We start from the raw sequence: 41,779 nt of genomic DNA, 5'->3' as shown, positions 1-41,779 counted from the left end.
TGATGAACTGCATCGTGTCGTACAGCGCCGTCATCGCGGTGAACGAGCCGCCGGGCGAGTTGATGTAGATCATGATGTCGCGGTCCGGGTCCTGGGACTCCAGCACCAGCAGCTGCGCCATGACGTCGTCCGCGGACGCGTCGTCGACCTGCACGCCCAGGAAGATGATGCGGTCCTCGAACAGCTTGGTGTACGGGTCCTGGCGCTTGAAGCCGTAGGCGGTGCGCTCCTCGAACTGCGGCAGGACGTAGCGGGACGACGGGGCGCCGTGCGGCAGCGCGACGCCGCCGGGGCGGCCCGCGCCGCCGGCCAGGTTCTGGGCCCGCATGGCGAACTGGTACTCGTCGGAGTAGCTCACGGTGTTCTCTCCTCGGTGGAAGTCTGGGGTTCGTCGCTGTGGCGGGACGGGCGCGGCGTCAGGACGCCGCGGTGCCGCCACCGCCGGAGACCGAGGAGGCCGTCGTGACGACGTGGTCCACGAAGCCGTACTCCAACGCCTCGGGGGCGGTGAACCAGCTGTCGCGGTCGTTGTCCTTGAGGATCTTCTCGAGCGGCTGACCGGTCTGCTCGGCGGTGAGCTCCGCGAGCACCTTCTTCATGTGCATGATGAGCTGCGCGCCGATCCGCACGTCGGTCGCGGTGCCGCCGACGCCGCCGGACGGCTGGTGCATCAGCACGCGGGCGTGCGGGGTGATGTAGCGCTTGCCCTTGGCGCCCGAGGAGAGCAGGAACTGCCCCATCGAGGCGGCCATGCCCATCGCGATGGTCGCGACGTCGGGCTGGATGTACTGCATCGTGTCGTAGATGGCCATGCCGGCGGTGATCGAGCCGCCGGGGCTGTTGATGTACAGCCAGATGTCCTTGTCCGGGTCCTCGGCGGCGAGCAGCATCATCTGCGCGCAGATCGCGTTCGCGTTCTCGTCGCGCACCTCCGAGCCGAGCCAGATGATGCGCTCCTTGAGGAGCCGGTTGTAGATGGAGTCGTTCAGCCCGAGGTTCGCGCCGTCGGCGCGCGCCATCGGGGTCGAACCGTCCATCTGCAGCAGGTCGTTCACGTCCGTCTCCTTCTGTTCGCCGTCGCTCGACCCTAACGTGCGGAGGTCGGGCGAAACGTCCCGGCGGCGGGCCTTTTCGCTGCAGGCGCACAGGGCACCCTCGCGCCCCGCCCCGCGGCGCGGACGACGACGGCCCGCACCCCTCGGCGAGGGGTGCGGCCCGTCGGGCGCGTGCGGCGCGCCGGGGCCTCAGGCCTTGGCGGCCTCGTCCGGAGCCGCGGTGGACTCGTCGGAGGTCTCGGCGTCCTCGGCCACGGTCTCGGTGGCGTCCGCCTCGGCGGCGTCGGCCTCCTCGTCGCCGATGAACTCGGTCAGGTCGACGACGTTGCCGTCGGCGTCCTTGACCTCGATCTCGCGCAGCGCGACCGCGAGGGCCTTGGAGCGCGCGACCTCGCCCACCATGGCGGGGATCTGGCCGCCCTGGTCGAGCGAGGAGATGAACTGGTTCGGGTCCATGCCGTACTGCTGCGAGGCCTGCACCAGGTACTCGACGAGCTCCCCCTGGCCGACCTGCACCTCGAGCTTCTCGGCGAGGGTGTCCAGGAGGATCTGGTTCTTCAGGGCCTTCGTGGCGTCCACGGTGACCTCGGCGCGGTGCTCGTCGTCGGAGAGGCGGTCCTCGTTCTCGAGGTGACGGTGCACCTCGGCCTCGACGGCGCCGGACGGCACGGGGACCTCGACGGCCTCGATCAGCTTCTCGAGCAGGAGGTCGCGCGCGGCGACGGCCTGGTTCGACGTCTTGGTCGACACGACCTGCTCCCGCAGGTCCGCCTTGAGCTCGTCGAGGGTGTCGAACTCCGAGGCGAGCTGGGCGAAGTCGTCGTCCGGCGTCGGCAGGTCGCGCTCCTTGACGGCCGTGGCCGTCACGGTGACCTGCGCCTCCTCGCCCTCGTGCTCGCCACCGGCGAGCTTCGTGGCGAAGGTGGTGGTCTCGTCGGTGGACAGGCCCGTGAGCGCCTCGTCGAGGCCCTCGAGCATGTTGCCGGCGCCGATCTGGTAGGAGACGCCGGAGACCGAGTCGATCTCCTCGTCGCCGATGACGGCCTTGAGGTCGATGACGACGTAGTCGCCCTCGACGGCCGGGCGGTCCACGCCCACCAGGGTGCCGAACCGCTCGCGCAGCGACTCGAGGCGCTCGTCGACGTCGGCGTCGGTCACCTCGGTGGAGTCCACCGTGATCTCGATGGCCGACAGCTCGGGCAGCGTGATCTCGGGGCGCACCTCGACCTCGGCGGTGAACGCCAGCTGGCCCTCGCCGGCCGCGGCGGGGACCTCGGTCACCTCGACGTCCGGCTGGCCCAGCGGGCGCAGCGACTCGGCCGTGACGGCGTCGCGGTAGAAGCCCGACAGCGCGTCGTTCACCGCGTGCTCGACGACGGCGCCCCAGCCGACCCGCTGGTCGATGATGCGCGGGGGCACCTTGCCCTTGCGGAAGCCGGGGATGTTCACCTGCTCCGCGATGTGCTTGTAGGCGTGGTCGATGCTCGGCTTGAGCTCGTCGTACTCCACCTCGACGGTCAGCTTGACCTTGGTGGGGTCCAGGGTCTCGACGGCGCTCTTCACTTCGATGGTCTCCAACGTGTCGGGTGCGTGCGCGCGCGTCTGGCCGGCGCGAGCCGGTCTGGTTGCTGCGGCGCGGGATCCAGTGCTTGACACTGGCCATACGACGGGCGTACGGGCAACCCGTCCATGGTACGCCACCGCGCCGCCCCGATCGACAGTCGTGAGGCACACCACGCGAGGGGCCCGCTCTGGCACGCTTGCGCCATGACGACGAGGCGAAGGAGGACCGTGGCGGTCGTCGTCGTGGTGACGGCAGGAGCCCTGGTCGCGGCTCTGGCGCTCGTGGCGCTGCAGCCTGTGTGGCAGACCTCGCCACGGTGGGCCTGGCAGCTGGCCGACCTGGACCGCAACGAGCTCCACCTCGGCGGCGTGGACGACATCGAGGACGGCGAGGTCGTCGTCCAGGACGACGCCACCGTCACGGTCCGCTACACCCGGCCGGAGACGGACTTCTTCGGCCAGCCCACCGGGCAGGTCGCGGACGAGGTCTGCTACCTGTTCCCGCTCGACGACCCGGACGACTTCCACAAGGTCGGGTGCCCGTGAGCACCCCCTCTCCGCCGTCGGCGAACACGGGCACAACGCACCCCCGCCGGGGCGCTGCACCGGTGTGGCCCTCGTCATCCCGCCCGCCGGCGACGCCGACCCGGCACGCCCCGACGATGCCGACGCGCTCGACGCGTACTCCCGAGCCGTCGTCGCCGTCGCCGACGGGGTGCTGCCCAGCGTCGCGAGCCTGACCGTCACGACCCGCAGAGGTCAGGGCGTGGGCAGCGCCAGCGTCATCACGGGCGACGGGTTCCTCCTCACCTCCGCGCACGTCGTCGCCGGCGCCGAGGCGGCCGAGGCGGCGTTCGCCGACGGCACGCGCACGCGTGCCGACGTCGTGGGCCGCGACCCGCTGTCCGACCTCGCCGTGCTCCACACGCGGGCCGACGTGCCCGCCCCCGTGCCGCTCGGGGACGCCGCCCGGCTGCGGGTGGGCCAGCTCGTCGTGGCCCTGGGCAACCCGCTCGGGCTCGCCGGGAGCGTGACGGCGGGCATCGTCTCGGCCCTGAGCCGCTCCCTGCCCACCGCGGCCGGCCGCGTCGTGGACGAGGTGATCCAGACCGACGCCGCCCTCAACCCCGGCAACAGCGGCGGGGTGCTCGCCGACAGCGCCGGGCGGATGGTCGGCGTGAACACAGCGGTGGCGGGCATCGGCGTCGGCCTCGCCGTGCCGATCAACACCACCACGTGCGAGATCGTCACGAGCCTCATGACCACCGGCCGCGTCCGCCGTGCCTGGCTCGGCATCGCGGGCGCGCAGGCCCCGCTGCCCCCGCGCCTGGCCGCGCGCCTCGGCACCCCCACGGGCCTGCAGATCGCCGACGTGACGCCCGGCAGCCCCGCCGCGGAGGCCGGCCTGCTCCGCGGCGACATCGTCGTCGAGCTCGACGGCGAGCCGGTGGTCACCGTGACTGCGGTGCAGAGGGCCATGGTCGAGGGCGCCATCGGACGGCGCATCGAGGTCACGGTGTGGCGCCGCGGCGCCCTCGTCGACGTCGTCGCGTACCCGCGCGAGCTGGCCTGAGCTGCGCGCCCGCAGACGGCTGAGCTCGCGGTGACCGGCCAGCGCCTGGAGCCTGACCATTGGATACCCTGCCCGGATGAGGTCGTTGGATCCGTTCCGTGACTGTGCCCGCGATCTCGGCATACCGCAGGACGAGGTCGAGCGGTGGCTCGACACGAACGTCCGCCCGTGCGCGAGCCTGGGCGGGCTGCCGACCGGCGGCCCGGTGGTCGGGCGGTTCGGCGGGCTGCCGCGGCTGCCCGAGGACGAGCCCGTTCCGGATCTGCCGTTCCTCGCCTCGATCGACCTCGCGGCCGTCCCACCGGACGCGACGGACCTCCCGCTGCCGACCGACGGCACGCTGCTCTTCTTCGCGGACACCTCTGATCTGGCCCCGATGAGACGACGCGGCTGGTCCCGGCTCGTCCACGTCCCGGCCGGCACGCCCGTCTCCGAACGAGGCCCGGGCGACGAGCAACCACGGCAGGTCCACCAGGCCCATGACCTTCATCTGGAGATCGATCCTTCGTTGCCCAACCGCGGCGACCACTACAGCGAGGGTTTTGAGCACGGTGACGAGCTGGGCGAGGTGTGGTGGGACATCGCCGGCGAGGTGCAGAAGGGCGGTCCGGTGCAGATCGGCGGCTACCCCTGGGTCTGGAACAACGACGCCGTCCGCGGGACCGATCACGGCCCGGGCGACTGGGTACTGCTCGCGGAGTTCGGGACGGACGACGACGGCCTTCTGGGCACCATCCACTGGGTGATCCGCCGGGAGGACCTGGCCGCCGGCCGCCTTGCCGGAACCGTGGCCTGCTACGACACCGCCTGAGCGGCGACGGGTTCACCCACCTGCACCGTTCGTGTTCGTGCAGGCGGGCGATGGTCGGGGTGACTGGATTCGAACCAGCGACCCTCTGGCACGGGTTCCGCGGACCACGCGCGCCGTCTAAGAACCTGGGAAACCCTGGGTGACCTCGGGTTTTGCAGGGTCACCAATCAAGCGGAGACTCTAAGATAGCGCGACACCTCGGGCTGGTGTGGAGCGGTTGCGCTGGTTTTGGACCTGTTCTGGGCCAACGGTCAAGTCTGGGCGAGGTTCGCCGAGAAGCGGTACCGAAGGGCAGTGTTGGCAGTGTTGGCAGCGTTGGAATCATGCGGATCTTTCATTGGTAGGCGACGGTCGAGAATGGTCACGATCGGACCTCCTGCGAACTGTCCGCGGACTACGAACCGGCGAGGCTGGCGCCGCCCCGCCACTCCTCGCTCGATTCGTCGTAGCGGATCGAGCACGTCCACTCGCTGCGGACCAACGCACCGAACGAGTTCTCTGCGTCGACCGAGCCGGTGATGGTGTAGCCCGACGGCGTCCCGCTCGCCGTTCCGTCCGTGAACTCTGCCGTTGCCGGAGCCTCGAGCTGGTCCTCGACCCGGCCCTCACAGATGAGGCGCGCTTCGGTCATGGTCGGCACCCAGTCATCATGCCCGCAGGCGCGGGTCCACCCGAGCCCGGACCTGCAGCGGCACACGCCGATGTCCTGATGCAGAACTGCCATCCATGTCCTGAGACATCGCAGTTCGCGAAGCAGGGGGACTTGCGGTTCTATGTCGCGGACAGTTGTCTCGAACGCAGTTTTGTCGGTCGTCGCCCGATCCGTTCCTCATGGTGCCGGGGGCGCACCCCGTTCGACGAGCGGGACTTGCCGCAGCTGTTCACGCTGGCCAGGTGGGACTGGCTCGCCGAGCACGTTACCGTGCACGTGCGCACGATCATGTCGCGGAGCTTCGACGAACTGGAGACCGTCGCGCCGGGAGCGGCGCAGTATGACGAGCCGGTTCACCGACCTGGTCATGCTGTGCCACGGCCCGAAACGGCTCGCTGCCTTCTGTGCGAAGTGCTTCGCTTCGATGTCCTCGAGCGGCGCGAAGACCAGGTTGAGGTCGGCTCGCGGGAGCCGTCGGCGCACGCCAGCAGCCCCAGGGCCACGCGAGCTGGGAGGCACTGACGGACCCTCGAGGCACCCAAGTTCTACGTCCTGGGGATGGCCGCGATGGGGCTAGATGTGGTGTCCGGGTGGGTCAGCGGGGGAACCGCACGAGGGCGCGCAGGCCGCCGCCGTCGCGCGGGGCCAGGTCGAGCTCGGCGTCGTGCCGGGCGGCGATCGCCGCGACGATCGACAGGCCGAGGCCGCGACCGCGGTCGGCGGCGGCCCGGGTGCGCCCGCCTCCCCGGGCAAAAGGCGCGGTGAGGGTGCCGACGGTGGCGGCGTCCAGCTCGGGTCCGGTATTCGACACCTCGAGGACCACCGCCGGCCCGTCGGTACTCGTGGACACCGTGACTGAGCCGTCAGGCAGGTTGTGGCGGACGGCGTTCTGCACCAGGTTGCCGACGAGCTGCCGCAGGAGCACTTCGTCACCGTCGACGGCCACGGGCGCGATCTCGGCCCCTAGCCGGACGGTCGCGCCCGCGGCCTCGGCGCGGGTCTCTTCGACGACGGACGCCACGAGTGCGCCGAGCTCGACGCGCCGGGGCTCGGCGGCCTCGGCCGACTCCGCCTCGGCGAGGTCGAGCAGCGCCTCGACCGTGGCGATGCTGCGTTCGTTGGTCTCGCGGAGGCGTTCGAGGACGGCCCGGTCGGGTGGTTCCGGCGACGTGATCGCGACGTCCAGCATGGCGCGGTTCGTGGCGAGCGGCGTGCGCAGCTCGTGGGAGGCGTTCGCCGCGAAGCGGCGGTGCGCGCCGACCGAGCGCTCGAGCTCGGCGAGCATCTCGTCGAAGGTGTCGGCGAGCTCGCGGATCTCGTCCCGCGGCCCCTGCAGGGCGATGCGGTGGTCGAGGTGGCCGCGGGCGGCACGGTGCGCGGCGCGGTTGACCTCCTGCAGCGGGCGCAGCATCCGCCCGGCGACGAGCCAACCCGCCCACGCTCCTCCGGCGGCGAGGACGACGAGCGCGCCGGCCGATGCCCAGAGGAACAGGCGCATGACGTCGTCCCGCGAGCTCACGACCAGCGGCTCGACGGAGTCCTGGTAGGTCACCCCGTCGTCCGGCGTGCCGCCGCCACCCGTGTCCGACCGGCCGTCGTCGACGTCGACCGACGGGACCTGCGACACACCGTCCGTGCCCGTGCCGGGGAACTCGTAGGTGGGCGCGATGACGAGGAAGTACGTGAGGATCGCCAGGAGCACGAGGCCCGCGATCATGATGAGTCCGGCGTAGGTCAGGGCGAGCCGCGCGCGCACCGTGAGGCGGAACGTGCGGGGGCGGGGCGCCGGGCCGTCAGTCACGGGGCACGTCGATCGCGTAGCCGGCGCCGGGTGCGGTGCGGATCACCCACGGCTCCCCGAGCTTGCGCCGGAGCGCCGAGATCGTGACCTTCACGGAGTTCGTGAACGGGTTGACGTTCTCGTCCCAGGCCTTCTCGAGCAGGGTCTCGGCGCTGACGACGCCGCCGGACGCTCGCATGAGCACCTCGAGCACCGCGAACTCCTTGCGGCTGAGCCGCACGTAGCGCCCGTCGCGGAACACCTCCCGACGGAACGGGTCGAGGACGACGCCGGCCGCCTCGAGCTGCGGCGGCAGCGCGGTGAACCGCCGCCGGCCGAGGGCGCGCACCCGCGCCACGAGCTCGGGGAACTCGAACGGCTTGGAGAGGTAGTCGTCGGCACCGAGCTCGAGGCCGCTGACCTTGTCGCCCACGCGGCGCGCCGCGGTGAGCATGAGGATCGCTGGGCGCTCCTCGCGCTGGGCGAGCGTCCGGCAGACCTCGTCGCCGTGCACGCCCGGTAGGTCGCGGTCGAGGACCACGACGTCGTACTCGTTCACGTCGAGGCTGTACAGCGCGGCCTCGCCGTCGGCCGCCACGTCCGCGGCGATCGCCTCGAGCGCCAGCCCGGACTTCACGGCCTCGGCGAGGTACGGCTCGTCCTCCACGATCAGCACGCGCACGGGTCCTCCAGTCTGCCGGAAAGGCTCCAGTGAACAGGTCCTCGGATAACGAACTCGTAAGCATCCGCCCTTACCCCGACGTCACGGCCCGACGGGTGTGCTGGTGCCACCTCGAACTCCGAGCCCACCGAAGGGAACTCCCATGATGCATCTCACCCGCCGCGGACCCCGCGCAGCGCTCGCCCTGGCCGGCATCGGCCTGGCCACCGTGCTGGCCGCCTGCTCCCAGAACCCCGAGCCGGCCACCGCCGACCCCGTGGCCGACTCCCAGGAGCAGAGCTTCGACGACTGGCAGCTCGCGTACAACGACTGCATGAAGGACCAGGGCGTCGACCTGTCCGGGTCCGGCTCCGAAACCGACGTGGAGGGGTCGATGCAGGGGTTCGACGACGACTCCGCCTCGGTCGACATGGACGAGGTGAACGCCGCCGGCAAGATCTGCGAGGAGAAGGTCGGCCCGTCGCCCGTGCAGGCGGACGAGCCCGACTTCGACGAGCTGAACCAGTCCATGCTCGACTTCGCCGCGTGCATGCGCGAGGCCGGCCACGACTTCCCCGACCCCGAGATGTCGGCCGACGGCGCGATGGAGCTGGGCGAGCAGCCGGACGACGTCGATCCCGAGGTCGCGGCGGCGTGCAGCGAGGAGGCCGGCGTCTCGATGCTGTCCGAGGTCGGGCAGTGACCGCCGACGAGCGGGACCCGGCCGCCACCGCGCCCGCGCACGTGCCCCGGAGGCGCCGGAGGCGCGGGCGGGCGTGGCTCGTCGCGGGCGCGTGCGTCGCCGCGGTCGGCATCACCGCGACCCTGTTCGCGGTGAACCGGCCGCAGGCGACCGCCTCCGACACCGCGGGCGTCACCGCGGAGTCGCAGTTGATCGCACGCGGCGACCTCACCGACCGGGTGCGGCTGTCGGGCCGGCTCGGCTACAGCGGCGCGCACGACCTCGGCACGAGCCTCAGCGGCACGCTGACGGAGATGCCCCGCGTGGGGTCGGTCGTCAAGCCGGGCGGCGTGCTGTTCCGGGTCGACGACCAGCCGGTCGTGATGTTCCGCGGCAAGCTGCCGGTGTGGCGCGTGGTCGCGGCCGGGATGGACGACGGGCCCGACGTGCAGCAGCTCGAGAAGAACCTGGCAGCGCTCGGGTTCTTCGACGGCACGGTCGACGAGTCGTTCACCTCGTGGACGGCCGAGGCGATCAAGGACTGGCAGGAGTCGCTGGGGCTCGAGCGGACGGGCACGATCGAGCCCGGACGCATCGTCTTCGCCCCGGGCCCCCAGCGCGTCACCGCGCACCAGGCGCGCGTCGGCGACCCCGCCGGCCCAGGCGTGGTCAGCGTCTCCGGCACGACCAAGCGCGTGAGCGCCTCGGTCGACCCGAACCTCAAGGACGTCGCCGTGCCTGGCGCGAAGGTACGGGTGACGCTGCCGGGGAGCGAGGTGGCCGACGCCACGGTGACCTCCGTCGGCGCCCCGGTCGAGCAGGACGACGGCGACGGCGGGAAGAAGCTGATGCTGCCCCTGACGATCACGCTCGACGACGAGTCCGCCGCCGACGGGCTCGACGACGTGACCGTGTCCGGCGAGATCAGCGTGGTCAAGCGCGAGGACGTCCTGCTGGCGCCCGTGCTTGCCCTGCTCGCCACCTCCGACGGCGGGTACGCGGTCGAGGTCGTCGTCGGCGACACGACACGCCGCGTCCCGGTCGAGCTCGGGATCTTCGCGGGCGACCTGGTCGAGGTGACCGGCGGCGACCTCGAGGCCGGAGACGAGGTCGTGGTCGGACGATGACCACCACACCACTCGTCTCGCTGCGCGGGGTCTCGCGCTCCTACGGCTCGCCGCCGACGGTCGCGCTCTCGTGGGTGGACCTCGAGATCGCCCGCGGCGAGATGGTCGCGGTCGTCGGCCCGAGCGGTTCGGGCAAGTCGACCCTGCTGAACCTGGTCGGCACCCTGGACCGGCCGACCTCGGGCACCATCCACGTCGACGGGCTCGACACGCGCACGATGAGCGACGCCGAGCTCTCGGCGCTGCGGGCCTACCGCATCGGGTTCGTGTTCCAGCAGTACCACCTCGCCGAGGGCGTGAGCGCGGTCGACAACGTCGCGTCGGGGTTGCTGTACACCGGCACGGCCGCCCCCGAGCGGCGCGCCCGCGCCGCCGCCGCGCTCGACCGGGTCGGGCTCTCCGCTCGCGCCCACCATCGTCCGCACGAGCTGTCGGGCGGAGAACGCCAGCGCGTGGCGATCGCCCGCGCCGTGGTAGGCGAGCCGGCGCTGCTGCTCGCCGACGAACCGACGGGTGCGCTCGACACCCGGTCCGGCGACACGGTCATCTCGATCCTCGCCGACCTGAACGCCTCGGGGACAGCCGTCGTCGTCATCACCCACGACCATCAGGTCGCCGAACGGATGCCGCGACAGGTCGGCATCCGCGACGGCCGGCTGGTCAGCGACAGGCGACGCACCGGCCTGCTGACAGGAGCTCCTTCATGACCGGCCTCCGTTCCCGCCTCCGGCCTGGGGATCTCCTCGGGCTCGGCTTCCACGGCCTGCGGGCGCGACCCTTGCGCGCCGCCCTCTCGGCGCTCGGCATCGCCATCGGCATCGCCGCGATGATCGCCGTGGTCGGCATCTCCACCTCGAGCCAGGCCCTCGTGAAGGAGCGGCTCGCGTCCCTCGGCACGAACCTGCTGACCGTCACGGCCGGGACCGACCTCTTCGGCGAGGACGCGAAGCTGTCCCCCGACGCCGTCGACCGGGTCCGCCGGGTCGCGGGGGTCGAGCAGGCGAGCTGGACGGCGACGCTCGACGCGCACGTCTACCGCAACGACCGCGTCGATCCCGGGGCAACCCTGGGTCTCACGGTCGCCGCGACCGACCAGGACCTGCTCACGACCACCGGCTCCGCCCTCGCGACCGGGGCATGGCTGAACACCGCGACCGAGCGCTACCCCACGGTGGTGCTAGGCGCGACGGCCGCCGAACGTCTCGGCATCGTTACCGTCGGCAGCCTGGTCTGGCTGGGCGACCAGCAGTTCGCGGTCGCCGGCATCCTCGACCCCTCGCCGCTCGCGCCGGAGCTCGACACCACCGCCCTCGTCGGCACGCCCGTCGCCACTGAGGTCCTCGGCTTCGACGGTTCGCCGACGATTCTCTATGAGCGCAGCGATGACGCCCTGGTCGCCCAGGTGCGCGAGCTCCTGCCCGCGACGATCAACCCCGAGTCGCCGCACGAGGTGAAGGTGAGCCGGCCGTCCGACGCGCTCGCCGCGAAGCACACGATCGACCAGGCGTTCACGGGCCTGCTCGTCGGCATCGGGTCGATCGCGCTGCTCGTCGGAGGCATCGGCGTCGCGAACACCATGGTGATCACCGTGCTCGAACGGCGCCAGGAGATCGGCCTGCGCCGCTCGCTCGGCGCCACCCGCGGGCACGTGCGGTCCCAGTTCCTCGTCGAGGCGATCCTGCTCGCCCTCTACGGCGGCGTCGCCGGCACCGCGATCGGGTGGGCCATCACCGCGGTGGTCGCCGCGTCGAACGGATGGCTCGTCGCGATGCCGGCCGTGGTCCTGGCCGCCGGCGTCGGCACGACCGTGCTGGTCGGCGCGGTCGCCGGGGCGCTGCCGGCCGCCCGCGCCGCGCGCACCTCGCCGACCGCGGCGCTCAACGCGTGACCGCGGCGCCGAGATGACGTGACGACCGGTGGACCCGGGCCTCGGCACGGGTCCACCGGTCGCGCGCTCAGCCAGCGCCGAGAAGAACACCCCCGCGCATCACCTGAACCCGAAAGTTCAGCATGGGCGTGCACCCTCCTTCGGATCCTTGAGGGGCGGCGGCCCGCCTGATCCGTGGGCACGCTCCCGCTCTTGGGACAATAGGCCCAGCCGTTCACCGCGGCGGCGCTGCCGCTGTCTCGGTTGGCCTGAACCGATTGAGGGCGGTGCCGGGAGGTGTTCACTTCACTCCGGTGATCCTGTCCGCCGTGGTCGCCTCGGTGAACGGCAGGCCCCTGCTTGCCGACGAGGGGCTGCTGAACACCATGCTGGTCTCGGTCGGTGTCCAGGACCCACCCGGCTGGCTCACCGATCCCTCGTACGCGACCTCCGCCAGCGGGATGTGCACGGCGTCCGCCGCGTGCCCCTCGTCCCACTCGTCCTGCTCGCGCACGTCCAGCAGAGTCGCACCCTCGGGCAACGGTGCGGCGGGGTCGAGGTCGAGCACGTCGAGGGTCGGGACGTCGGGCTGCGTCGGCGGGCATCTGGGCCAGGTTGGGCGCCGTCCCGTCCGGGCTATGGGAGGCATAGGGCGATCGGGAGTTCCCTTCCCCGCGGGCTACCGAGAACGTGGTGAGCCTCGGACCTCGACCCCCGGCCGACCAAGGAGACCCCGTGAGCGCAACGTCCTTCACCGTCAACGACCGCACCTACACCATGCCGGACGCACCCGTCGTCGTGATCTGCATCGACGGCAGCGAGCCCGACTATCACCGCCGCGCAGTCGAGGCCGGCCGGATGCCGTGGCTCGCCGGAGCCCTGGAGTCCACGGCCTCGTCGTGGGAGGCGCACTGCGCGATGCCGGCTCTCACGAACCCGAACAACGTCTCCATCGCGACCGGCCGCCCGCCGGCTGCGCACGGGATCAGCGGCAACTACATCTTCGACACGACGACCGGCGAGGAGGTGCTGATGAACGACTCGCGGTTCCTGCGGGTCCCGACGATCTTCGGCGCCGCGAACGACGCCGGTCTGGACGTCGTCGTCGTGACCGCGAAGGACAAACTCCGCCGGCTACTCGGCGCCGGCCTGGTCGAGCCCGGCCCGGACCTCGACGGCGTCGGCGAGTTCGTCGAGCCGCGTCGACGGGGCATCTGCTTCTCCGCCGAGAAGGCCGACCAGGCCACCATCGAGGCCAACGGCATCGACGGGGTCCTCGACCTGGTCGGCAGGCCGCTGCCGAGCGTGTACTCGTCCGACCTCAGCGAGTTCGCGCTCGCCGCCGGCGTCGAGATCCTCAAGACCCGCGGCGCCGACCTCATGTACCTGTCGCTGACCGACTACATCCAGCACAAGAACGCCCCCGGCACGCCCGTGGCGAACGACTTCTACGCGATGATCGACCGCTACGCCGCGGCCCTGGACGCGCTCGGCGCGATCGTCGTGCTCACCGCCGACCACGGGATGAGCGCCAAGACGGACGGCGAGGGGATCGCGAAGGTCGTCTACGTCGAGGACGAGGTCCGGCGGATCCTGGGGACGTCCGACATCGAGCCGGGCGCCGACGAGCTCCGCGTCATCCTGCCGATCACCGACCCGTACACCGTGCACCACGGCGCGCTCGGATCGTTCGCGAGCGTGCACCTGCCCGTCGGCGCCGATGCCGGGTCGGCGGCGAGCACCCTGCGCGAGATCGACGGCATCGAGGCCGTGTACCTCCGGAACGAGGCCGCGGTGACGTTCTCGCTCCCGCCGGACCGCATCGGGGACCTCGTGGTCCTCGCGGAGAAGGGCACGGCGCTCGGCCGCTACACGGCCTGGCACGACCTCGGCGGCCTCGACGCCCCGCTGCGCTCGCACGGCGCGCTTGGCGAGCTGCAGATCCCGTTCGTCGTCAACCGCACCCTGCCCCGTCCCGAGCAGCTCGACGAGGCGTACGGGCTCCCGGCGTACGTCCACAACTACGACGCCTTCTGGGTGGCGACAACGGTGGTCTCCCAGGAGAACGCGCCCGTAGCCGTGCCGGCCACACGCTGACCGCCTCCGACCCGCCACCACACCCGACAAGCGGGCACCACCTCGACCCCTGCTGAGAAAGGCCTGTGACAACGATGTCCAGCACTCTCGACACCAGCACGGCTCCAACCGGCGAGCCAGTCTCCGAACGTACGTTCCGTAGGCTCGCCTGGCGGATGCTCCTCGCAGCGATGTTCTGCTACCTCTTCTTCTACACCGGCCGCCAGGCTCTCGGCTTCGCGATCCCCGGAATCCAGGAGGAGTTCGGCTGGAACAAGGCCACGGTGGGCACCATCAGCGGCATCGCCCTCTGGTCCTACGCGATCGGTCAGATGGTCAACGGCAACCTCGCCGACAAGTTCGGCGGACGGCGGCTGATGGCCCTCGGCGCGATCTTGTCGACGACCTTCTGCATCCTCGCCAGCTTCATGCACAACTTCTGGGGCATGGCCCTCGCCCTGGGCGCCAACGGGTTCGTCCAGGCGATGGGCTGGTCGGCGGGCGGCCGCGTGATCTCGAACTGGTGGAGCCACCACGAGCGGGGCAAGAGCTTCGGGTTCTACACCCTCGCAGCCGGATCATCGTCGGTGCTCGTCTACGTCACCTCGACCCTGACCATCGAGACCTTCGACCTTGCCTGGCAGTGGTTGTTCCGCCTGCCGGTGCTCTTGATGCTCGTCGGAGGCATCACCTTCTACATCGTCGCGCGGGACACCCCGAAGGATGCGGGCATCATTCCGCCGCGGTCCTTCACCCACGACGAGGACGACGTCGCTCTCGAACCGGAGGCGGCAAGGGGACTGAGCTCGGGTGACCGCTACAGGGCCGTGCTCGGTATCCCGAAGATCTGGATCACCGGGGTGGCGATCGGCCTCCAGAACTCCGCCCGTTACGGCCTGCTCGTCTGGGTGCCGGTGTACTTCCTCGGCGATTCCTGGAAGGACACCTCCAACGCGGTCTGGATCACCGTGGCTCTCCCCGTCGGGATGGCAGTCGGGGCACTGGTCAACGGCCAGCTCTCCGACCGGATCTTCGGCTCACGTCGCGATCGGCCGATCATGCTCTTCATGGCGCTCGGGGCATTGAGCTCGCTGACCATGTGGATCACCGACCCGGGCGCCGGCCTGGGCATCGTCCTGCTCTTCCTCTGTGGGTTCTTCGTGTACGGGCCACAATCGTCGTTCTGGGCGCTGTGCCCCGACCTCGCCGGCAAGGTCATGGCCGGTACGGCGGTCGGGGTGGTCAACTTCTTCGCATATCTCTTCGCCGGCGCGGCGGAGCCGATCATCGGCCACCTCATGGACCGGAACGGTGGTGACGCCGGGCTGATCTTCCTCGTCGTCGCCATCTGCTGCGGTGCGAGCGCCGTGGTGACCTCGACCATCCGCCGCTGAGCCCATGACTCGTACCCACCTCATTCGACAGGACGATCCGATGTTCAGCACCCAGCCCGACACGACCCGCACCACGACGGATCGAGCCACGGCCGCCGTCTGGTCAGGGCCCGAGAAGGGCTTCTCCATCACCACCGTTCCGCTGCCCACTCTTCTCCCCGGTGAGGTCCTGGTCGAGACCGAGCTCGCAACCATCTGCGGCAGTGACCTCCACACCATCGGCGGTGACCGGCCCACACCCTTGCCGACCGTCCTCGGTCACGAGGCCATCGGACACATCGTCGGTATCGGCGGCCAGGCCGCGACGTCCGACGGCGGGACGCTGAGCATCGGCGATCGCATCACCTGGACCATCGGCACCTCGTGCGGAACGTGTCGGCGGTGTCGGCGAGGCATACCGCAGAAATGCCTCACCGTGCGCAAGTACGGCCACGAGGCGATGGACGACCACTGGAAGCTCAACGGAGGCTTCGGCTCGCACGTGCATCTCGTCGCCGGCACCGGCCTGGTGAGACTCCCGAGAGACTTGCCCGCTCCCGTCGCGACGCCTGCCAACTGCGCCACTGCCACCGTGACCTGCGCCGCTCGTCGAGTCGAGCTCACCGCCGCAGACTCCGTGGTCGTGATCGGCTGCGGAATGCTCGGACTCACCGCCGTCGCATACGCCCGCGAACTCGGCGTCGAGAGCGTCATCGCCTGCGACGTCGACCCCACCCGCCGCGACCTTGCCCGGCAGTTCGGCGCCACCGCGGCCCTTCCGCCCGAGCAGCTCGCGGACGCGGCGACAGAACTCGGTGCCGACGTCATCTTCGAGGTCTCGGGCAACAGCAGGGCCGTGCAATCGGCCTTCGAGATTGTCGACATGGGCGGCCGGATCGCCCTCGTCGGCTCTGTCTCTCCCGCGCCGGAGGTCAGCTTCGAGCCCAGCGGTTACGTCAAGAACCTCACCACCGTCGTCGGAAGCCACAACTACCGGGTCGATGATCTGACCGAGGCCGTCGACTTCCTCCGACGCACCGACAAGCAGCAGCTGTTCGCCGATCTCATCCCCGATTCGCTGCCACTGACCGAGATCGTCGCGGCCGTCGATCTCGCCCGCAACGGTGTCGCTCCCCGTGTCGCGATCGACTTCGGCGGCACTGCCCAGACCGACGTTCCCGGACCGTTCGACCAACCCGCGTCCCAGTAAGGAGCCCTTCGTGCTACGTGACTTCAAGGTCGCCCCCGACCACCTGCTCAACCATGTCGACGGCGTGTGGGTACCGAGCGCCAGCGGGAGCACCCGCCCGAACGTCAACCCTGCCGACACCACCGACGTCGTCGGCGACTTCGCCGAGTCGGTCACCGCCGACGTGACCGCCGCGGTCGACGCCGCGGCCCGGGCGCAGCATGCGTGGGACGCGACAGGACCGATCGAGCGCGCCAGATACCTCACTCGGGCCGCGCGGCTCCTCGAGGAGCGGTCGGAGGACCTGGCCCGGGCGATCACACGCGAGCAGGGCAAGCGCCTGTCCGAGGCGCGCGGGGAGGTGACGCGCGCCCTGACGATCCTCGAGTTCACGATCGGCGAGGCGCGGCGCCTCAACGGCGAGACCACACCGGCCGAGGAGCCGCGCACGGTCGCGATGACGTTCCGCCGGCCGATCGGGGTGGTCGGCCTGATCACGCCGTGGAACTTCCCCGTCGCGATCCCCATGTGGAAGGTGGCGCCCGCGCTCCTGGCCGGCTGCACTGCGGTGCTCAAGCCGTCGCCGCTCACCCCGCTGACGTCGGCGCTCCTGGTCCAGGCATTCGTGGACGCCGGGCTGCCGGATGGCGTCCTCAACCTCGTGCAGGGCGACCGGGAGGCCGGGGAGGCGCTGGTCGACGATCCCCGCGTCGCCGGGATCTCGTTCACCGGGTCCCTGCCGGTCGGCACCGCGATCAACCGGGCCGGCGCCGGGCGCCTGATGCGCACCCAGCTGGAGCTCGGCGGCAAGAACGCGCTGATCGTGCTCGCCGACGCCGACCTGGACGCGGCCGTGGACGCCGTCGTGCACGGGGCGTTCGGGCAGTCCGGGCAACGCTGCTCCGCCACGAGCCGGGTCGTCGTCGACCGCCGGGTGCACGACGAGCTGGTGCGGCGGCTCGTCGCCCGCGTGGACGCCATGACGATCGGCCCGGGGTGGGACCCCGACGCGGACATCGGGCCGGTGGTGAACGACGAGCGGTACCGGGCCTGCCTCGACGCGGTCGCCCGGGCGACCGCGGACGGCGCGACGGTCGTGGCCGGCGGCGGCGCGGCACAACTCGACACCCCGGGATGGTTCGTGCGGCCCACGGTGCTCGACGGTGTCGCGTGGGACGCGGAGATCGCCCAGGAGGAGGTGTTCGGTCCCGTGCTGTCGGTCGTGACGTGCGACGGGTACGACGACGCGATGCGCATCGCGAACTCGGTGCGGTACGGGATGTCCGGGACGATCTTCACCCAGGACCCGGCGCTGATCTTCCAGTCCCTGCAGGATTTCGAGGCCGGGATGCTGCACGTGAACCGGCCGGGCGTGGGCGCCTATTCGCACCTGCCGCACATGGGCGCCAAGGCGTCGCAGCTGGGGGCTCCCGAGTGCTCCCCGGCGGTGTGGAACTTCTACACCGACCTGCGCTCGGCCTGCCTCCGGTACTGACCCCGCCCGTGCTCACCCCGGCCAGGAGCCCAGCGACCGCAGCATCGCGACGAAGGCCTCCTCGGGCGGGGTGAGCACGCGGTCTCCCCGGCGCACGAGCGAGACCGTGCGCCGTGGGGGCGCCGGCTCCACGCGCAACGCGACGAGCTGGCCGGCCGCGCGCTCGCGGACCGTCACGTGCTCCGACAACAGCGCGACGCCCAGCCCTTCGGCGGCTGCCTCCTTCAGCGTCTCCGGACCCCACAGCTCCCACCGGGCCTCCGACTCGAGCCCCCAGGCGTGCAGGATCTCCTCCTGAAGGCGACGGGTCGCCGAGCCGCGTTCCCGCAGGAGGAACCGCTGGCCACGGAGGTCGCCGGGCTCCAGAACCCGGCCGGCCAGCCGCGAGCCGGGGCCGGCCACGAGCATGATCTCGTCCTCGAGCAGCGGCTCCGACTCCAGGTGCTCGCGCGGCTCGTCGATGCAGAGCCCCAGGGTCGCCTCGCCCCGGACGATCCACTCCTCCACCGCCTGCTCGTTGCCGACCCGGATCTGGCAGTCGACGTTCGGTGCGCGGGAGGAGAAGTCCGCGACCAGGCGCGGCAGGAGGTACGTGCCGAGGGTGGTCGTCCCGGCGACGAGGAGCCGGCCGGCGCCGAGGCCGCGGTAGCTCGCCACCTCCTGCTCGAGCGAGTCCAGCAGGCCGAAGATCCGGCGGGCGTGGTCGACGACGACGTCACCCGCGGGCGTGGTCCGCGCGCCCGCCGTCGTGCGCTCCACGAGCCGGACGCCGAGCGAGCTCTCCAGGTTGCGCACGTGGTTGGAGACCGATGGCTGGCTGAGGTACATGGCCTTCGCCGCGCCTGAGAAACCGCCGGCCTCGACGACCGCGACCAGCACCTCGAGCTGGTTGAGGCTCACCATGATCTCGTCGTCACGACCTTCCCGGCGCCTGCGCCGCACCCACGGTAGCGGGTGAGGCCCTGCCCCCTCGCCCCGAGTCCTGGCAGGATCGACCCCTGCACGAGCGCCGCGGTACAGCCGGCCCAGGACACCGACCTCTTCGACGTCGACAAGGTGGTGGAGGCGCAGCAACTAGACCACGTTGCCGACCAGTAGGTCACGGTGTCTGACGCGAGGCGCCCTTCCTCGTCGGAGCGCTTGCTCTTGTGTAGGCCCGGTCGGCGATAACGGTGTCCGGTCGGGTGCGTAGGCGTACAGGACCGGGGCGCGGGGACCCAGATGGCGGCCGGTACCTCGGCGACGGGCGCCCCGTGAGGGTCCCGCACCTCATCTCGTCCATCCACGTCGCATCTCACATGCCGAATTGCGCCTGTTGACACAACTGCCGCTCACCCCCACCATGGTTTCGCAGGCTATTTATAAACCTCTTTCACAACTGCAGCTTTCGTAGAGCGGAGCATCGCCGTGCCGGTCCAAACACCCCGTTCCGACGACATCCGGGCGTGGTTCTACACCAGACAGCCCGACGCCTGATGCGGGCACTGACCAAGCTCAGGCCCGGGCCGGGCCTGGAGCTGATCGACGTGCCAGAGCCCGAGGCCGGCCCGGGAGAGATCAAGATTCGGGTCCTCCGTGCGGGGCTGTGCGGCACCGATCTGCATCTGGAGGCGTGGGACGACTGGGCTGCCTCCACCGTGACGGCTCCGCTGGTGCTCGGACACGAGTTCTGTGGCGACGTAGTCGCTGTCGGACCGGGCGTCTCCTCCCTGCGCGTCGGCGACCGCGTCTCCGGTGAGGGCCACATCGTCTGCGGCACGTGCCGCAGCTGCAGGGCAGGGCGTCGCCACCTGTGCATCAACACCCGTGGCGTGGGTGTCCATCGCGACGGTGCTTTCGCCGACTACGTGGTGATTCCGGCCTCCAACGCCTGGCCCCAGCCCGAGGGCTTCGACCCCGACCTGGGTGCGATCTTCGATCCGCTGGGCAATGCGACCCACACGGCGCTGTCCTTCCCCATGACCGGCGAGGATGTCGTCATCACCGGCGCTGGCCCCATCGGGCTCATGGCGGCGGCCATCGCCCGACATGTCGGGGCGCGCCATGTGGTGGTCAGCGACGTCAGCGACTACAGGCTCGACCTGGCGCGCGAGATGGGCGCCGACCTCGTCGTCAACGCAGGCCGCTCCGGCTTGACCGCCGCCATGACCGAGCTCGGCATGCGCGAGGGGTTCGACCTGGGCCTGGAGATGTCCGGCGTCCCGGCTGCCGTCGAAGAGATGCTGGCGGCGATGAATCATGGGGGTCGCGTCGCCATGCTCGGCCTGCCCAAGGACCGCTATCCGATCGACTGGAGCCGGGTGGTCACCCACATGATCACGATCAAGGGGATCTACGGCCGCGAGATGTACGACACCTGGTACGCGATGAGTTCCATGCTCGAGCAGTCCGACCTCCTCAGGAGTCGCGTCGCGTCGGTGATCACGCACCGTTTCCCGGCTGAGAAATGGGTCGATGCGTTCGCCGCAGCGAGGTCGGGCGCTTGCGGCAAGGTCATCGTGGACTGGAGCTGAGGAGACACATGTACGACGAAGCCTTACGCGCGGACCTGCGGGCCACCCTTGCCGAGATCGAGGAAGCAGGGCTGTACAAGCGAGAGCGTGAGCTCAGCTCGGCACAGGCGGCCCATATCACGACCGGCCAGACCGAGGCTCTCAACTTCTGCGCCAACAACTACCTCGGCCTCGCCGACCATCCCGACGTCAAGGCGGCCGCGGCCGCCGCCTTGGACGAGTGGGGCTTCGGCATGGCGAGCGTGCGGTTCATCTGCGGCACACAGGAGCTCCACACGCGGCTCGAGCGCGCGATCGCGGACTTCGTCGGCACGGACGACAGCATCCTCTACGGCAGCTGTTTCGATGCCAACGGGGGTGTCTTCGAGGTGCTCCTCGACGAGCGGGATGCGGTGGTCTCCGACGAGCTCAACCACGCCTCGCTGATCGACGGCATCCGGCTCTGTAAGGCGAGGCGCTTTCGCTACCGCAACGCCGACATGTCCGACCTACGCGCCCAGCTCGAGTCGGCTCGTGATGGTGGCGCCCGGCGGGTGATGATCGTGACGGACGGCGTCTTCTCCATGGACGGGCACCTGGCACCGCTGGCCGAGATCTGCGACCTCAGCGAGGAGTTCGGCGCCCTGGTGCTGGTCGACGACTCCCATGCCGTGGGCTTCGTCGGTCCCGGGGGCGGCGGTACTCCAGAGCACTTCGGAGTGCAGGACCGCGTGGATCTGCTCACCGGCACGCTCGGCAAGGCGCTCGGTGGCGCATCGGGCGGCTACGTGGCCGGCCGCCAGGAGATGGTCGACCTGTTGCGCCAGCGCTCGCGCCCATACCTGTTCTCCAACGCCGTGGCCCCGACCGTGGCCGGCGGCTCCCTCAAGGCCCTCGAGATCGCGGTCGGCTCGACGCAGGCACGCGAGCAGCTTCGCACCAACACCACGCTGTTCCGGGAGCTGATGGCGGAGGCGGGCTTCGAGGTGCTGCCCGGCGAGCATCCCATCACGGCCGTCATGTTCCCGGGCCCCGACGGCGCACGTCGGGCAGCGGAGGTCGCCGATGCCATGCTTCGCGAGGGCGTCTACGTGATCGCATTCTCCTATCCTGTCGTCCCGCACGGCCGCGCCCGGATCCGGGTACAGCTCTCGGCCGCCCACTCCGAGGCCGACGTCCGTGCCTGCGCGGACGCCTTCGTCGCCGCACGAGCCCTCAGCATCGAGGGAGTTCGGTGACGGCCGTCTATGCCGTGAGCGACATCCACGGGCACGTCGACGTCCTCCTCGAGACCCTGGTCGAGACCGGACTGGTCGACGCCGCGGGTCACTGGGCGGGGCGCGACGCGCGGTTGTGGTTCCTGGGGGACTACGTCGACCGGGGCCCCGACGGGGTGGCGGTGCTCGACCTGGTGCGCCGGCTGGTGGACGAATCGGACGGGGCAGTCGGCGCCCTGCTGGGCAACCACGAGATCCTTGCCATGGGTATGTGGCTGTTCGGTCACCAAGTGGTGCCCCATGACGGGGGGCGTGCGCGCTCCTTCCAGCGCAGCTGGACCGTCTGTGGGGGTCAGCGCGCTGACCAGGAGGGGCTCACCGACGATCACCTGGCCTGGCTGCGCAGCCTGCCGGTCGTGGCACGCGACGGCGACTTCCTGCTCATGCACTCCGACACGCTCGCCTACCTCGATTGGGGCAACAGCCCGGGGAAGATCAACGAGACCGCAGCGAGCATGATGCGCGGCACCGAGATCGCCAGCTGGTGGGAGCTGTGGCGCCGGATGACCTCGCGCCACGCCTTTCGAAGCGACGAAGGCCCGGCGGCCGCGCGCGGCCTGCTCGACGCGCTCGGGGGGTCGGTCATCGTCCACGGCCACTCGATCGCTGCGGAGCTGGCCGAAGTGCCGTACGTCGACGTCACCGAACCGCTGTCCTACGCCGACGACCTCGTCCTGGCCATCGACGGCGGCATCTACGAGGGTGGACCCTGCCTGCTCACCCGCCTCGCCTGATTTTCAGCCCGTTCCGGGTGTCCAGCGCGACCAGGCTCTGGCCGCGGCACGGCCCTTCTCAACCGCCCGACGGCGGAGGCGGCGGGGATGCCGTACCTGTCGGCCGCAGGGTCACGACGTCGCCCTGCCTCAAGTTCACGGTCCTGTGCCAGTCACCGACACGCACCTCCGTCCTCGTACCACCGACACTGAGCAGTCGCACCACGGTCGGGGCACCGTCGCGCCAGGTCATGTCGAGCACGAAGCCGCCACGGACTCCCATGCCGCTGACGCTGCCGTCCTTCCACGCCGCAGGCACGGCGGGCATCAGGTCGATGACCCCGGACTTGGCCTGCACCAACATCTCGAGCATCGCCGCAGCGGCGCCGAAGTTGGCATCGATCTGGAAGATGTAGCGGCTGGTCCGGTACAGGTCGAAGAGGTTGATGCCCGACCCACCGAGATGGCCCTCCGCTGGGCGCAGGATGCTTGACAGGCACCGGTAGGCGCGGTGCGAGTCCTTGAGCCGCGCCCAGCACGCCGCGCGCCAGGCGTTGGCCCAGCCGTAGTTGTCGTAGCCGCGGACCTCCAGCTGCTTGCGCACGCCGTCCAAGTACGCCTGCGGCTGGTTGTCCGTGCGGATCCGGTCACCGGGGTAGAGACCGATGAGACCGGAAAGGTGACGGTGCTGCGGGTCGCCCATGCTGTCGGGGGTCATCCACTCCTGCAGCCATCCGGTCTTCGGGCTGACCGCGGGCAGGTAGAGACTGTCTCGAATCTCACGAGCACGTCCGGCGAGCTCGTGGTCGGTATCCAGCAACCGGGACGCCTCGGCGAAGCTGCCGAACAGAGCATGCACGAGCTCCTGCTCGTAGGTGAGGCCGATGGCGTCCTGCGGCCCGTGCTCAGGGGACCAGCTCTTGTCGCCCACGAGCACGGTGCGGGCGTCCTCGCCCTCCCCCACCTCCTTCTCGATCAGCCGGGTCTCCCAGAACTCCACGGCGCCACGCAGCAGCGGCATCAGCCGCTCGAGGAACCGTCGGTCGAGGGTGAACTCATAGTGCTGCCACAGCTCCAGGCACAGCCACGCGCTGCTGCCCGGATGCCACCACCAGCCGTTGCCGCCGTAGATGTTGGTGGAGAAGGCCGTGGTCCAGCCCGCGATCCGGCCGGAGCTGTTGCGGAACCGGTTGCGATGGTCGTTGAAGTGCTCGTTGGTCTGGCGGGTCCAGTCAGGCAGCTGCGCGAGACAGTACTCGAGCAGGGGGGTCGCATGCTTGCCCAGGCCGAATCGGTGGGTCGGCCAGTAGTTCATCTGGATGTTGATGTCGGAGTGGTAGTCGGACATCCAGTCCGGCGCGTTCGTCTCCAGCCACAGGCCCTGGAGGTTGGCGGGCAGGCCGTCCCGGCTTCCCGTGATCGTCAGGTAGCGGGCCAGCTGCAGGTAGAGGACGTCGAACTCGGGGTCGATCGCGCCCTCCTCGCCACGTGCCGCGAGCCTGCTCGCCGTGTCGAGCTCCCGCTGCTCGGCGGTGGACGCCCCCAGGTCGAGGCTGAAGGTGTCGTAGGACGTGCGGTAGTCGCGCACGTGCGTCGCGAGGAGCCGCGACCCGGGCTCGCGCAGCGCATGCACGAGCTTGGCGCGGGCGACCCGGGAGATGTCGAGATCGGGGTCGCGGAAGGCGATCTCAGGGGCGGGACGGTAGTTGGTCCCGCCGCTCACCACGACGACGACCTCGGTCGCCTCGGTGAACCGGACCGCCTCCCCGGCCGCGACCACCTCGCCGTGCTGGGTCGCGACGCCGGCGGTCACGGCGAAGCGCAGGCCGTTGCCCAGGTCGTCGACCATCTCGATCCGGTCCTCGCGGTCGACTGTGTCGACCTTCTCGCCGCGGGTCGGCTCCAGCTCGACCGAGCCGGTGAGCCGACCGCCACCGGTCTGGGTGATGCGGGTGACAACGACGTCGTGCGGGTGACTGATGAACGACTCGTGACGGAACGTCGCGCCGCCGATCGAGTATGTCGTGACGAGGACGCCGTTGCTGATGTCGAGCGCCCGCTCGTAGCCGGACACCGAGTCGGAGTCGTGGCCGGCCAGCGTGATCCTGGTACGGCAGAGCATCTGGAAGGTGCCGAAGCCGTCCCGGGTGTAGGGGAACTGACCCGATGCGTCGAGGGCCTCATTGCGGACTCCGCTCCACATCGAGGCGTCGGTCAGGCACGTGACCGTCTCACCTGGGCCGGCACCTACCAGACCGCCGAGGCGCCCGTTGCCGATTGGCAGGCCCTCCTCGATGATCGCGCACTCGCGCGCGGGAGTGGAGTACCACAGCCGGTGGCTGTCATGGTCGTACATGGGTCGTGCTCCTGAGGATGAGTACGGTCGGGGACCCGGACTTCCGCGGCCGGCTCGGCAGGCGCGTGGCCGCGGTCGTCGGTGGAGCGGGTGCGTGGTCGTGAGCGGCGCGGCCGTGACGACGTCGTGCTCGCACTTGGCGCCGGGTTGCCGCACCCGTGTTCGTGAGATCAGCTCTCCTGCCAGCCGATGTCTTGGACCCTGCCGCGGAAGAACAGACCGGCACCGTAGTTGGCGAGTCCTTCCTTGACTGCGACGATGTCGGGGACGTTCCAGAGCGGCACGATGTCGAACTGCTCGAAGGCCTGCTGCTCGAGATCCATGAAAGTGTCGACCACATCGTCGTGGTCCGAGAGCCTGACCGCCTCGGCAGCCCTGGGTGTGAGCTGCTCGTAGTTCTCCATGCTCGTGCCACCGTTGTCGGAGCAGAAGAGGGAGCAGAAGTAGACCAGGCCCTCGTCGGGGGCCGAGGTGCCCCAGCCGCCGAACAAGACGTCGTACTCACGCTCGTCGTAGGTCGCGACGAGCTCCGAGGAATCGCGGAAGTCGAGCACCAGGTCGACGCCGATCCGCTTCATCATCTGCTGTGCAGCGAGGGACACGTTCTTCGCGGTGGCTGTGTCGGTGGTGATAGGCCACACCAGCTCGAGCCGCTCACCGTCCTTCTCGCGGATCCCCTCCTCGCCGACGGTCCAGCCCGCCTCATCGAGGAGGATCTTCGCCTGGTCCGGGTCGTAGCCACCGCCCGCTGCCGCATAGACGTCTCGGTAGCCGTCCTGGAACGGGTACAGCGTGAGCGACCCCGACACGGCGGTGTCCGAGTTCAAGCCGTCGAACTGCACCTTCGCCAGGGTCTCGCGGTCGAAGCCCAGGGCGATCGCCTGTCGGGTCGGCACCTCCTTCAGCAGCGGTGCCTCCGGGTTGATCTGCAGCATGTTGCTCGAGGTCTTGGTCGCCGACCGCAGCTCGATCCCGTCCATGGACTCGATCTGGGCGAGGCTCTCCTTCGTGCTCGCCGGCACGGCGTCGATCTCGCCGTTGCGGAAGGCGTTGATGGCGGCGGTGGCCTCCATGAAGCGGAAGATCCGCTCGTCGAGCTTGCCGGGATCGCCCCACCACTCCGGGTTGCGCTCGTAGACCACGGCTGAGTCGCTGAGGTCCTTGACGCGGTAGGGGCCTGCACCCCATTCGTTGTGCAGGTCCTTCACGAACGCGATGTTGAAGGTCTCGGGGTCGGCGACGTCCGGGTGGAGCACGGTGTCGAACTGCGACTTCCAGAAGATGCCCGGACCGTCGTAGGTGACGACGGCCTGCTTGTCGTCCTCACCGGCCTCGACCGAGGTGATGTCGGCGTAACCCTCGGTCGTGTAGACGGAGTAGGCCTCGTCCTGGCCGTTCGAGACCTCCCATCGGGCCTCGAAGGCGCGCCAGTCGATGGGAGTGCCGTCGTTGAAGGCTGCCTCGTCGTTGATCGTGAACGTCACCTCGCGGTTTCCGTCCACCAGCTCGTCGGTGACCTCAGTGACGTAGTCCTCGTCCCAGGTCACCTCGCCCTCTGGACTCATCGACTGCAGCTGGGGGGTGTTCCAGCGGGCCAGCTCCACCACCCCGCTGTTCATGTCTGCGTGCATCGGGTTGAGCTGTTCGTAGAGGGCTCCGGACAGCACGGTCGTGAGCGTCCCGCCGTCGGCCAACGCTTCCCGTGGCTGCGGGTTGTAGTCGGCGGTCGTCGACACCTTCTCGCCGGACAGGACGTCGCTGTCCCCGTCACCCCCGGAGCAGGCGGTCAGGGCGACGGCGAGGGCCGCAGCCAGGACCAGGATTCGCGTCGTTCTCATGGGTCGTGCTCCTTCGTAGCTGGGGAGATCGGCTGCCGTCGTCTCCCGAGACTCGTGACCTGTCGGCGGCGCCGCGCGGCCAGGACGACGGGCGGTGCCGGCGTGAACCTCTGGATCGCGCCGGCACCGTCGTTCCGCGCTGGCTTGCGTTGCCGTGGCCAGCAGCTCCTGGGTTCAGCCCTTCTGCCAGCCGATGTCCTCGATCGGTCCAAAGAAGAAGAGGTCGGCGCCGAAGTTGGCCATGCCCTCCTTGACCGCGAAGATGGTCGGCCCGGTGTACAACGGGTCGATCTGCCAGGTGGACAGGATGTCCTTCTCGGTCTGAAGGAAGGCCTCGACGGCCTTCACCTTGTCGGTCTCCTGGCCGATCTCCTGAACCACGGGGGCGTACGTGTCGATCGTCTCCTGGTCGACGTAGCCCGCGTCGGAGCAGTAGAAGTAGCAGAAGTAAAAGAAGTTCTCGTCCGGGTCGGCCGTTCCCCAGTTGAGCGAGAAGAGGTCGTAGTCCTTCTTCGTGTAGGTGTCGGTGAACTCGTCGGCGCTGCGGTAGTCGAGCTTCAGGTCGATGCCGATCTCCTTCAGCATCGCCTGCAGGGCCACGGCGCCGTTCTTGCTGTAGCTCGCGTCGCCGATGATCGGGAACAGCAGCTGCAGCTTCTCGCCGTCCTTCTCCCGGATGCCGTCGTCGCCCACGCTCCAGCCGGCCCCGTCGAGCAGCTTCCCGGCCTCCTCGGGGTCGTAGCCGCCGCCGATCTCGGAGTAGGTGTCGCGGTAGCCCTCCTGGAACGGGTAGAGCGTGACCATCCCGGGCAGCTCCGCGTCCCAGCCCATCCCGTCGTAGCGCACGTCCTGCAGCGTCTGGCGGTCGATGCCCAGGTGGACCGCCTTGCGGACGTCGGCGTCCTTCAGCTTGGGCGAGGATGCGTTGACGTGCATGAACGTGACGGCGAGCGTCGCGGCCTTGCGGACGTCGATGCCCTCCATGCCCTCGATCTGGGCGAGGTTCTCCGCGCTGGTCGCCGAGACGGCGTCAAGCTCACCGTTGCGGAACGCGTTGATCGCAGCGGTGGACTCCATGGCTCGGAAGACGAACTCGTCCAGCTTGCCGGGATTGCCCCACCAGTGAGGGTTGCGCTCGAAGACGGCGGTCGTTCCGCCCGGCTCCAGCTCCTTGACGTGATATGGACCGGCGCCCCACTCGTCGTGGGCGTCCATGGTGTAAGCGGTGTTGAAGGTCTCGGGGTCCTTGGCGGCATCCGGGTGGATGACCTCCTTGAACTGCGACTGCCACCAGAGCCACGGACCGTCGTACGTCACGACCGCTTGCTTGTCGTTCTCGCCCGGCTCCACCGAGGTGATCAGGGAGTAGCCCTCGGTCGAGACCGGCGCGTACTTCTCGTTCTTGCCGTTGGAGACCTTCCACAGGGCCTCGAAGGCGCGCCAGTCGATCGGTGTCCCGTCGTTGAACACGGCCTCGTCGTTGATGGTGTAGGTAACCACCCGGTTGCCGTCGACGAGCTCCTCCGAGACGTCCGTGACGTAGTCCTTGTTCCACGACAGCGCGCCGTCCTCGGCGATGAGCTGGAGCTGAGGGTTGTACATCATCGACAGCGCGGCGGTGTCGGCGCTCTTGTCGGCGTGCAGCGTGTTGAGGTTGTCGGGGATCTCCCCGACGGCGCGGGTGAACGTGCCGCCGTCCTCGACGTTGTCGCGAGGCTGCGGGTTGTACTGGGCCTGGCTGGCCAGCTCGTCGCTCTTCAGCGACTCACCGGACCCGCCGTCGTCACCGCCGCTGCAGGCGGTCAGCGCGACGGCGAGCAACGCCGCGAACGCGATGCTCTTGCTCTGAACCTTCATGGTTGGGGTCCTCTTCCTGGTCGTAGCTTCTCGCCGCAGAAGGCATCGGCTCTCATCGGTGCAGACATGCGTGACTGTGGTCGACGCCCTCCTTCGGGGTGAGCGGCGGGAGGACACTGATGCACTCGCGCTGCTGTTCCTGGCTCAACGTCGGCTTGAGCGGGCAGCGACTGGCGAACGGACAGCCGGAGAGCTCCTCGGTGGGGGCCGGCAGGTCTCCCGTGAGCAGGATGCGTTGCCGAGTGCGCTCGACCTGTGGGTCGGGGATCGGGATCGCCGAGAACAGCGCCTGGGTGTAGGGGTGGGTTGGCTCGGCGAAGATCGGGTCCACGTCGCCGTACTCGACGAATCGCCCGAGATACATGACGGCGACCCGGTCGGCGAGGTGGCGAACCACCGACAGGTCGTGGGACACGAAGACGTAGGACAGGCCGAGCTCGCGCTGAAGTCGCTGGAAGAGGTTGATCACGCCCGCCTGGATCGACACGTCCAGGGCGGAGACCGGCTCGTCTAGCGCCAGGAGCATGGGTTCGGACGCCAGCGCACGGGCGATGCCGATCCGCTGTCGCTGGCCACCGGAGAATGCTCCCGGGAACCGGTCGACGTGCGCGGGATCCAGGCCGACGAGATCCATCAGCTCCGCGACCCGGTCGTGCACCTTGGCACTGGGGACCAGCGAGAAGGCCCGCAGCGGCTCCGCGATCAGCTCGGAGACCGTGAACCGGGGGTCCAGGGCCCCCATGGGGTCCTGGAAGACGATCTGCACCTTGCGGCGCTGCTCTCGCTCGGCGCGACCTCGTAGGCCGCTCAGGTCGACCCCTTCGAGGTCGATGCCTCCTGCGGCGCCCTTGCCGAAGTCCATGATCGAGAGCAGCGTGGTGCTCTTGCCGCAGCCGGACTCGCCGACGATCGCCAGGGTCTCGCCCTGGCGAACGTCGAAGCTGATGCCGTTGACCGCGCGCACCGTGCCGACCCGCCGCTTAAGCACCCCCTTGGTCAGCGGGAACTCCCGAGTGAGGTCGGTGACGGTGAGAACCGCCGGCCGCCTCTCGCGTGGCACCGCCTCGAGCTCGCCGGGCGGGATCTCGGGCTTGCTGAAGACGGACACTCCGTCGATGGCACCGTCCTCGATCTCGCGGCTGCGGATGCAGGCCGCCTGGTGACCGGGGACGACCTCTAGGAGCTCGGGCTCCTGCCGGGTGCACGCCGTGATCGCGACCGGGCAGCGGGGCGCGAAAGGACACGCGTCCGGCAGGTCGATCAGGATCGGGGGATTGCCGAGGATCGGCACTAGCGCCTCGTGCGACCCGTCGTCCGCGCGGGGGATCGCGCCGAGCAGCCCCAGCGAGTAGGGCATCCGCGGCGCGGCGTACAGGCTGTCGACCTCGGCTCGCTCGACCGGTCGCCCTGCGTACATCACGACGACCTCGTCGGCCATGCCCGCCACGACACCCAGGTCGTGGGTGACCAGGATGACTGCGGCGCCGGTCTCCCGCTGCGCCTTCTTCAGCAACTCCAGCACCTGCGCCTGGATGGTGACGTCGAGAGCGGTCGTCGGCTCGTCGGCGATGATCACCTTCGGGTCGTTGGCGATGGCCAGGGCGATCACCACTCGCTGTCGCATGCCGCCCGAGAACTCGTGCGGGTAGGACCTCATCCGGACCGGCGCGTTGGGGATGCCCACGAGATCGAGCAGCTCGACGCCGCGCTGCCAGGCCTGGTCCTCGGAGAGATCGCGGTGGACCTGGATTGCCTCGACCAGCTGCTTGCCGATGCTGTGCACCGGAGTGAGGCTGGTCAATGGATCCTGGAACACCATCGCGATGTCGTTGCCGCGGATGCCGCACATCTCCTTGTCGGACAGGCCGACAAGCTCTCGGCCCTCGATCTCGATGGAGCCGCTCACCGTCGCCGTGTCGGCGAGGAGTCCCATGATGGCCAGGGCCGTCACCGACTTGCCGGAGCCGGACTCGCCGACGATGCCGAGGGTCTGTCCGCGCCACAGGTCCAGCGAGAGCCCGCGGACCGCGTCGACGCGACCTGCCTCGGAGGGGAAAGCAACTCGCAGGTCGCGCACGCGAAGAACGGGTTCCTCGAGCGCGGGGGCGCCTGGGACCGGCTCGGTGGCTGTGGTGGTGGTCATGCCCGGCCTCCAGCCTGGGATGTGGGGTCGAGGGCATCTCGGAGCCCGTCGGCGATGAAGGCCATCGACACGGTGAGGAGGGTGAGCGTGATAGCGGGGAACCAGAACATCCACGGGGCGCTGTAGACCAGCGAGCTGCCCTCGCCGATGAGGGCGCCCAGCGAGGTGTCGGGCTCCTTGACTCCGAAGCCCAGGAACGACAGCCCGGTCTCCGCCTGGATGGTGGTGACGACTCCGAGGGTGAAGTAGATCGTCAGCATGGATCCGATGTTGGGGACGATGTGGCGTCGCACGACGGCCCAGGGACCGAGACCCATGTAGCGCGCGGCGGCGACGAACTCGCGTTCGCGGACCGACAGGGCCATGGTCCACACGATTCGCGCGTAGTACATCCAGCCGAAGAGCGCCAGGACGACGATCAGCATCCGCCAGTCGCCGTTCACGTCGTTGGAGACGAGCGCCAAGATCAGGAAGCTCGGCACGATCAGCAGGAAATGGATGACCTCGAGGATCGCCCGTTCGACCCAACCGCCCACGTAGGCAGCGATCGCCCCGACGAATGCGGCGATCAGGGTGGTGGCCAAGGAGACCACGAGTCCGATGAGCAGGGACCGCTGGATCCCGTGCGTGAGCTGGGCGAACAGGTCGTTGCCGGCACCGGTGGTGCCGAGCCAGTGGTCGCCGCCGGGCGGATCGTTGATCGCGAGGAAGTCCACCTCGTCATAGGTGTAGTCGGAGATCAGCGGTCCGACGATGCCGAGCAGGGCGATCGCGACGAAGACGACGACGCCGACAACTGCCATCCGGTTGCGCACGAACCGCCGCAGGTAGAGGCGCCACTTGCGTGCGCCGCGTGCTGTCGGCGCTGCACCGGCGCCCACGACGCCTCCGGCCGCGCCGGCGACCGTTCCGGGGTCGACATGGCCAGGCTCCTGGTGCTCCAGCTCGCGCTCGAGCTCGGCCATGCCTGTGCTGGGGGGGAGGATCCGGTCGGTCATGTCAGCTCACCCGCACCCGGGGGTCGAGAGTCGCGACGACGACGTCGGACAGCACCGCGCCGAGGGCCGTGACGAGGGCGCCGAAGGCGGCGACCGCGACCACGCCGTGGATGTCGCTCTGAGAGATCGTGGTGACGAAATAGCGCCCCATCCCCTCCCAGCCGAAGATCGTCTCGGCGATGACGGCACCGGTGAAGATGCCCGGGATGGAGAAGGCCACGGAGGTCGCGACCGGGATGAAGGACATGGGCAGGGCATGCCGGCGGATCGCCGTGGCCGTGCTCAGTCCCTTCGCCCGCGCGGTGCGCACGTAGTCGGCCTTGATGTTGTCGAGGAGCAGCGAGCGCTGGAGGAAGTGATAGCCGGCATATCCGCAGATGACGATCGTGGCCGTGGGCAGGGCCAGATGTCGGGCCGCGTCGAGCAGCGTGGGAAAGAAGCCCTGCACGCCGATGCTCTCCGAGCCCGAGACGAACAGCACGGTCTTTCCGAGCTGCTTGTTGAACCAGATCCCGGCTGCGACAGCGACCGTCGCCATGACGGGTGTCGGGATGTTGAGCGTGACCACCGAGACCTGCTGGGAGATGCGATCGGCGGGACGGTACTGCCGTGAGGCGGCGTAGACACCCACACCGACGCCGATGAGCGTCGAGAGGACGGTGGCCAGCAGCACGAATTCTGCGCTCACCCAGATCCGGCCCGCGACCTCGGCGTTGACCGAACCGCCGGTAGGGCTGGATCCCCAGTCCCACGATGTGACGATTCCGGTGATCCACTCCTTCCAGCGGGTGAACAGTGGCGTCTGGTCGTTGAGGTTGTAGAGGTCCAGGGTGGCGTTGATCGAAGCCTCCGGGGGACGCGGGTTGCGGGCCAGGTAGTTGGCTCGTGGATTGAGGAACGCCGAGGCCAGCAGGTAGGTCAAGTTCGTCGCCAGGAAGATCATCAATACCCAGGTGAGCATGCGGCGGGCGAGGTACTTGATCACTGGCCTGCCCCTTCCTGTTGGTCGCGTCACCGTCGCCCGGAGCGGTCGGCGGTGTGACGTGCTTCACGTCCGGCCGGATTCTATTACAGGTTTCGTAACCCCTGTCAATACCCCTGACCTCGTGATCGCGCCCATACGAAAAGCTGATGTCCCATCCCTGCTTGCCTCGCCCAGTGCCGCTGCTGACGACCCCCGCCGCGACGTCGTGGGGGGCTGTTCGTCAGCACTGATGTGAGGGATCCACTCGTTGATCCCGCCTACGGTGCGGGGCATGGCGGCGCCTCGTCGACGTCGTGACTGGACCAGCGAACGCCAACCGATCTGCGCACGCGCGAGACCGACGCACTACGTATCCACGACCGCGACGCCGACGGATCGCGACCGACGAAGCCTGCTGATGCGGGCTGAGCGCACGATGCGGGTCACACCGCCACGACGTGCGCGAGGATCGAGTGCTCCGGGTCCATCGACGGCACCTGGAGCCCGATGGTCATGAGCGCCGAACCACTGATCGCGACTCCTTCAGTCGTGCACCAGGCGGGTAGTTCGTGCAGCCCGGAAATCTCTCCGACCGACAACGCCCGAACCGCGTAACGCCGTTCCGGCTCGAGGCCTCGCAGCCGGGCATGCGGAGCCGCAGCAGGTTCGAGCCAGGAGAGCGCGGCGATCTCGAAGAGCGCCTCGGCGCGATCGGCGGCGACGACTCCGTGCGTCCAGACCGACGGGTCGGGGTCCGGGCCGCGGAAGACCGTGCCCGAGTTGATCAGGTGCCGGTGTCGCTTGTAGAGCGCGATCCACTCCGACAGCTCCTCGCGCTCCTCGGGAGTCGCCGACGCGATGTCCCACTCCACGCCGAGATGCCCGAAGAGAGCGGTGGCGCCGCGGAACGACATGTCGTGCCGGCGCCCGGTCGTGTGCGACCGAGGAGAGGCGATGTGGGAGCCCATCAGCTCCGTCGGGATCAGCTGGCTGGTCCAGCGGTGCAGGCGCTGGCGCTCCAGGGGGTCGTTGCAGTCTGAGACCCAGACCCGGTCGGTGACCTCGAGGATCCCGAGGTCGACCCGGCCTCCGCCGCCGGCGCACGACTCGATCTCGAGACCGGGCTGGTGGGCCTTGATCGCAGCCATCATCCGGTAGACCGCGAGCATCTGCTCGTGCTCTCCGGGCGCTCCGCCGAGGGCTTGCACTCCGGCCTCGACATGGTTGCGGTTGTGGTCCCACTTGATGTAGCCGATGTCGTACTCGTCGAGGATGCGCAGCACCTGCTTCAGGATCGCGTCGTAGCACTCCGGGATCGACAGGTTGAGGACGTGCTGACTGCGTTGCTCGATGGGCAGCTCTGTACGCGCCGCCATGATCCACTCAGGGTGGGCGCGCGCCAGGTCGGAGTCGAGGTTGACCATCTCGGGCTCGAACCAGAGCCCGAACTGCATCCCGGCGCGGGTCACGGCGTCCACCAGCGGGTGGAGACCGTCCGGCCACGCATCCGCGGACACCGTCCAGTCGCCGAGTCCGGCCCGGGAGTGCCGACGGTCACCGAACCAGCCGTCGTCGAGCACGAACCTCTCGATGCCGACCTCTGCGGCCAGCCCGGCCAGCTCGACGAGCCGGTCCGCGTCGTGGTCGAAGTAGACGGCCTCCCACACGTTGAGGGTGACCGGGCGTTCGGTGTCGACGTGGCGCGGGCGCGCTCGCAGGTAGGCGTGAAAGCGCTGCGCGACGGCGTCCAGACCCTCGCCGTACGACGCGAACAACCAAGGCGTCTCGTAGGACTCGCCGGCGGCCAGGCGCACCTCGCCGGGCAGGAGCAGCTCACCGCCACCCAGCAGGCGGGACCCCGTACTGTCGTGCTCGGCGACATGCCGATGGTTGCCGCTCCATGCCGTGTGCACGCCCCACGTCTCGCCGCGCTCGAAGTCGCTGCCGGCTTCGGTGGCGTGCACGACGTACGCCGTGTCGTGGCCGGTCTGGCCTCGTCGGTTCTCGCGCAGGTGGGTCCCGACGTTGAAGGCCTGGCGTTGAGCGGACTTTTCCATGCCCCAGCGGCCGGTGAAGTCGAGGAGCTCCGTCGCATGCGTCGGGACCGGCAGGTAGAGCGAGAGCTCGGTGACGTCGTAGTCGGCGCCGTGATTGGTGAGGTTGCCACGCAGGCGAACCAGCCCGGACGGCAGCATCTCGATCGTGAGGGCCAGGCGCAGGTGCGCCTCGTGGTCGACGGCGACCACCTCGACGGTGGCGGCCCCGCGCTCGAGGTAGTCGGTGACGGCGACACCGTCGACGGTCACGGACTCGATCGTCCAGGCCGTCGACCAGCTGCGGCCCTGCCGGGAGCCGATCAGTCCGGGACGACCCATCCAGCCGGCCCACGGTTCCGGGACCACGGAGGCGAGGCGGGCGCCCAGTTCCCCGGACCGTTGGCTGAACGATGCGGCGGCCAGCCGGGCGCCGGCGGCTCCCGCACGGTCGAGGGTGCCCAGGTCTGCACCCCAGTGGCGCACCAGCGGCAGCCGGTCATGGACCAGCTCCAGCAGGAGGGAGCACCCTGCGGAACGCAGGTGCAGCAGCTGCGGAGCTCGGGTGGAGGCAAGGGCCGGGGGGCGCGCGGCTTCGGTCATGACTTCCTTCGTGCGCCGGAGGCGCTGCTGGTCTGCCGTGGTCTGATGGAGGAGAATCCGCATGTCAGGGCGCGGGCGGAAAGTCGAGCGGGACATCCCTCGACTCCCATCGAGGTTACGGATAAGGTTACGTAAGTGGTTCTCGTATTTGTCAAGGGGTGTTGTCCATGACGGGTCGATGGATCGGTGACCCAACCTCGGCCGCCGCCTGTCTGACGGCGGTGCGCGAGCTCGGTTCTGGGACCGTGTCGGAACTCGCAACGGCGGCCGGCCTGTCCCGTCCGACCCTGGAGTCCGCACTGGTGAAGCTCGCCGATGTGGGCCTGGTCGAGCACCGGGTCGACTCGGTGCAGCCGCACCAAGCGGGTGGGAGGCCGGCCCGTGTCTCCCGGTTCCGACCCGACGCGGGCTACGTCGCCGGCGTCGACCTGGTCGGCACGACCGTGAAGGTCGCGCTCGCGGACCTGAGCGGCACGTGGATCCACACCGGGGCGGCCGAGCTCGCCACCCCCACGAGCGCGAACCCCTCGCTCGACCCGGTCGTCACGGCCGTGCACGCCGTGCTCGACGACGCCGGGGCCGACGGACGACTGCTCAAGGCCGTCGGCGTCGGCACCTCGGGTGTCGTCCGCGCCGACGGCACGATGATGACCTCGCCCTTCGTCAGGCCGTGGGTCGAACGCAACATCCGCGACGAGCTGACCGCGCTGATCGGCGTCCCCGTGACCGTCGACAACGACCTCACCCTGGCCGCCTTCGCCGAGTCCCGCATGGGAGCACTCCGCGACACGGGCACGGCCTTGTATGCCGAGACCTTCCACAACATGGCCGTTCGAGTCGTCATCGACGGGAACGTCGTCCGCGGTCGTCGCCGGGTCGCCGGTGAGCTGGGCGTCCTCAAGGTGTTCAACGCCGAGGGCTACCGGCTGGAGACCTACTTCGACGATCTCGCTCGTTTCGAGGTCGCCCTGCTGGCACTGCGCGACGGTTCGACCGACCCGTCGCACCTCTCGCTCCGCGACGAGCTCGTCGCCTCGATGGCCAAGCCCCTGGCCGCGATGACGCTCGCGGTCGACCCCGACGTCATCGCGCTCGGTGGCCGTCTCGGCAGATTCGCCGACGCGCTGGTGCCGCAGCTGATCGAGTCGTTGCACGACGCGTCCATCCGCGGCCCGGTGCTCGATACCCGCATCGTGGGGGCCGAGCTCGGTCGCGCCGGCATCCTCGTCGGCGCCATCGACCAGGCATTCGCCCTCCATGCGGCGGAGATCTATGGCCTCCCGGTCGACCCGCCGGTCCAGAACCTGATCCATGACTCCGAGGAGCTGTCCGTCCATGCCTGACCTCCGTGTGGGGGTGCTGGGTTTCGGCCTGCGCTCCAACGTCGCCTCCTGCGTCGAGAAGGCGGGTGGCCGACTGGTCGCCGTCGCCGACCCCGACCCTCGTGCGCTCACCACCGCGCGTGAACGTCTGGGCGACGAGGTGAAGCTCGTGGGCGACCTCGACCAGCTGCTCACGGTCGGGCTCGACGCCGTCCTCGTCCTGACTCCCGACCACCTGCACGCGGAGCACGCCGTCCGGACACTTGAGGCGGGGGTCGCCACGTTCCTCGAGAAGCCGATCGCGACCACGGTCGCCGACGCCGACCGCATCCTCGAGACCGCCCTCCGCACCGGCACCCGCCTCTACGTCGGTCACAACATGCGGCACATGCCTGTGATCCGGGCGATGCGCGACGCCGTCCTGGCCGGGCGCATCGGCGAGGTGAAGGCCGTGTGGTGCCGGCACTTCGTCTCGGCAGGAGGCGACTACTACTTCAAGGACTGGCACGCCGACCGCCGCAACACCACCGGCCTGCTGCTGCAGAAGGGCGCCCACGACATCGACGTGATCCACTGGCTCGCCGGCGGCTACTCCGAGCGCGTGGCTGCCATCGGCTCACTGAGCGTGTACGGCGACGTCACCGACCGCCGCGACAACTCCGACCGTACGGTTCGCGACTGGTTCTCCCGCGACAACTGGCCGCCCACCGAGCAGTGCGAGCTCGCGCCCGTGCTCGACGTCGAGGACATCTCGATGGCCAACCTGGTGCTCGACAACGGGGTGCTGGCGTCCTACCAGCAGTGCCACTTCACCCCAGATTACTGGCGCAACTACACCGTGATCGGCACCCACGGCCGGCTCGAGAACTTCGGCGACTCCGACGGGGCCGTCGTCAAGCTCTGGAACACCCGCTCCGACGCCTACCGCGACGAGCCGGACGAGGTCATCGATGTACCTCCGGCGGAGGGTGGCCACGGAGGAGCCGATCCGTTGCTGGTGGCGGAGTTCCTACGGTTCGCCGAGGAGGGCGGGCCCACGATGACGTCACCGGTGGCGGCCCGGCAGTCGGTCGCCGCGGGCGTCGCGGCCACGGATTCCTTGCGCGCCGGCGGTGGCGCCGTCGATGTGCCTCCGCTGCCTGAGGAGATGCGTCGCTACTTCGACCACGACCAGGAGAACTTCGTTGTCCGAACCATCTGAGCCCACGACCGAGACGACGCCTCTCACGATCGACCGCGCGGGCGGGCGCGGCCTGCGGCCCGGCAGCGGTCGCGCCAAGGTGCTGTTCGTCGACTGCGACGGACTGCGCCTGGACAAGCTCGTCGAGGCCAGCACTCCGCACCTGGACCAGCTACGCGCGTCAGGGACCTTCGGCCCCTCGTACATCCAGGACTCCGCGCTGGCCGGTACCAGCTCCGGACCGGGGCACTCGAACCTGCTGTGCGGGGTGTGGCCGGACAAGCACCGTGTGCTGGGCAACGATTTCCTCGACCACGATCTCGCCACCTATCCAGACCTCTTCACCTTGCTGCGCCGGACCCGACCTGAGACCTCGATCTTCTCGACACTCGACTGGGCTCCGCTCAACGACTTCCTGCTCGGCGACGCCGACGTGCGCCTCCAGCAGTACGGCCCCGACGCCGCGACGACCGATCGCCAGAGCACCGATGCGGCCGTCGAGGCGCTGGGGGTTGACGACCCCGACCTCACCTTCGTCTACCTCCATGACGCGGACTGGTCCGGGCACGCCCACGGCTCGGAGTCCGCCGCCTACATCGAAGCCATCGAGCGGGTCGACGCGTGCATCGGTCGACTGGTGGAGGCGGTGCGGGCACGGCCGTCGTACGACGAAGAGGACTGGCTGATCCTGGCGTCGACCGACCACGGCCAGTTCGGCCGTGGCCACGGCGCCGACCAGCACGTCGTACGCACGATCTGGGTGCTGGCCAGCGGCCCCGGTATCCCCGTCGACCCGGACTCCGCCCGTGAGTGGCGGCAGGTCGACCTGGTGCCGACGGTACTAAGGCACCTCGACGTGGCCATCGACCCGGCCTGGGGTCTGGACGGGGTCGCCATCGGCACCCCGAGCGACGACCCGTTCGCTGCCGTGCCGCTCGACCGCAAGCCCGTCGAGGGGTTCGCGCGTGCGGATCATTGCGGCGGCTGGACCCACGAACTCCCCGAGGCCTGGGCCGTCGACGACGACAGCGAAGGCTTCGAGGAGTTCCGCGGCTGGCGGCTGATGTCGGGAGAGTTCTGGGCGACGGCAGACGGCGACACCGACATCCCGCGCTGGTTCGGCAGCGGACGGGGATCGTTCGTCCGTTCGCGTGGCCCGATCGCGGTCGCCGACCCTGGCGCGGGCGGCTCGGCGGCCTTCGACTCCACGCTTTGGTCGCCATTCGGGCTGGTCGACGGCGACCGGGCGGAAGCCTCGTTCGTGCACCACCACCGCCGGTTCTCGGGCGATGGGCACCACGTGGCCGAGGTTCTGCTGGAGCGCGAGGGCTCCGCCCCCGAGGTGGTGTGGTCGGCCCCCACGCGCGAGTCCTTCGAGATCTCGACGCCGGTGACCCTGACCGTTACGACGGCCGGTGCGCCACGGGTCCGCATCGGCTTCCGGCTCGTCACGGACGGACCGACCGGCTACTGGGCGATCGCCTCACCCGCCGTCACGACGTCCTAGTCCTGAGGTCGAACGGCCGCCCTCCCGCTCACCTCAGTGCGGGGCGACGTCGAACTCAGTGCCGCACGGGCCGCCGCCTTCTGCCTCGGGCAGCTGCAAGCGCTGACCGCTGAGGCGTGCCGTGGGGTAGCCACCGTGGATCCGCCGGGTGCTCCCGGGGGCGTAGTGGCAGATGAAGGAGCGGCGGAACCGGTCCGTGGTCGTGTTAGGGCCCGAGCCATGCACGACCTGACCGTTGAAGAACAGCACGTCCCCCGGCTCCATGTCGGCGGGCACTGCCTCCAAGCCCGGGGGCGGAGGCACGTGCTCACGGGTGAAGGACGTCGACTCGTCGGCCTCCTCCGGGCAGAAGATCTCCATCCGGTGGGTGCCAGGCACCACCTGGAGGCCTCCGTTGTCCCGGTCGACGATGTCGAGTGCGACCCATGCGGCGATGCACGTGGACGGCTCGACCCGCAGGTAGAAGTTGTCCTGGTGCAGGCTCTGCCCGCGCGCGCCCGGGGGCTTGAAGTAGAGCATCGTCTGACAGGCGAGCGGCTCCTCGCCGAGCAACTGGGCCACGACATCGGTGATCCGGATGTCGAGCAGGTAATCCATCGAGCGCCGATGCACCAGGTGCGGGTGCATGATCCGCGGATACGTGTGCAGTGGATCGGCCGCTCCCGGGTCGCTCGACCGGGGCTCGAAATGCCCGGGGATCGGTCCACCGGAGGCGATCTGCATGAACTCCTCGGCCAGCGACTCGGCCTCGGCTCTCGAAATCAGGCCTCGCTGGATGTGGAACCCCTGGTCGTCGAACGCGGTGACGGCTTCGCGGGTCAGCGGCCCCGGTCGATCGGGTGCCAGGTCGAGGACGGGTGGCTCGGTGTAGTGGCTCATGCATGCACCGTATGGTCGTCGTGTGCTCCAGAACCATGACGAAAGGTGTCAGGTCCATGCCTAGAACTGCTGCGACCGGGGCCACGCCCGATCGGGCCGAAACCAGCGGGTTGATCGTCGGGCGCGCTCGCGCGCGGGCGTCGTACGCCGTTCGCCGGCCGGCCGGAGCCCGCAGCTGGCTGTTGCTCGTCCCCGAGCGCGGCGCCGGGTGGGCGAGCTTCGCCGGCCGAGAGGTGGCACTGGCGAGAGGGTCGGCCGCGGTGCTTCCGCCGCACGTCGCCCACGGCTACGGCACGGACCCGGCCGCGGGGAGCTGGACGTTCTGGTGGGTCCACTTCCGGCTGCGCCCGGACTGGCGGCTCCTGTTGGCACCGGCGGCCGACGAGGAAGGCCAGGTGACCCATGGCCTCGGGGACGACGTGCTGGCCGACGTGGTGACGGGCTTCGTCAGGCTGCACGCCGCAGCTCGCTGGCCGGGGCATGGACCCGTCCCTGCGACCGGCGCGGGCGAGGCGCTAGCGCTGGCGGCCGCGGACGCGGGTTGGCGACTGGCTGCTCCTCATGTGGAGGCGCTGCTGGTCCTGCTCTCCCAGGCCCCGCCGGCTGCCCGTGCCGATCCCCGGATCGCCCGGATCATCAACGTCGTTGCTGCCGACCCGGCCGCGCCATACACCGTGGCGCGTCTGGCGAACCTGGTCGCACTGTCGCCGTCCCGGCTCAGCCATCTGTTCCGGGCCGAGACCGGCGTGTCCCTGATGGCACACGTGCGGGACGTCCGGCTCCAGCACGCGAGCCGACTGCTCCTCGGCACCGGGTTGAGTGTGGGTCAGGTGGCCCGCGCGAGCGGGTTCGCCAGCCAGTTCCACTTCAGCCGGGCGTTCAGTGATCGCTACGGCACCGCGCCGACGGCCCATCGCGAGCGGTACTGACACCAGGGTGCGGGGTGGCCGGCGCGGCCGGCGCGTCGACAGTTGCGAGTAACTGGCAAGTGACCGACCGGCCCTCACCGACGGTCGACGGGTTCGACCGGGTCAGAGCCGACCAAGAGCGCCGTGGTGAAAGCCTCCCTGCGACGAACATGGCCCTGACCTGCGGGACTGGCCGACGGGCACGCCCCCAAGTGGCTGATGAGGCCGTTCACTGCCGGCGCCGTGACCGTGCATTCGCCGCACCTCGGGCACACGTCGGTGGACAGCCTGGACGCCGGAGGGCGTCTCAGGCTGTCCACCGGCATCCGCTACCAGAGCGGGGGCAGCCTCTGCTCAGGCGGTGGGGGTTGGCGTCCCCCACACGTTGAGCTCGTCGGCGCCGCCGAACATGTTGTTGTTGATGGGCGTCAGGCCCACCAGCTTGACGTAGCGTCCGCGCACGGCGGGGATCTCGACGTGCTGGACCGTCGCGACGCCTGCGAACGTGCCGCTGGCCGCTGGCTCGCCCCACACGGTGTCGTCGGCGCTCACGTAGACCTCGTAGTCCTTGAAGGCGCGGTTGCCGACGCGGATCTGGTAGTCCAGCCCGGTGACGTCGTAGGTGCCACCCAGGTCGAGCGTCACGTGGTGCGGGAAGGACGCCGGCGGGTCGATCCTGGTGTGCCACCCGGTCGTGGGGTTGCCGTCGAGCACCCGAGCGGCACCACTTCCCGCGTTCTCCGAGCTCACGTCGTGGATGCGCAGTTGCGACTGCGGGATGTGCCCTGCTGGCGCCAGACCGACT

General features: G+C 69.8%; 36 protein-coding genes and 1 tRNA gene (1 of these 37 running past the window's edge). 19 read left to right on the top strand and 18 right to left on the bottom strand.

Features of this window, described 5'->3' with window-relative positions:
* The 3 genes from ABD254_RS11815 to tig all read right to left on the bottom strand — a co-directional run.
* On the bottom strand, window positions 1–328 hold a 328-nt coding region (locus ABD254_RS11815), incomplete at its 3' end, for an ATP-dependent Clp protease proteolytic subunit (RefSeq protein ID WP_425553770.1).
* An 88-nt stretch (window positions 329–416) separates the two neighbouring features.
* Window positions 417–1,037, bottom strand: a complete 621-nt coding sequence (locus ABD254_RS11810; protein ID WP_344248772.1) for an ATP-dependent Clp protease proteolytic subunit — start codon at window positions 1,035–1,037, stop codon at window positions 417–419.
* A 207-nt stretch (window positions 1,038–1,244) separates the two neighbouring features.
* Window positions 1,245–2,618: a trigger factor gene (gene tig, locus ABD254_RS11805; RefSeq protein WP_344248771.1), complete on the bottom strand. Its 1,374-nt coding sequence runs from the start codon at window positions 2,616–2,618 to the stop codon at window positions 1,245–1,247.
* A gap of 204 nt (window positions 2,619–2,822) precedes the next feature.
* Between tig and ABD254_RS11800 the strand changes: the two genes are divergently transcribed.
* From ABD254_RS11800 to ABD254_RS11790, 3 genes are all read left to right on the top strand, one after another.
* Window positions 2,823–3,164 carry a hypothetical protein gene (locus ABD254_RS11800; RefSeq protein ID WP_344248616.1) on the top strand — a complete coding sequence of 114 codons (342 nt, stop codon included), beginning with the start codon at window positions 2,823–2,825 and terminating at the stop codon, window positions 3,162–3,164.
* A 64-nt stretch (window positions 3,165–3,228) separates the two neighbouring features.
* Window positions 3,229–4,191, top strand: coding sequence for a S1C family serine protease (locus tag ABD254_RS11795; protein WP_344248615.1), 963 nt, complete (start codon window positions 3,229–3,231; stop codon window positions 4,189–4,191).
* Between the two features lie 76 nt (window positions 4,192–4,267).
* Window positions 4,268–5,002 (top strand): DUF1963 domain-containing protein, encoded by a 735-nt coding sequence (locus tag ABD254_RS11790; protein ID WP_344248614.1) that lies wholly within the window; start codon window positions 4,268–4,270, stop codon window positions 5,000–5,002.
* A gap of 51 nt (window positions 5,003–5,053) precedes the next feature.
* Here ABD254_RS11790 and ABD254_RS11785 read toward each other — a convergent pair.
* Together ABD254_RS11785 and ABD254_RS11780 are read right to left on the bottom strand one after the other, a co-directional pair.
* Window positions 5,054–5,203: transfer RNA gene (locus ABD254_RS11785), tRNA-Arg, on the bottom strand.
* 193 nt (window positions 5,204–5,396) lie between these two features.
* Window positions 5,397–5,642: a hypothetical protein gene (locus ABD254_RS11780; protein WP_344248613.1), complete on the bottom strand. Its 246-nt coding sequence runs from the start codon at window positions 5,640–5,642 to the stop codon at window positions 5,397–5,399.
* Between the two features lie 123 nt (window positions 5,643–5,765).
* Here ABD254_RS11780 and ABD254_RS11775 point away from each other — a divergent pair, with 123 nt between their 5' ends.
* Window positions 5,766–6,176 (top strand): hypothetical protein, encoded by a 411-nt coding sequence (locus ABD254_RS11775; protein ID WP_344248612.1) that lies wholly within the window; start codon window positions 5,766–5,768, stop codon window positions 6,174–6,176.
* A gap of 73 nt (window positions 6,177–6,249) precedes the next feature.
* On the opposite strand, the gene ABD254_RS11770 is transcribed toward ABD254_RS11775, so the two are convergent.
* Together ABD254_RS11770 and ABD254_RS11765 are read right to left on the bottom strand one after the other, a co-directional pair.
* On the bottom strand, window positions 6,250–7,455 hold the full coding sequence (locus tag ABD254_RS11770) for a sensor histidine kinase (RefSeq protein WP_344248611.1): 1,206 nt from the start codon (window positions 7,453–7,455) through the stop codon (window positions 6,250–6,252).
* Entirely contained in the window at window positions 7,448–8,116 is a 669-nt protein-coding gene (locus ABD254_RS11765; protein WP_344248610.1) for a response regulator transcription factor, read from the bottom strand. Before ABD254_RS11765 ends, ABD254_RS11770 begins: the two co-directional genes overlap by 8 nt.
* Before the next feature lie 142 nt (window positions 8,117–8,258).
* Between ABD254_RS11765 and ABD254_RS11760 the strand changes: the two genes are divergently transcribed.
* The 4 genes from ABD254_RS11760 to ABD254_RS11745 are packed head-to-tail and all read left to right on the top strand — an operon-like array spanning window position 8,259 to window position 11,792.
* Window positions 8,259–8,798 (top strand): hypothetical protein, encoded by a 540-nt coding sequence (locus ABD254_RS11760; protein ID WP_344248609.1) that lies wholly within the window; start codon window positions 8,259–8,261, stop codon window positions 8,796–8,798.
* Window positions 8,795–9,904 carry a peptidoglycan-binding protein gene (locus ABD254_RS11755; protein ID WP_344248608.1) on the top strand — a complete coding sequence of 370 codons (1,110 nt, stop codon included), beginning with the start codon at window positions 8,795–8,797 and terminating at the stop codon, window positions 9,902–9,904. Before ABD254_RS11760 ends, ABD254_RS11755 begins: the two co-directional genes overlap by 4 nt.
* Window positions 9,901–10,611 (top strand): ABC transporter ATP-binding protein, encoded by a 711-nt coding sequence (locus tag ABD254_RS11750; protein ID WP_344248607.1) that lies wholly within the window; start codon window positions 9,901–9,903, stop codon window positions 10,609–10,611. Before ABD254_RS11755 ends, ABD254_RS11750 begins: the two co-directional genes overlap by 4 nt.
* The gene (locus ABD254_RS11745; protein ID WP_344248606.1) at window positions 10,608–11,792 is read left to right on the top strand and encodes an ABC transporter permease; all 1,185 of its coding nucleotides are present in this window, start codon (window positions 10,608–10,610) and stop codon (window positions 11,790–11,792) included. Before ABD254_RS11750 ends, ABD254_RS11745 begins: the two co-directional genes overlap by 4 nt.
* Window positions 11,793–12,072: 280 nt before the next feature.
* On the opposite strand, the gene ABD254_RS11740 is transcribed toward ABD254_RS11745, so the two are convergent.
* A complete protein-coding gene (locus tag ABD254_RS11740) occupies window positions 12,073–12,339 on the bottom strand; it encodes a rhodanese-like domain-containing protein (RefSeq protein WP_344248605.1) in 267 nt (88 codons plus the stop codon).
* Between the two features lie 167 nt (window positions 12,340–12,506).
* Here ABD254_RS11740 and phnA point away from each other — a divergent pair, with 167 nt between their 5' ends.
* The 4 genes from phnA (at window position 12,507) to ABD254_RS11720 (ending at window position 17,904) form a co-directional block, all read left to right on the top strand.
* Complete coding sequence (gene phnA / locus ABD254_RS11735) at window positions 12,507–13,868, top strand: phosphonoacetate hydrolase (RefSeq protein WP_344248604.1); 1,362 nt, start codon at window positions 12,507–12,509, stop codon at window positions 13,866–13,868.
* A gap of 155 nt (window positions 13,869–14,023) precedes the next feature.
* Complete coding sequence (locus tag ABD254_RS11730) at window positions 14,024–15,241, top strand: MFS transporter (RefSeq protein WP_344248603.1); 1,218 nt, start codon at window positions 14,024–14,026, stop codon at window positions 15,239–15,241.
* Window positions 15,242–15,281: 40 nt separating this feature from the next.
* A complete protein-coding gene (locus tag ABD254_RS11725) occupies window positions 15,282–16,430 on the top strand; it encodes a zinc-binding dehydrogenase (protein WP_344248602.1) in 1,149 nt (382 codons plus the stop codon).
* A 10-nt stretch (window positions 16,431–16,440) separates the two neighbouring features.
* Window positions 16,441–17,904, top strand: a complete 1,464-nt coding sequence (locus ABD254_RS11720; protein WP_344248601.1) for an aldehyde dehydrogenase family protein — start codon at window positions 16,441–16,443, stop codon at window positions 17,902–17,904.
* Between the two features lie 12 nt (window positions 17,905–17,916).
* Here the strand turns inward: ABD254_RS11720 and ABD254_RS11715 are convergent, their stop codons facing one another.
* Window positions 17,917–18,804: a LysR substrate-binding domain-containing protein gene (locus tag ABD254_RS11715; RefSeq protein ID WP_344248600.1), complete on the bottom strand. Its 888-nt coding sequence runs from the start codon at window positions 18,802–18,804 to the stop codon at window positions 17,917–17,919.
* Between the two features lie 575 nt (window positions 18,805–19,379).
* Here ABD254_RS11715 and tdh point away from each other — a divergent pair.
* Genes tdh through ABD254_RS11700 form a run of 3 tightly spaced genes read left to right on the top strand, consistent with a single transcriptional unit; the run spans window position 19,380 to window position 22,407 of the window.
* Window positions 19,380–20,417 carry an L-threonine 3-dehydrogenase gene (tdh, locus tag ABD254_RS11710; RefSeq protein WP_344248599.1) on the top strand — a complete coding sequence of 346 codons (1,038 nt, stop codon included), beginning with the start codon at window positions 19,380–19,382 and terminating at the stop codon, window positions 20,415–20,417.
* Between the two features lie 8 nt (window positions 20,418–20,425).
* Window positions 20,426–21,634, top strand: a complete 1,209-nt coding sequence (locus ABD254_RS11705; RefSeq protein ID WP_344248770.1) for a glycine C-acetyltransferase — start codon at window positions 20,426–20,428, stop codon at window positions 21,632–21,634.
* Window positions 21,631–22,407, top strand: a complete 777-nt coding sequence (locus ABD254_RS11700) for a metallophosphoesterase family protein (RefSeq protein ID WP_344248598.1) — start codon at window positions 21,631–21,633, stop codon at window positions 22,405–22,407. Before ABD254_RS11705 ends, ABD254_RS11700 begins: the two co-directional genes overlap by 4 nt.
* Window positions 22,408–22,465: 58 nt before the next feature.
* Here ABD254_RS11700 and ABD254_RS11695 read toward each other — a convergent pair whose 3' ends face one another.
* From ABD254_RS11695 to ABD254_RS11665, 7 genes are all read right to left on the bottom strand, one after another.
* Window positions 22,466–24,742 (bottom strand): glycosyl hydrolase family 95 catalytic domain-containing protein, encoded by a 2,277-nt coding sequence (locus ABD254_RS11695; RefSeq protein ID WP_344248597.1) that lies wholly within the window; start codon window positions 24,740–24,742, stop codon window positions 22,466–22,468.
* A 170-nt stretch (window positions 24,743–24,912) separates the two neighbouring features.
* Complete coding sequence (locus tag ABD254_RS11690; RefSeq protein ID WP_344248596.1) at window positions 24,913–26,580, bottom strand: ABC transporter family substrate-binding protein; 1,668 nt, start codon at window positions 26,578–26,580, stop codon at window positions 24,913–24,915.
* A 174-nt stretch (window positions 26,581–26,754) separates the two neighbouring features.
* A complete protein-coding gene (locus tag ABD254_RS11685; RefSeq protein ID WP_344248595.1) occupies window positions 26,755–28,437 on the bottom strand; it encodes an ABC transporter family substrate-binding protein in 1,683 nt (560 codons plus the stop codon).
* A 52-nt stretch (window positions 28,438–28,489) separates the two neighbouring features.
* A complete protein-coding gene (locus ABD254_RS11680; protein WP_344248594.1) occupies window positions 28,490–30,580 on the bottom strand; it encodes an ABC transporter ATP-binding protein in 2,091 nt (696 codons plus the stop codon).
* Window positions 30,577–31,578 (bottom strand): ABC transporter permease, encoded by a 1,002-nt coding sequence (locus ABD254_RS11675; protein WP_344248593.1) that lies wholly within the window; start codon window positions 31,576–31,578, stop codon window positions 30,577–30,579. Before ABD254_RS11675 ends, ABD254_RS11680 begins: the two co-directional genes overlap by 4 nt.
* Before the next feature lies 1 nt (window position 31,579).
* Window positions 31,580–32,563 carry an ABC transporter permease gene (locus tag ABD254_RS11670; protein ID WP_344248592.1) on the bottom strand — a complete coding sequence of 328 codons (984 nt, stop codon included), beginning with the start codon at window positions 32,561–32,563 and terminating at the stop codon, window positions 31,580–31,582.
* 422 nt (window positions 32,564–32,985) lie between these two features.
* On the bottom strand, window positions 32,986–35,178 hold the full coding sequence (locus ABD254_RS11665) for an alpha-galactosidase (protein WP_344248591.1): 2,193 nt from the start codon (window positions 35,176–35,178) through the stop codon (window positions 32,986–32,988).
* 302 nt (window positions 35,179–35,480) lie between these two features.
* Here ABD254_RS11665 and ABD254_RS11660 point away from each other — a divergent pair, with 302 nt between their 5' ends.
* Genes ABD254_RS11660 through ABD254_RS11650 form a run of 3 tightly spaced genes read left to right on the top strand, consistent with a single transcriptional unit; the run spans window position 35,481 to window position 39,187 of the window.
* On the top strand, window positions 35,481–36,521 hold the full coding sequence (locus ABD254_RS11660) for an ROK family protein (protein ID WP_344248590.1): 1,041 nt from the start codon (window positions 35,481–35,483) through the stop codon (window positions 36,519–36,521).
* Complete coding sequence (locus ABD254_RS11655; RefSeq protein ID WP_344248589.1) at window positions 36,514–37,701, top strand: Gfo/Idh/MocA family protein; 1,188 nt, start codon at window positions 36,514–36,516, stop codon at window positions 37,699–37,701. The genes ABD254_RS11660 and ABD254_RS11655 overlap by 8 nt, the downstream gene beginning before the upstream one ends.
* Complete coding sequence (locus tag ABD254_RS11650) at window positions 37,685–39,187, top strand: alkaline phosphatase family protein (RefSeq protein ID WP_344248588.1); 1,503 nt, start codon at window positions 37,685–37,687, stop codon at window positions 39,185–39,187. The genes ABD254_RS11655 and ABD254_RS11650 overlap by 17 nt, the downstream gene beginning before the upstream one ends.
* Window positions 39,188–39,220: 33 nt before the next feature.
* Here the strand turns inward: ABD254_RS11650 and ABD254_RS11645 are convergent, their stop codons facing one another.
* Window positions 39,221–40,066 carry a phytanoyl-CoA dioxygenase family protein gene (locus ABD254_RS11645; RefSeq protein WP_344248587.1) on the bottom strand — a complete coding sequence of 282 codons (846 nt, stop codon included), beginning with the start codon at window positions 40,064–40,066 and terminating at the stop codon, window positions 39,221–39,223.
* A gap of 2 nt (window positions 40,067–40,068) precedes the next feature.
* Here ABD254_RS11645 and ABD254_RS11640 point away from each other — a divergent pair, with 2 nt between their 5' ends.
* Window positions 40,069–40,995, top strand: a complete 927-nt coding sequence (locus tag ABD254_RS11640) for a helix-turn-helix domain-containing protein (protein ID WP_344248586.1) — start codon at window positions 40,069–40,071, stop codon at window positions 40,993–40,995.
* 333 nt (window positions 40,996–41,328) lie between these two features.
* Here ABD254_RS11640 and ABD254_RS11635 read toward each other — a convergent pair whose 3' ends face one another.
* A protein-coding gene (locus ABD254_RS11635; protein ID WP_344248585.1) for an endo-alpha-N-acetylgalactosaminidase family protein crosses the window boundary here: on the bottom strand, window positions 41,329–41,779 show its end. The gene runs 3,428 nt beyond the window's last position; the window shows 451 of its 3,879 coding nt (coding positions 3,429–3,879); its start codon lies beyond the right edge, outside the window — the gene reads right to left on this strand; it ends in the stop codon at window positions 41,329–41,331.

Source organism: Isoptericola hypogeus, from assembly GCF_039531145.1.
Taxonomy (GTDB): Bacteria; Actinomycetota; Actinomycetes; order Actinomycetales; family Cellulomonadaceae; genus Isoptericola; species Isoptericola hypogeus.
Note: the sequence above shows the minus strand (reverse complement) of the source record. Positions and strands in the feature narration are given on the sequence as shown.

Coding starts and splice junctions, on each gene's coding strand:
- ABD254_RS11810 (WP_344248772.1), bottom strand. CDS start 1,037: ATGGACGGTTCGACCCCGATGGCGCGCGCCGACGGCGCGAACCTCGGG.
- ABD254_RS11800 (WP_344248616.1), top strand. CDS start 2,823: ATGACGACGAGGCGAAGGAGGACCGTGGCGGTCGTCGTCGTGGTGACG.
- ABD254_RS11790 (WP_344248614.1), top strand. CDS start 4,268: ATGAGGTCGTTGGATCCGTTCCGTGACTGTGCCCGCGATCTCGGCATA.
- ABD254_RS11760 (WP_344248609.1), top strand. CDS start 8,259: ATGATGCATCTCACCCGCCGCGGACCCCGCGCAGCGCTCGCCCTGGCC.
- ABD254_RS11750 (WP_344248607.1), top strand. CDS start 9,901: ATGACCACCACACCACTCGTCTCGCTGCGCGGGGTCTCGCGCTCCTAC.
- ABD254_RS11745 (WP_344248606.1), top strand. CDS start 10,608: ATGACCGGCCTCCGTTCCCGCCTCCGGCCTGGGGATCTCCTCGGGCTC.
- ABD254_RS11730 (WP_344248603.1), top strand. CDS start 14,024: ATGCTCCTCGCAGCGATGTTCTGCTACCTCTTCTTCTACACCGGCCGC.
- ABD254_RS11725 (WP_344248602.1), top strand. CDS start 15,282: ATGTTCAGCACCCAGCCCGACACGACCCGCACCACGACGGATCGAGCC.
- tdh (WP_344248599.1), top strand. CDS start 19,380: ATGCGGGCACTGACCAAGCTCAGGCCCGGGCCGGGCCTGGAGCTGATC.
- ABD254_RS11705 (WP_344248770.1), top strand. CDS start 20,426: ATGTACGACGAAGCCTTACGCGCGGACCTGCGGGCCACCCTTGCCGAG.
- ABD254_RS11695 (WP_344248597.1), bottom strand. CDS start 24,742: ATGTACGACCATGACAGCCACCGGCTGTGGTACTCCACTCCCGCGCGC.
- ABD254_RS11690 (WP_344248596.1), bottom strand. CDS start 26,580: ATGAGAACGACGCGAATCCTGGTCCTGGCTGCGGCCCTCGCCGTCGCC.
- ABD254_RS11685 (WP_344248595.1), bottom strand. CDS start 28,437: ATGAAGGTTCAGAGCAAGAGCATCGCGTTCGCGGCGTTGCTCGCCGTC.
- ABD254_RS11680 (WP_344248594.1), bottom strand. CDS start 30,580: ATGACCACCACCACAGCCACCGAGCCGGTCCCAGGCGCCCCCGCGCTC.
- ABD254_RS11675 (WP_344248593.1), bottom strand. CDS start 31,578: ATGACCGACCGGATCCTCCCCCCCAGCACAGGCATGGCCGAGCTCGAG.
- ABD254_RS11665 (WP_344248591.1), bottom strand. CDS start 35,178: ATGACCGAAGCCGCGCGCCCCCCGGCCCTTGCCTCCACCCGAGCTCCG.
- ABD254_RS11655 (WP_344248589.1), top strand. CDS start 36,514: ATGCCTGACCTCCGTGTGGGGGTGCTGGGTTTCGGCCTGCGCTCCAAC.
- ABD254_RS11645 (WP_344248587.1), bottom strand. CDS start 40,066: ATGAGCCACTACACCGAGCCACCCGTCCTCGACCTGGCACCCGATCGA.
- ABD254_RS11640 (WP_344248586.1), top strand. CDS start 40,069: ATGCACCGTATGGTCGTCGTGTGCTCCAGAACCATGACGAAAGGTGTC.